This is a genomic window from Nostoc sp., assembly GCF_036917155.1.
Classification (GTDB): Bacteria; Cyanobacteriota; Cyanobacteriia; order Cyanobacteriales; family Nostocaceae; genus Nostoc.
Window position 1 is genome coordinate 1 of record NZ_JBALDZ010000062.1, and the last position, 57,671, is coordinate 57,671.

The 57,671-nt window shown below is 41.7% G+C and carries 55 protein-coding genes, 1 tRNA gene and 2 pseudogenes (1 of these 58 running past the window's edge); 24 read left to right on the top strand and 34 right to left on the bottom strand.

Annotated elements, in window-relative coordinates; all coding sequences use genetic code 11:
* Nucleotides 1–212 precede the first annotated feature (212 nt).
* Nucleotides 213–935: an FAD-dependent thymidylate synthase gene (thyX, locus tag V7K67_RS09080; RefSeq protein ID WP_334732643.1), complete on the top strand. Its 723-nt coding sequence runs from the start codon at nt 213–215 to the stop codon at nt 933–935.
* 375 nt (nt 936–1,310) lie between these two features.
* Here the strand turns inward: thyX and V7K67_RS09085 are convergent, their stop codons facing one another.
* Nucleotides 1,311–2,513 carry a 3-dehydroquinate synthase gene (locus V7K67_RS09085; RefSeq protein ID WP_335166168.1) on the bottom strand — a complete coding sequence of 401 codons (1,203 nt, stop codon included), beginning with the start codon at nt 2,511–2,513 and terminating at the stop codon, nt 1,311–1,313.
* Nucleotides 2,514–3,201: 688 nt separating this feature from the next.
* On the opposite strand from V7K67_RS09085, the gene V7K67_RS09090 reads away from it, so the two are divergent.
* The 5 genes from V7K67_RS09090 (at nt 3,202) to V7K67_RS09110 (ending at nt 9,502) form a co-directional block, all read left to right on the top strand.
* On the top strand, nt 3,202–4,083 hold the full coding sequence (locus V7K67_RS09090; RefSeq protein WP_335166170.1) for an EboA family metabolite traffic protein: 882 nt from the start codon (nt 3,202–3,204) through the stop codon (nt 4,081–4,083).
* A 226-nt stretch (nt 4,084–4,309) separates the two neighbouring features.
* The gene (locus V7K67_RS09095; RefSeq protein WP_335166172.1) at nt 4,310–5,251 is read left to right on the top strand and encodes a TatD family hydrolase; all 942 of its coding nucleotides are present in this window, start codon (nt 4,310–4,312) and stop codon (nt 5,249–5,251) included.
* A gap of 319 nt (nt 5,252–5,570) precedes the next feature.
* Nucleotides 5,571–6,503 (top strand): UbiA-like protein EboC, encoded by a 933-nt coding sequence (gene eboC, locus V7K67_RS09100; protein ID WP_334731346.1) that lies wholly within the window; start codon nt 5,571–5,573, stop codon nt 6,501–6,503.
* A 380-nt stretch (nt 6,504–6,883) separates the two neighbouring features.
* On the top strand, nt 6,884–8,110 hold the full coding sequence (gene eboE, locus V7K67_RS09105) for a metabolite traffic protein EboE (protein WP_334731345.1): 1,227 nt from the start codon (nt 6,884–6,886) through the stop codon (nt 8,108–8,110).
* Nucleotides 8,111–8,125: 15 nt separating this feature from the next.
* Complete coding sequence (locus tag V7K67_RS09110; RefSeq protein ID WP_335166174.1) at nt 8,126–9,502, top strand: alkaline phosphatase family protein; 1,377 nt, start codon at nt 8,126–8,128, stop codon at nt 9,500–9,502.
* A gap of 83 nt (nt 9,503–9,585) precedes the next feature.
* Here the strand turns inward: V7K67_RS09110 and V7K67_RS34325 are convergent, their stop codons facing one another.
* The 4 genes and pseudogenes from V7K67_RS34325 to V7K67_RS09125 all read right to left on the bottom strand — a co-directional run bounded on the left by V7K67_RS34325 (nt 9,586) and on the right by V7K67_RS09125 (nt 12,553).
* Nucleotides 9,586–9,672: an NADH-quinone oxidoreductase subunit C gene (locus V7K67_RS34325; protein WP_442943796.1), complete on the bottom strand. Its 87-nt coding sequence runs from the start codon at nt 9,670–9,672 to the stop codon at nt 9,586–9,588.
* A 6-nt stretch (nt 9,673–9,678) separates the two neighbouring features.
* Nucleotides 9,679–9,807: pseudogene (locus tag V7K67_RS09115) on the bottom strand (NAD(P)H-quinone oxidoreductase subunit J); the annotation flags it as partial.
* Nucleotides 9,808–10,353: 546 nt separating this feature from the next.
* Complete coding sequence (locus V7K67_RS09120; RefSeq protein ID WP_335166176.1) at nt 10,354–12,156, bottom strand: SUMF1/EgtB/PvdO family nonheme iron enzyme; 1,803 nt, start codon at nt 12,154–12,156, stop codon at nt 10,354–10,356.
* 1 nt (nt 12,157) lies between these two features.
* A complete protein-coding gene (locus tag V7K67_RS09125; RefSeq protein WP_335166178.1) occupies nt 12,158–12,553 on the bottom strand; it encodes a Pepco domain-containing protein in 396 nt (131 codons plus the stop codon).
* A 257-nt stretch (nt 12,554–12,810) separates the two neighbouring features.
* Between V7K67_RS09125 and V7K67_RS09130 the strand changes: the two are divergent.
* Nucleotides 12,811–13,155 (top strand): annotated as a pseudogene (locus V7K67_RS09130) (transposase); the annotation flags it as partial.
* Nucleotides 13,156–13,259: 104 nt separating this feature from the next.
* Here the strand turns inward: V7K67_RS09130 and V7K67_RS09135 are convergent.
* Genes V7K67_RS09135 through ndhC form a run of 3 tightly spaced genes read right to left on the bottom strand, consistent with a single transcriptional unit; the run spans nt 13,260 to nt 14,873 of the window.
* Entirely contained in the window at nt 13,260–13,790 is a 531-nt protein-coding gene (locus V7K67_RS09135; RefSeq protein ID WP_334706212.1) for an NAD(P)H-quinone oxidoreductase subunit J, read from the bottom strand.
* Entirely contained in the window at nt 13,783–14,520 is a 738-nt protein-coding gene (gene ndhK, locus V7K67_RS09140; protein ID WP_334706211.1) for a photosynthetic/respiratory NAD(P)H-quinone oxidoreductase subunit K, read from the bottom strand. Before ndhK ends, V7K67_RS09135 begins: the two co-directional genes overlap by 8 nt.
* Complete coding sequence (gene ndhC / locus V7K67_RS09145; protein ID WP_104908259.1) at nt 14,511–14,873, bottom strand: photosynthetic/respiratory NAD(P)H-quinone oxidoreductase subunit C; 363 nt, start codon at nt 14,871–14,873, stop codon at nt 14,511–14,513. The genes ndhK and ndhC overlap by 10 nt, the downstream gene beginning before the upstream one ends.
* 317 nt (nt 14,874–15,190) lie before the next feature.
* On the opposite strand from ndhC, the gene V7K67_RS09150 reads away from it, so the two are divergent.
* Together V7K67_RS09150 and V7K67_RS09155 are read left to right on the top strand one after the other, a co-directional pair.
* Complete coding sequence (locus V7K67_RS09150) at nt 15,191–15,526, top strand: rubredoxin (RefSeq protein WP_334706210.1); 336 nt, start codon at nt 15,191–15,193, stop codon at nt 15,524–15,526.
* 210 nt (nt 15,527–15,736) lie between these two features.
* Nucleotides 15,737–16,756 (top strand): photosynthesis system II assembly factor Ycf48, encoded by a 1,020-nt coding sequence (locus tag V7K67_RS09155; protein ID WP_335166181.1) that lies wholly within the window; start codon nt 15,737–15,739, stop codon nt 16,754–16,756.
* Here V7K67_RS09155 and V7K67_RS09160 read toward each other — a convergent pair.
* Nucleotides 16,753–16,929 carry a hypothetical protein gene (locus tag V7K67_RS09160; RefSeq protein ID WP_335166183.1) on the bottom strand — a complete coding sequence of 59 codons (177 nt, stop codon included), beginning with the start codon at nt 16,927–16,929 and terminating at the stop codon, nt 16,753–16,755. The genes V7K67_RS09155 and V7K67_RS09160 overlap by 4 nt on opposite strands.
* 103 nt (nt 16,930–17,032) lie before the next feature.
* Between V7K67_RS09160 and psbE the strand changes: the two genes are divergently transcribed.
* The 4 genes from psbE to V7K67_RS09180 all read left to right on the top strand — a co-directional run bounded on the left by psbE (nt 17,033) and on the right by V7K67_RS09180 (nt 17,752).
* Nucleotides 17,033–17,281, top strand: coding sequence for a cytochrome b559 subunit alpha (psbE, locus tag V7K67_RS09165; RefSeq protein ID WP_185583151.1), 249 nt, complete (start codon nt 17,033–17,035; stop codon nt 17,279–17,281).
* A 9-nt stretch (nt 17,282–17,290) separates the two neighbouring features.
* Entirely contained in the window at nt 17,291–17,428 is a 138-nt protein-coding gene (gene psbF, locus V7K67_RS09170) for a cytochrome b559 subunit beta (protein WP_015115279.1), read from the top strand.
* 8 nt (nt 17,429–17,436) lie between these two features.
* Nucleotides 17,437–17,559, top strand: a complete 123-nt coding sequence (locus tag V7K67_RS09175; RefSeq protein WP_015127970.1) for a photosystem II reaction center protein L — start codon at nt 17,437–17,439, stop codon at nt 17,557–17,559.
* Nucleotides 17,560–17,629: 70 nt separating this feature from the next.
* On the top strand, nt 17,630–17,752 hold the full coding sequence (locus V7K67_RS09180; RefSeq protein WP_179065658.1) for a photosystem II reaction center protein J: 123 nt from the start codon (nt 17,630–17,632) through the stop codon (nt 17,750–17,752).
* 283 nt (nt 17,753–18,035) lie between these two features.
* Here V7K67_RS09180 and V7K67_RS09185 read toward each other — a convergent pair whose 3' ends face one another.
* Both V7K67_RS09185 and V7K67_RS09190 read right to left on the bottom strand, forming a co-directional pair.
* Nucleotides 18,036–18,185 (bottom strand): photosystem I reaction center subunit VIII, encoded by a 150-nt coding sequence (locus tag V7K67_RS09185; protein WP_179065659.1) that lies wholly within the window; start codon nt 18,183–18,185, stop codon nt 18,036–18,038.
* 139 nt (nt 18,186–18,324) lie between these two features.
* Nucleotides 18,325–21,504: a hypothetical protein gene (locus V7K67_RS09190; RefSeq protein ID WP_335166185.1), complete on the bottom strand. Its 3,180-nt coding sequence runs from the start codon at nt 21,502–21,504 to the stop codon at nt 18,325–18,327.
* A 585-nt stretch (nt 21,505–22,089) separates the two neighbouring features.
* Here V7K67_RS09190 and V7K67_RS09195 point away from each other — a divergent pair.
* Together V7K67_RS09195 and V7K67_RS09200 are read left to right on the top strand one after the other, a co-directional pair.
* Complete coding sequence (locus tag V7K67_RS09195; RefSeq protein WP_334709109.1) at nt 22,090–22,287, top strand: hypothetical protein; 198 nt, start codon at nt 22,090–22,092, stop codon at nt 22,285–22,287.
* A gap of 81 nt (nt 22,288–22,368) precedes the next feature.
* Nucleotides 22,369–22,848, top strand: a complete 480-nt coding sequence (locus tag V7K67_RS09200) for a Tic20 family protein (RefSeq protein ID WP_334709108.1) — start codon at nt 22,369–22,371, stop codon at nt 22,846–22,848.
* A gap of 3 nt (nt 22,849–22,851) precedes the next feature.
* On the opposite strand, the gene V7K67_RS09205 is transcribed toward V7K67_RS09200, so the two are convergent.
* Entirely contained in the window at nt 22,852–23,625 is a 774-nt protein-coding gene (locus tag V7K67_RS09205; protein WP_334731338.1) for a fumarylacetoacetate hydrolase family protein, read from the bottom strand.
* A gap of 380 nt (nt 23,626–24,005) precedes the next feature.
* Between V7K67_RS09205 and rpsF the strand changes: the two genes are divergently transcribed.
* The 3 genes from rpsF (at nt 24,006) to V7K67_RS09220 (ending at nt 25,208) form a co-directional block, all read left to right on the top strand.
* The gene (gene rpsF / locus V7K67_RS09210) at nt 24,006–24,356 is read left to right on the top strand and encodes a 30S ribosomal protein S6 (RefSeq protein ID WP_334731337.1); all 351 of its coding nucleotides are present in this window, start codon (nt 24,006–24,008) and stop codon (nt 24,354–24,356) included.
* A gap of 10 nt (nt 24,357–24,366) precedes the next feature.
* Nucleotides 24,367–24,546 (top strand): hypothetical protein, encoded by a 180-nt coding sequence (locus V7K67_RS09215; RefSeq protein ID WP_335166188.1) that lies wholly within the window; start codon nt 24,367–24,369, stop codon nt 24,544–24,546.
* A 101-nt stretch (nt 24,547–24,647) separates the two neighbouring features.
* Nucleotides 24,648–25,208, top strand: a complete 561-nt coding sequence (locus V7K67_RS09220; RefSeq protein WP_334731336.1) for an Npun_F5560 family protein — start codon at nt 24,648–24,650, stop codon at nt 25,206–25,208.
* 757 nt (nt 25,209–25,965) lie between these two features.
* Here V7K67_RS09220 and V7K67_RS09225 read toward each other — a convergent pair.
* Nucleotides 25,966–26,319, bottom strand: coding sequence for an STAS domain-containing protein (locus V7K67_RS09225; protein ID WP_335166190.1), 354 nt, complete (start codon nt 26,317–26,319; stop codon nt 25,966–25,968).
* 487 nt (nt 26,320–26,806) lie between these two features.
* On the opposite strand from V7K67_RS09225, the gene V7K67_RS09230 reads away from it, so the two are divergent.
* The gene (locus tag V7K67_RS09230) at nt 26,807–27,436 is read left to right on the top strand and encodes a DedA family protein (RefSeq protein ID WP_334709102.1); all 630 of its coding nucleotides are present in this window, start codon (nt 26,807–26,809) and stop codon (nt 27,434–27,436) included.
* Between the two features lie 159 nt (nt 27,437–27,595).
* Here V7K67_RS09230 and V7K67_RS09235 read toward each other — a convergent pair whose 3' ends face one another.
* From V7K67_RS09235 to V7K67_RS09255, 5 genes are all read right to left on the bottom strand, one after another.
* Nucleotides 27,596–28,798, bottom strand: a complete 1,203-nt coding sequence (locus V7K67_RS09235) for an argininosuccinate synthase (RefSeq protein ID WP_335166192.1) — start codon at nt 28,796–28,798, stop codon at nt 27,596–27,598.
* A 241-nt stretch (nt 28,799–29,039) separates the two neighbouring features.
* Nucleotides 29,040–30,989, bottom strand: a complete 1,950-nt coding sequence (locus V7K67_RS09240) for an alkaline phosphatase (RefSeq protein ID WP_335166194.1) — start codon at nt 30,987–30,989, stop codon at nt 29,040–29,042.
* Between the two features lie 39 nt (nt 30,990–31,028).
* Complete coding sequence (locus V7K67_RS09245; RefSeq protein WP_335166196.1) at nt 31,029–31,265, bottom strand: hypothetical protein; 237 nt, start codon at nt 31,263–31,265, stop codon at nt 31,029–31,031.
* Nucleotides 31,266–31,419: 154 nt separating this feature from the next.
* A complete protein-coding gene (locus V7K67_RS09250; protein WP_335166198.1) occupies nt 31,420–32,400 on the bottom strand; it encodes a cation diffusion facilitator family transporter in 981 nt (326 codons plus the stop codon).
* Between the two features lie 40 nt (nt 32,401–32,440).
* The gene (locus tag V7K67_RS09255; RefSeq protein WP_334711151.1) at nt 32,441–32,659 is read right to left on the bottom strand and encodes a hypothetical protein; all 219 of its coding nucleotides are present in this window, start codon (nt 32,657–32,659) and stop codon (nt 32,441–32,443) included.
* 317 nt (nt 32,660–32,976) lie between these two features.
* Between V7K67_RS09255 and V7K67_RS09260 the strand changes: the two genes are divergently transcribed.
* On the top strand, nt 32,977–33,918 hold the full coding sequence (locus tag V7K67_RS09260; RefSeq protein WP_335166200.1) for a glycosyltransferase family 2 protein: 942 nt from the start codon (nt 32,977–32,979) through the stop codon (nt 33,916–33,918).
* Nucleotides 33,919–34,083: 165 nt separating this feature from the next.
* On the opposite strand, the gene V7K67_RS09265 is transcribed toward V7K67_RS09260, so the two are convergent.
* Nucleotides 34,084–34,809, bottom strand: coding sequence for a Uma2 family endonuclease (locus V7K67_RS09265; protein ID WP_334731330.1), 726 nt, complete (start codon nt 34,807–34,809; stop codon nt 34,084–34,086).
* A 338-nt stretch (nt 34,810–35,147) separates the two neighbouring features.
* On the opposite strand from V7K67_RS09265, the gene uvrA reads away from it, so the two are divergent.
* Nucleotides 35,148–38,036, top strand: a complete 2,889-nt coding sequence (gene uvrA, locus V7K67_RS09270) for an excinuclease ABC subunit UvrA (protein ID WP_334731329.1) — start codon at nt 35,148–35,150, stop codon at nt 38,034–38,036.
* Nucleotides 38,037–38,825: 789 nt separating this feature from the next.
* Nucleotides 38,826–39,872: a beta-carotene hydroxylase gene (gene crtR / locus V7K67_RS09275; RefSeq protein WP_334731328.1), complete on the top strand. Its 1,047-nt coding sequence runs from the start codon at nt 38,826–38,828 to the stop codon at nt 39,870–39,872.
* Nucleotides 39,873–39,970: 98 nt separating this feature from the next.
* Here crtR and V7K67_RS09280 read toward each other — a convergent pair whose 3' ends face one another.
* On the bottom strand, nt 39,971–40,729 hold the full coding sequence (locus V7K67_RS09280; protein WP_334731327.1) for a sterol desaturase family protein: 759 nt from the start codon (nt 40,727–40,729) through the stop codon (nt 39,971–39,973).
* 552 nt (nt 40,730–41,281) lie between these two features.
* On the opposite strand from V7K67_RS09280, the gene V7K67_RS09285 reads away from it, so the two are divergent.
* Nucleotides 41,282–41,353: transfer RNA gene (locus V7K67_RS09285), tRNA-Gly, on the top strand.
* 91 nt (nt 41,354–41,444) lie between these two features.
* Here the strand turns inward: V7K67_RS09285 and V7K67_RS09290 are convergent.
* The 12 genes from V7K67_RS09290 to V7K67_RS09345 all read right to left on the bottom strand — a co-directional run bounded on the left by V7K67_RS09290 (nt 41,445) and on the right by V7K67_RS09345 (nt 55,931).
* Nucleotides 41,445–41,591 (bottom strand): hypothetical protein, encoded by a 147-nt coding sequence (locus V7K67_RS09290; RefSeq protein ID WP_334731325.1) that lies wholly within the window; start codon nt 41,589–41,591, stop codon nt 41,445–41,447.
* 125 nt (nt 41,592–41,716) lie between these two features.
* Nucleotides 41,717–43,063: an NAD(P)/FAD-dependent oxidoreductase gene (locus V7K67_RS09295; RefSeq protein WP_334731324.1), complete on the bottom strand. Its 1,347-nt coding sequence runs from the start codon at nt 43,061–43,063 to the stop codon at nt 41,717–41,719.
* 469 nt (nt 43,064–43,532) lie between these two features.
* Complete coding sequence (locus V7K67_RS09300) at nt 43,533–44,732, bottom strand: DUF4159 domain-containing protein (RefSeq protein WP_334708930.1); 1,200 nt, start codon at nt 44,730–44,732, stop codon at nt 43,533–43,535.
* Between the two features lie 378 nt (nt 44,733–45,110).
* Nucleotides 45,111–46,091 (bottom strand): phage tail protein, encoded by a 981-nt coding sequence (locus tag V7K67_RS09305; protein ID WP_335166204.1) that lies wholly within the window; start codon nt 46,089–46,091, stop codon nt 45,111–45,113.
* A 186-nt stretch (nt 46,092–46,277) separates the two neighbouring features.
* Nucleotides 46,278–48,473 carry a putative baseplate assembly protein gene (locus tag V7K67_RS09310; protein WP_335166206.1) on the bottom strand — a complete coding sequence of 732 codons (2,196 nt, stop codon included), beginning with the start codon at nt 48,471–48,473 and terminating at the stop codon, nt 46,278–46,280.
* A complete protein-coding gene (locus tag V7K67_RS09315) occupies nt 48,470–48,883 on the bottom strand; it encodes a GPW/gp25 family protein (RefSeq protein WP_334708934.1) in 414 nt (137 codons plus the stop codon). Before V7K67_RS09315 ends, V7K67_RS09310 begins: the two co-directional genes overlap by 4 nt.
* A 171-nt stretch (nt 48,884–49,054) precedes the next feature.
* Nucleotides 49,055–49,552 (bottom strand): PAAR domain-containing protein, encoded by a 498-nt coding sequence (locus V7K67_RS09320; protein WP_334708926.1) that lies wholly within the window; start codon nt 49,550–49,552, stop codon nt 49,055–49,057.
* Between the two features lie 117 nt (nt 49,553–49,669).
* A complete protein-coding gene (locus tag V7K67_RS09325; protein ID WP_334731321.1) occupies nt 49,670–51,400 on the bottom strand; it encodes a VgrG-related protein in 1,731 nt (576 codons plus the stop codon).
* A gap of 55 nt (nt 51,401–51,455) precedes the next feature.
* Entirely contained in the window at nt 51,456–52,010 is a 555-nt protein-coding gene (locus V7K67_RS09330) for a CIS tube protein (protein WP_334731320.1), read from the bottom strand.
* Between the two features lie 38 nt (nt 52,011–52,048).
* Nucleotides 52,049–55,144, bottom strand: coding sequence for a hypothetical protein (locus tag V7K67_RS09335; protein ID WP_335166209.1), 3,096 nt, complete (start codon nt 55,142–55,144; stop codon nt 52,049–52,051).
* 23 nt (nt 55,145–55,167) lie between these two features.
* Nucleotides 55,168–55,692, bottom strand: coding sequence for a phage tail protein (locus V7K67_RS09340; protein WP_179065051.1), 525 nt, complete (start codon nt 55,690–55,692; stop codon nt 55,168–55,170).
* Nucleotides 55,692–55,931: a hypothetical protein gene (locus V7K67_RS09345; protein WP_334731318.1), complete on the bottom strand. Its 240-nt coding sequence runs from the start codon at nt 55,929–55,931 to the stop codon at nt 55,692–55,694. Before V7K67_RS09345 ends, V7K67_RS09340 begins: the two co-directional genes overlap by 1 nt.
* 193 nt (nt 55,932–56,124) lie before the next feature.
* On the opposite strand from V7K67_RS09345, the gene V7K67_RS09350 reads away from it, so the two are divergent.
* Complete coding sequence (locus V7K67_RS09350) at nt 56,125–57,384, top strand: hypothetical protein (RefSeq protein ID WP_334731317.1); 1,260 nt, start codon at nt 56,125–56,127, stop codon at nt 57,382–57,384.
* Here the strand turns inward: V7K67_RS09350 and V7K67_RS09355 are convergent.
* Both V7K67_RS09355 and V7K67_RS09360 read right to left on the bottom strand, forming a co-directional pair.
* Nucleotides 57,303–57,521, bottom strand: a complete 219-nt coding sequence (locus tag V7K67_RS09355; protein WP_334731316.1) for a hypothetical protein — start codon at nt 57,519–57,521, stop codon at nt 57,303–57,305. The genes V7K67_RS09350 and V7K67_RS09355 overlap by 82 nt on opposite strands.
* Nucleotides 57,508–57,671, bottom strand: partial view of a XisI protein gene (locus V7K67_RS09360; protein ID WP_335166211.1) — the 3' portion only. 172 nt of this gene lie beyond the right edge of the window; only the last 164 of its 336 coding nucleotides appear in the window; the start codon falls outside the window, past its right edge; its stop codon occupies nt 57,508–57,510. The genes V7K67_RS09355 and V7K67_RS09360 overlap by 14 nt, the downstream gene beginning before the upstream one ends.

Genomic DNA, 57,671 nt, shown 5'->3' on the forward strand with positions numbered 1-57,671 from the left:
CAATTAATTTATCACGGTTGGCTTCATCGTGAAAGCTTACTGAGGGATAACTGCTCCCATGCTCCCGTTGAAGTAAGAAGTAAATGTCTAGACAACTCTAGTATTTATATAGCAGATATGATAATGAATTGAGTTCAAAGCCATATCTAAGCAACAGGCTCTACTTGTTATTTTTAAGCACTTTCAGTCACAAATTCATTCCCTAACAGCTAATGCATCGATTTCGAGTAGAGGTTATTGCCAAAACACCAAACCCGCAGCAGGTGATTTATGCCGCGATGCACCAAGACTATACTGATGGGTTTGTGTTTGACGAGCGTGACTCCTGGCCTTCGGAGTTACAAAGCGGCGAAGTTATTGTTAAGCGACTTTTAGCGGGTGAGAGGGGACATTATGGGCCTTTAGAGCATCCCCAGATTGTTTTCAACTGTGGCTACTTTCCCCATAGTGTGATGCAGCAGGCCCGGACTCATCGTGTTTCTGTATCATTTGACGTACAATCTTTTAGATACACGGGCAACCAATTTATTGATGTAGTAGAAGGTAAGAAAGACATAGAAGATGTTTTTTACTTACGTCCCGTTGGTTATTACACTGATAGACAAGGCAAAAAGTACCACTATTCGCTAGAGCAACGAGCAGCAGATTTGCAATGGTGTCTAGAAGCAGCTAAACGATATAAAGCTGATTTTGAGGCTGGAATGTCTGAAGAACACGCAAGAGGTAAAGTGCCTTTTGATTATCGTCAGCATTTTGTAGTGAGTTTCAATTTAAGGTCTTTCTTGCATTTTTGCGACCTGAGAAATAAAAAAGATGCTCAACTTGAAATTCAAAAGTTATGTGAAATGATGTGGCCTCATTTTGAAGATTGGACACCTGCGATCGCACAATGGTATGAGAAGCAGCGTCTAGGTAAGGCAAGATTAGCACCTTAGATATTGGCGCTGATGTGATTTTGGTAGGGTATGAAACGTTTGATGCTTGTAGATGAAGCGATCAGCATAATATCCGTAACATTTATCGGCTTCAACTTTACAAGCACCTTACTAATTTTTTCATTTACGTATCGTGCGACTAGTACAAGAAGGCAAAAGTAAAAAGAAAGAATGCTTATTTTATAAGCTTTCTGGCTATTTTAAATGGGTAGTTTATTTACGCCGTGTTGTACTAGCTTAGTAGATTGCCAGGAGTTCTACTAATTGCATTCAAGGGATAATTAATAGACATCTCCAGAAATTAAATATGCGTTATCCAGAGTCCTTGTAGAGACGTAGCACTGCTACGTCTCTACATTCATTTTCACCAGATGTCTAATGTAAAAGTTCCCAATCTTGCAACATCAAAATCGCATCTTTATACAAAGACAAATCCACCTGGTTAACTTCTATTCCCTCTCCGATTCCTTGTAAAAGGGTAATTGTTAATTTTCCTCCCAAGTGTTCACGGAACTCGGTAAGCCCCCTAAATATACAATGCGGATGGTCTAGTTTATCTAACTGCTCAGTTAGTGCTGATACGTACAAAGTAAAGCCTAATTTCTTGAGTGTAGTTAGAACCCTTTGCCACTCTGATTGCAAGAGTTGCCCTGTTAAATATGAATAAGTCGTATCTAAAGCAATGCCGATCGCTACAGCTTCACCATGACGTAGGCTGTAATTAGTTAAATGCTCTAGTTTGTGAGCAGCCCAGTGTCCAAAATCTAAAGGACGCGATGAACCCATTTCAAAGGGATCGCCGCTATCAGCAATATGCTCTAAGTGCAGCTGAGAACAGCGATAGATTAGCCTTTCCATTATGTCCATGTCTCGATTAGCCAATTCATCGGCATTAGTCATAATGAAATCGAAGAAATCTGCATCTTTAATTAGCGCTACTTTCACCGCTTCTGCAATACCCGATCGCCAATCTCGATCGTCAAGGCTAGTAAGAACATCAAAGTCATTCAAGACAGCATAAGGTGGCATGAATGTACCCAAAAAGTTTTTCTTTCCGAAGGCATTGATTCCGTTCTTTACCCCTACACCCGAATCGTTTTGCCCTAATACTGTTGTTGGTACTCGTAGCAGTCGAATTCCTCGGTGAGCCGTTGTTGCTGCGTATCCTACCATGTCTAGGACGGCTCCACCTCCAATTGCTAACACGTAGGAGTGACGGCACAATCCAGATGCATTTATCTGCTGATGAATTTGCTCTATAAATCGAGAATCGTTCTTGACTTTTTCTCCACCTGGAACTACTATCGTTTCACCGCTCAGTGTTAGCACATCTTCATAACGCTGGGCATAGGCTGATAATTTTTTTAGCAACCCATCCTGGTACTGTAAAAATCCTCCATCTACCACTGCTAGCACTTGCTTTGGGGTTGTTTCCCCATCTACGGCAATAACTTGTGCGAGTAAAGGATTATCTAGCTGAAACAAACCCTTAGTGAAGTGAACATCATAATTGAAGGTTACGCGGACACATTGGTTAATTGGTTGCAGATTAAGAGCGGTTTTTTGTTGAATAGCCATTTGAATATTATTGTTTTTTAAATAACTGTAAATAGATACATTGCTGCAATTAGAGTTGACGGCACAATGGACATATTGAAGAAGGCAGAAGGCTCAGTTGGCAGAAGGTTTCGTTCAGATGGGGATTCAAACCCTCTTCTGTTCGAGAGCCACCAAATTTTCAATTTGGTGGGGGTCTTAAACCCTTGCAACCGACCGTCGCGCAGACGGTGACGCTCCTGCGTCGCTAACGCTACGCTATCGGGCAATCAGAGAAGGGATTTATCCCTTCTGCCTTCTGCCCTCTGCCCTCTGCCTTTCTTCGATAAATCTATTAAATACTTCAATATTTAAACGATTTACTAGACCCAATTTAACTACTAAACTAATCACACTTTTTAAGTGCTTTTACCTTAGTAGGTAAAGTCAAAATAGAATTAGGTTACAACTCTTATCAATGCCTGGACTTTATCTAGACTTTATACTGTATCTGATGTTGGCAATGCAATGGAAATCATTATTACATAGAATTCTAAATTTTTTCCGTAAGATAATTCAGTGTTCATCTAATTCAAATGATATCTTTACAATATCTTCTTTAAAGTCGGGAGAACTTTATAGATTCAGTGAATTTATGATCTCAGTAGAATACGAGCAAACTACTTCAATCCCAAAGTACCAAGTTTAGTGGTAGATTTTATACTTAGTTATGAATAAAGTAAACAAGTTACTGCATCAATGGCTGTTAAAGTCTGTTTCAGAAAAAGCTTTTACTTGGCTGGAACAGAAGCAGGCACAGATTGCTAGCGGCGCTGCGGAACGAGTGTTTTTTACGGCTTTTAGTGCTGTGCCGCGCTATCTCGGTAAAGAGGATTTGCAGCTAACATTCCAGGACTTAGAAGCAGCACAGGATGTAATTCCCGGTTGGTATCCTAGTCATTGGAGTATAGATCAAGCAGGTCGCACACTCTTACTTTTAGCTTTGCCCCACGATGATACTCAGGGGTATGTACAAACTCTCGATCGAGTCTTCTCCACTGCTGATATGGGGGAGTTAGTTGTACTTTATCAAAGTTTGCCACTCATACCACATCCAGAGTTACATCGCCACCGTACTGCTGAGGGAATTCGCAGCAATATGAGTAATGTATTTCAAGCCATAGCACTACGTAATCCCTATCCTGCAAATTATTTAGATAATGCTGCTTGGAATCAGATGGTGCTGAAGGCTGTGTTTGTTGGCAGTCCGTTGCATCTAATTTGGGGTCTAGATCGGCGTGCTAACCCAGAATTGGCGAAGATGTTAGCAGACTATGCCCATGAGCGCTGGGCAGCTAAACGCTCAGTTACACCAGAACTTTGGCGACCTGTAGGGCGGTTTGCCGATAGCGCCATCATCACAGATTTAGAAAAAGTACTGGCTAATGGGGCTATAGAAGAGCAAGAAGCAGCAGCATTAGCTTGTGCTGACTCTCCTTTACCCCAAGCGCAAGCATTACTTTCTCATTACCCAGATTTACAGTCATCCATTCAACAGGGTAATCTGACTTGGAGCAGTTTTAGCCGCGATGCCTGCGGCGAGCTACGCTAACACTTGTCAGTTTACAAATAAAAGGTAGTGGGGAGAGACGCGATTAATCGCGTCTGTACAAGGGAGACGTGGGAGACAAGGAGGACAAGGAAAATGCCCAATGCCCCATACCCCTCAAGAGTGCTGTTAGCGGTAGCGGGGCGTTTAGCCCGTAATGAGTGCTGAGTGGGGAATCTCATTTCTTTACTCAGCACTCGAAACTCGGAACTCGGAACTGTTTTGCCCAATGCCCAATGTCCAATACCCAATCATTAAAACCATGATGTTTATCGATCCTCACATTCACATGTGTTCCCGTACTACTTACGATTACTTAGTAATGCGGGAATATGGTATTGTCGCTGTCATTGAACCAGCCTTTTGGTTAGGACAACCTCGAACCAACGCCGGCTCATTTAAAGATTACTTCAGTAGCCTTGTGGGTTGGGAACGGTTTCGTGCTAGTCAGTTTGGCATCCAGCACTACTGCACAATCGGACTAAATCCGAAAGAAGCTAATAATGAGGCACTAGCAACAGAAGTTATGGAACTGCTACCACTTTATGCTTGTAAAGAAGGAGTTGTTGCCATTGGTGAAATTGGCTATGACGATATGACAGAAGCAGAGGATAAATACTTTTGTCAACAATTAGAATTAGCCAAAGAACTCAATATGTTAGTACTAATTCATACTCCTCACCGCAATAAAAAGGCTGGTGCTAGTCGGAGTATGGATCGCTGCATTGAATATGGCTTAGATCCCTCACAAGTAATTATCGATCACAACAATGAAGAAACCGTTGAAGAAGTATTAGGACGCGGTTTTTGGGCAGCTTTCACGATTTACCCACAGACGAAAATGGGCAACGCCAGGATGGTAGAAGTTGTCCGTAAGTATGGACAAGATCGGATCATTGTAGATAGTAGTGCTGATTGGGGTATTAGCGATCCTTTGGCAGTCCCAAAAACGGCTCAGTTGATGTTAGAAAGAGGCATTCTTGAAGAAGATGTGCGAGCAGTTTGTTATGAAAATGCTCTAGCTGCTTACAGTCAAACTGGGCAGATGAAAGCGTCAGATTGGCTCAATCCACAATCTGTCGATCAGCGTCAAATGTTCAGTGGTAATTCTGTGCTACGGGGACAGGAACCAGGAATCAAATCAATTTCAGATTATGTATTGATTGAGTAGAAAATTGAAATAGGGCATTAGAAATTGGGCATCGGGCATTATAAAAGAGATTTGCATCTTTGCGTTGTCAATGTAACTTATGGAGTCTCTTGGATAAATATTTGAGTGTTGCTGAGATTCTTGTAGGGTGGGCATCTTGAGCATCCTGCCAAACCAGTAAAATCATCCCACAAATAGGCGACACCAATATTTTTGTTTCACGCAAAGAAATTGTAGGAAAAGAAAATTTCATGAATTATTTGGAACAGCTATAGATACCTATATGATTAATCTGTAATATGCATTTTTTTGATAAATTACTAGACCTGGAGGTAGATAAGTGAATGTTGCAAGCTTAAATTTTCAAAGCTGGCGGGGTTATCTAGAATTGATGCGTCCTGCTAATATTGTTACTGCTTGGGCGGATATTCTTGTTGGTTTTGCTGCTTCTGGCTCTGGGGTTATTTTTGCTAAATTAATTAACGGAGAAGCAAGTTTTGCCGTACTAATTCCATTAGGTTGGTTGTTATTGGCTACAACTGGTTTATACGGCGGTGGTATAGTTTTTAATGATGTTTTTGATGCGGAATTAGATGCAAAAGAACGACCAAATAGAGCAATTCCGAGTGGTCGTGTATCTCGTCAAAATGCTGTTTTATGGGGGAGTATACTATTTGCGATCGGGATTATAGCTGCTTTTCAAGTATCGTTGTTGAGTGCTGCGATCGCTATTTTTATCACTCTTTCATGCCTCCTCTATAACTCAGTTGCCAAACATCATCCTTTTTTTGGCCCTTTAAATATGGGTTTGTGCCGTGGTAGTAACTTATTATTAGGCGTAAGTGTTGTACCCGAAATCATCGGAGAACGTTGGTATTTAGCGCTAATCCCTGTCCTTTATATTGCTGCGATCACCGCAATTAGTCAGGGTGAAGTTCACGGTGGTAAGAAGATTACGGGAGTACTTGCACTATTGCTAATTGCAATAGTTTTGACGGCAGTTTTAGCTCTAGGATTATTAGGAGAGTATACAGCGATCGCAGCACTACCATTTGCTGTTTTCTTAGCTATCAGAATCTTGCCTAATTTTATCAAAGCTGCACGTGAACCAATAGCCGAAAATATCCGAAATGCCGTGAAAATAGGTGTTTTATCTCTAATAGTCTTGGATGCAACAGTTGCATCTGGTTTTGCTGGTTTGTATTACGGTTTATTAGTGCTAATTTTGTTACCAATTTCGATGAAGTTAGCACAACTATTTGCTGTTACTTAAAGTTGAATGTACACATCCAGATGTTATACCAATTTAATGTGAAGCTGCACTAAATGAGTAACTCTCTATTCTTGGCGCTCTTCTCTAACGAGACGCTACGCGTTGGCGGAGCCTCTCGTAGAGAAGGCGTACTTGGCGGTTCGTTTAATATTCTGTGCATCTTCATACAGAATTGGTATTAAGCAAATATAATTCGCGGCTACACTGGCATTGTCCGCCTCCGCGAACTAAAGTCAAATTAAGGGTTTTAAAGTTTGTATAGACGCGGTTTCTAACCGCCCGTTTCCTGTTAAATCACTACCCATGAATATGTAGCAAGTATTTTGTGAAATAGTTTAAGCCAGAGATAACAGATTATATACAAGGGATAGAGCTAAAAAATGAAAATTACAAAAAACAATAATTTTCACTTAACTTATTGCAGCAATATTCATCCTGGTGAAAGCTGGCTAGAAGTTTTCGCTAATTTAAAAACCTATATTCCCGAACTCAAATCGCGTTTATCGCCTACAGAACCTTTTGGTATTGGCTTGAGGTTAGCAAATATCGCCGCAAAACAACTTTTAGAAAGTAATAACTTAGCTCAACTCCAAACTTGGCTGACTCAACAAGATTTATATGTTTTTACCTTAAACGGATTCCCTTTTGGCGGATTTCATCGACAGGTAGTAAAAGACCAAGTTTATTTACCAGATTGGTCTACCGAAGAACGAGTTGATTATACATTAAACTTGGCACAAATTTTAGCTACTCTATTACCAGAAGAACTTGACGGCGGAATTTCTACACTACCATTATCTTATAAACCTTGGTGGGAAAAAGACCAAGCAACTTTCGAGATAGTTTTGAAAAAGAGTTGTTTGAATATCGCATCAGTTGTTGTAGAAATGATTCGCATCCGTGAAGAGACAGGAAAGATACTCCATATTGATTTAGAACCTGAGCCTGATGGTTTAATTGAAAACACCTCAGAAATAATTGATTTCTATCAAAATTGGTTATTGCCAATTGGCGGTAATTATTTATCAGAAAAGCTAAATATTGAGCAGAGTTTAGCAGAGACTAAATTGCTAGAACATGTTCGGATTTGCTATGATACCTGTCATTTTTCGGTGGAATATGAGCAGCCAAAGTCTGTATTTACGCGTTTGCAATCGGCAGGAATTAAGATTGGCAAGATTCAAATCAGCGCTGCAATTAAAGTAAAAATACCTGCTGATGTTGAGAAGCGTAGTTTGATAGTTGAACGTTTACGTCCTTTTGCAGAATCTACCTATCTTCACCAGGTAATAGAACGTCGTAATGATGGTACCCTCCATCACTATCCTGACTTAATAACTGCATTACCACATTTAGAGCAATCTCTAGCTGAAGAATGGCGCACTCACTTTCATGTCCCAATTTTTATTCATGATTATCAAATTTTGCAATCTACCCAAGATGATATTGCTACTGTTTTGTATCTACTTCAGACAAACAATGCTTGCTCACATTTAGAAATTGAGACTTACACTTGGGATGTATTGCCATCAGAAATGAAAATAGATTTGCTGACTTCTATTCAGCGTGAATATGAGTGGGTATTAAAAGAACTCGCTGCAAATTAATAAGGAACTAAGTTTATGAAAAAAACAGTTATTCTAAATGTCGTAGGATTAACACCTAACTTAATAGGAGAAAATACACCGTTTTTATCTTCTTGGGCTGCTAAAGGTCAAGTAGTTCCGATCGCAACGGTGTTACCTGCTGTAACTTGTTCTGTCCAGGCTACTTATTTAACAGGAAAATTGCCTGATGAACATGGGATTGTCGCTAATGGTTGGTACTTCCGCGACGAATGTGAAGTTAAGTTTTGGCGACAATCTAATAAACTAGTGCAGGCTCCCAAAGTTTGGGAAGTCGCTAAATCAATTGATCCAAACTTCACTTGTGCCAACCTTTTTTGGTGGTACAACATGTATTCTTCTGTAGATTATGCCATTACGCCGCGCCCAATGTATCCCGCCGATGGGAGAAAATTACCTGATATTTATACCCATCCGGCTGATGTGCGATCGCAAATTCAATCTGATTTAGGAAACTTCCCTCTATTCGATTTCTGGGGGCCAAAAACTTCCATTAGTTCTAGCCAATGGATTGCCAATTCAGCAAAATGGATTGAGAAACGCTATAGTCCCACACTATCACTGGTTTATCTGCCACATTTAGATTACTGTCTGCAAAAATTTGGTAACAATAAAACACAGATTCAAGCAGATTTGCGAGAAATTGATGCTGTTTGTGGCGATCTAATTGAATATTATCAAGCACGTAATACTCAGGTAATTATTCTTTCTGAGTATGGCATTACTCCAGTTTCTCAAGCTGTAGATTTGAACCGTGTATTACGGGAAAATGGTTTAATTGCTGTACGAGAAGAATTGGGGCGAGAACTACTCGATTTTGGTGCTAGTATTGCCTTTGCTGTTGCCGATCACCAAATTGCTCATGTATATGTGAACGATCCAGCATATATCTCGAAAGTGCGATCGCTTTTAGAAGCAACCGAAGGCGTAGCCCAAGTATTGGATGACGAAGGTAAACAAGCCTACCATCTTGCTCATCCTAGATCGGGAGAGTTAGTAGCGATCGCACAACCTGATGCTTGGTTTACCTATTACTATTGGCTAGATGATGCAAAAGCGCCTGATTTTGCTAAAACTGTAGATATTCACCGCAAACCTGGTTACGATCCTGTAGAACTTTTTCTTGATCCGCAAATGAAATTTCCTCAAGGAAAAGTTGCTCTGAGGTTACTTCAGAAACAACTAGGTTTTCGTTACCTCATGGATGTGATTCCTTTGGATGGTTCCCTGGTGCGTGGCTCTCATGGTAGTATTACCACCTCTCCCAATGAAGGGCCTCTATTTATCACCCATCAAACTCACCTAGTTGATGAAAATCGAATCGAGGCGACGGATGTTTTCTCTTTGATTCTCAAACATTTAAATCAGGAGTAGGATTTGGGTGTCCTTCGTAGATAATAGACATCTCCAGAAATTAAATATGCGTTAGCCAGAGTCCTTGTAGAGACGTAGCACTGCTACGTCTCTACATTCATTTTCACCAGATGTCTAATGCCGTACATATCGTAAGACTCGCGCTCTTGCCAATCTGCGGTCTTCCAAATCCATTACACAGAAGGCACTACAGGGTTTTCCCGTGGTAAGAACACCTTAACTCGAACTTCTTCGGGGCGATCGCTATTATCACCCACTTTAATCAAGTGATACACACTCACTAATTTCTGTCCTGACCCAAGGTCAACACCACCTTGAAATTTGTGATAGGTAATGTTGGGTTTCGTTCCTCCACCCAATCTTGTAGAATTAATTGAGTCGAACAACTGTTCGATTTTCCAACCTACCAAGCTATCCGACTCGGTTTTATATTCGGAGGTTGTCGCCTTCCTCGCTGGTTCAGGTCTGGACTCCCTGATGTACGCTCGATAAATTCCCATTTATCAACTCTGACTTTGGGGAGTACTCACGCCACAGCCACCGCCACCACGCGAAAACCAACATTGTTGTTACGATTCGCGCGCGCGTTTCTATTGCGATCGGCAGAACGGCAATTCCTAGCGTTGTTGTTCCAAGAACCGCCACGCAGCAGCTAAAATTGACCTGCCACATGCTCAAACTCTCACCTAAGTGAGAAATTTGATTAAATGTAGTGTATAATAGTTTCGATATCAATACACCAGTTTTTGAAAAAAAAATTTTGATCCGCCTGTGGCGGTGAGGGAAAAAGAAGGGAAAAGAATAAGAAGTGCAGAGGGCAAAAGGGGAAGAGGGTAAAGAGCAAGGAATCCTCACGCCACAGCCACCGCCACCACGCGAAAACCAACATTGAAGTTACGATCCGCGCGCGCGTTACTAACGCGAACGGTAGAACGGCAATCCCCAGCGTTGAAGCTCCAAGAACCGCCACGCAGCAGCTTTATGTCATTATCTTTACCAGTAAGCCACGGACTACCATCTTTTGGCGCGTCTATATAATTATCATTATACACATCTTCACACCATTCCCATACATTACCATGCATATCGTATAAACCGAAAGAGTTAGGCGCAAATTTTCCTACATCTGTTGTTTGTTTACGATATTCGCCCTTTGGTGCAGAGCCGTAAGGATTGCTACCGTCGTAGTTAACTAAATCTGTGGTAATTGTTTCACCAAAATAAAATGGTGTCTTGGTTGCAGCACGACAAGCATATTCCCATTCAGCTTCACTGGGTAGCCTGTAGGTGTGTTCTGTTTTCTGACTCAACTTTTTACAAAACTCCACTGCATCATCCCAACTCACCTGTTCTACAGGTCGTTTCTCACCTTTGAAGTTAGAAGGATTACTGCCCATAATTTCTTGATACTGTGCCTGGGTAACTGCATATTTCCCCATGAAAAACTTAGGAACTGTTACTTGATGCAGTGGACTTTCATCTTCATATCTCTGTGCTTCCCCTTCCAGAGAACCCATCATAAAGCTTCCCCCTGGTATCTGCACCATTTCCAAGGTGACACCATTCCCTAAATTTTCTGCAAAATATTTCGCTTCCTCATTACGGCGGTTGGTGATATTTCCTTTTGCATTTACCGTCACAACTTCAAATTGAAAATTTTTTAAGGGATTTTTTTCAACTGTAAATATTCCCTTAGTGGAATTTTCAATACTAGGACGAGGTTGTGGTGAAGATGGTTCTTGACGTTCCCACCGCAACCTTTCAATTCTTTGAATTGCTCTAATTGCATCCATATCTCGCCCTGAAGCCGCAGCTAATACCCGAATCCATAATTGCTCTGCTAAATCTAAATTCCTGTTTACTTCTGCTTGGTAAGCATCAATTTTCAACGTGGCGATATCCGCTAGAGTTGCGTATCGTGGCACAAGTATTAAATGGGATTTATTCACAGGTTCAGCAATCACATAAGGTGTTTGCCTCCCCTTTTTATGCTTACTAACAATTTCCGGCACGCGAGACTTAAGATACTGATTCAAGCGTTCAACGGTGGCGCATTGACCTTGAATTCCTAACCCTTCTAGTAGTGCAGTAGTAAAAGCACCTTGTTGTAAAGCCTCAATTTCATAAGAATACTCCTGTGGGCTACAGGAAAATATGCTGATAACTCCTTGTTGACGTGCTTCTTCTGCCGTTTGTCGCCCAATTCCTTCGCCAGCACGAGTACCTAGACTACGACAAGCATCCAGAATTAGGACAACATTATCAGCACCGCAACGACGTAGGCGTTCAGCAACGAAGTTAATCGGAATTGCCGTTTCTTCAATATCTGCTGGATTGCCATCACAGGGCATGAGATAATCACGATCAGCGTGTCTTATCCCATGCCCACTGAAGAAGAACCAAAAGTTATCCCCTGCTTCCATGAAGGGTTTGTTGAATAATTCCAGGAAGACTTGACGCAAATTTGCGCGATTCGGGCGAGTTGATTTTCCGTCAACAGGAGGAGAGTCATCAGAGAAGAAGAATATCCGCTCAAATCCGGCTTCATTGCCCAGAAACTCTTGCATTAACAGTGCATCCCGCTTGGCATAGTTTAGCGGTTGCAGATAATCATACTGGTTAATTCCGATCGCGATCGCCCAATTTTTTGCCATCTCACTGTGATTCTTGGCGCTTGAACTTCAGCTTAATCGCTCCTTTACTCCCAGCTTTGGCACCACTGCCAATTAATTTAACTTCCCCATCTGCACTAATTTCCACTGATAGCTCAATTTCATCTAGCTGCATCTTAGAGTTAAATTTTGCTTGCTCTTGGGCTTGACTAAACAAACTTCCCACGACTTTGAGAAAGTGAGTCATATTTTGCTCTAATGTTTGAGCGCTAACCTTAACGGCATCTCCTACCCCTTTGCTACCAGTACTATCCCTGATAGCTTCGTCTCCCCAACTGCGTGTATTAGTACTCCCGCCTTTAGCACCGTCAGGAATCGATATTTGCGGCACTTCATCCGTCACAATCCAAATGCCGTCGTTTTGGGGTATTTCTGACATATTACTTTAAATATTTAGATTAAATTGTCCCACAAATATAGATACAACGGTAGAGACAGCGATTCCAATTACTAAGAAATTTCACAGAACATCTTAGACATCTCCTCCGCGAACCTCTGCGCTTCCCTCCGCGCCCCTCTGCGTTAAAAACAGGACAATTAGTTTTCTCTACTCAAGAATTGCGTAGGCAAAGCCCGTCGTAGACATCGCACTCAAATTATCTCAGATTGGGTGCGATCGCTTTCCTTAAGTAGTCCAATCAACTAGAAACAGTATTAGGATTTTTTGCTACCTTTGTATTAGATAGTGCAATAGTTCAACAAATTCTGAGGTGGGATATGGCACTTTTAGAGCAGTCGCCTTGGTATCAAGAAATTTTTAGCAAAGGGGAAGAACGCGGAGAACTGTGAGGAAGAAAGGAGGAATTATATTCAGGAATTGAATTAGCATTAGAAATTAAGTTTGGCAATCAAGGTTTAGAATTGATGCCGATAATCTCTCAAATTACGGATTTGCAGAAATTAAAAGCAATTCAACAGGCAATTAAAACTGTAAATACAGTAGATGAATTACAGCAAATTTTATTAACCAACTTTACATAAAACACCAAAAACATAACCCCTCTCCGCCACCGGAAAGGGGTTAATCACTGCCGAAAGCACTATCTTGTACAGACCCGATTCATCGCGTCTCTATTCAGCAATCTCTAATAAGCGTCTTGCAACTCATAGAAATCAGGCGAGATATAATCCTTCCGCAAAGGCCAACCTACCCAATCTTCCGGCATCAAAATTCGTTTGAGATTTGGGTGTCCATCGTAGATAATGCCGTACATATCGTAAGACTCGCGCTCTTGCCAATCTGCGGTTTTCCAAATCCAGTACACAGAAGGCACTACAGGGTTTTCCCGTGGTAAGAACACCTTAACTCGTACTTCTTCGGGGCGATCGCTATTATCACCCACTTTAATCAAGTGATACACACTCACTAATTCCTGTCCTGGCCCAAGATCAACACCACCTTGAAACTGGAGATAATTAAACCCGTAGGCATAAAGGGCTGTAGCGGTAGGAAGCAAGAAATCTGCCGCCACCTTAATTATCTCTACACCATTCTTATCTGGTGCCAAAAACTCATGGTCAAAGCCATTTTCCGTTAACCACTGGGAAACTTTACCGGCTTGTACCAATGACTCTTCTTTGGCTGCTGCTACTGGTTTAGATTCTTCTTCAGCCACGGGTTTGTTCCTCCTTTTGCGCCTTTGCTGTCAGCAGTGCAGGTGGTACTGGTAAACCAATCGCTTCCGCCAATTCTTTCGGTGGCGCATAGCGAGTTTCTGACTGCAAATACTTACCAGTTAAGATTTCATCTACTGGCTTCAAATTATGAGTCGTGCTGTAGTAGCGGTGAGTTTGCTTAATTTTATCCCGCTCTTGCATCGATTCATTGGCGATTTTCTTCCGCAGCTTAATAATTGCGTCGATAATTGCTTCTGGACGAGGAGGACAACCAGGTAAGTACACATCCACAGGAATCAATTTATCGACTCCACGCACTGCTGTGGGGGAATCAACACTGAACATCCCGCCAGTAATTGTGCAAGCACCCATTGCAATTACATACTTCGGCTCTGGCATTTGTTCATAAAGACGCACCAATTGAGGAGCCATCTTCATCGTAATAGTCCCTGCCGTAATAATTAAATCAGCTTGGCGGGGGCTAGAACGGGGAATTAGCCCAAAACGGTCAAAGTCAAATCGGGAACCGATTAAAGCTGCAAACTCGATAAAGCAGCAAGCAGTACCAAATAACAACGGCCACAGACTAGAAAGCCGCGCCCAGTCATAGAGATCGTCAACCGTCGTCAAAATGACGTTTTCTGAAAGGTCTTGAGTGATTGTAGTCCGCTCAATGGGGTTGATGATTCGTTCTTTGTCCTGGGTTGTTAAGTTAGAATTCAAGACCATTCCAAAGCTCCTTTACGCCACGCGTAAACTAAAGCGACTACAAGGATTGCAATAAAGACTAGCGCCTCAATAAATGCCAATAGCCCCAAACGGTGGAAAGCTACCGCCCAAGGATACAAGAAAACAGTCTCCACATCAAAGACGACGAAGACTAGAGCAAACATGTAGTAGCGGATGTTGAACTGAATCCAGGCTCCCCCGATGGGTTCCATGCCAGATTCATAAGTGGTGCGCCGTTCTGGGCTGTAACTACTGGGTCGTAGGAGCTTGGATGCTGAGAGCGCTAAGGCAGGCACTAGGCTACAGATGATGAAGAAGCCTAGAAGGTACTCGTAACCGCTGAGGACAAACACAATGAGTATCTACCGCTTATGGTGTAATCGAAGTGGGGAGTGGGGAATGGGGAGTGAAGAAGGGAATAGGTTACAGGTGACAGGGTACAGATTATTCCCTCTCCCCTGTCACCTATCACCTATCACCTAAATGCCCCATGCCCAATCCCTAAACTGCGTAACTTTCTTTTACATTATATCTGTTTGATTTTTCTGAAATCTGGGAAACAGACGCACTTCAGGTATTTGATTCGCTTTTGCTAGTGATAGAAAAGTCTAACAATTATGTCATAATTTTTAACGTATATTTAAGATTTCTTCTCTGCGAGGCCTTAGCCATGAGCGAACCAGCTGTTGAGACTCCGGTGTTAGACCGCTACGAGTGTCGTGCCTGCGGTTATGTTTACGAACCTGAGAAGGGAGACGACAAGCAGGATATTCCTTCCGGGATACTCTTTGCAGAACTGCCTATAAATTGGCGCTGTCCAGTTTGTTCTGCTAAGAAAACCGCTTTTGCTAACATCGGCCCTGCCGGTACTGTATCCGGCTTCAAAGAAAATCTCGGTTACGGTTTGGGTGTCAACAACCTAACGCCAACCCAAAAGAATATCCTAATTTTTGGTGCTTTGGCTCTTGGTTTCTTGTTTTTTATCAGTCTCTACGGCTTACAGTAACAGCTGTTAAGCAATTCAAAATGACGCTCTCTACGTTCGCGCAGCGTGTCGCAGACAAGCCATGCCGAAGGCGTTGCCTCTCCTTCGCGCAGCGTCTCCGACAGGAGAAGAGAAGGCTTTACGCTGCGCTAACAAAATGAAAAACCCAGGATTGTTAAGCATCCTGACTACCGACTCCTAGAGAAATTTAGAAACAACTAAGAAATACTGATGCATTCATTTTTGAAAAGTTGGCAACGAATATTTGCCTTGTTAATAGTAGTCGTAATATGCATAGGTTGTAGCAAAATTCCCTCTGTTAGCTACAACCCTTGGAAAATCATTTCTGTGCCAACAGACTCGAATCTATTGGATATTGCTTTTACTGATAACTCTGAGCATGGCTACTTAGTAGGTAGCAATGCCACTCTGTTGGAAACCAATGATGGTGGTAATACCTGGAAACCAATCACACTGCAACTAGATGAACAAAAGTATCGCTTTGACTCAGTAAGCTTTGCAGGTAAAGAAGGCTGGATCGCCGGTGAGCCTGGACTGTTGCTACATACGACCGACGAGGGTACTTCTTGGTCACGTATTCCTTTGAGCGAAAAGCTACCAGGTAGCCCGATTGCAATTAAGGCACTGGCAGACAGTACAGCGGAAATGGCTACTGATGTCGGAGCCATATATAAGACCACAGACGGCGGCAAAAACTGGAAAGCCCAGGTAGAATCAGCAGTCGGTGTGGTACGTAACTTAGAACGTTCTGCTGATGGTAAATATGTTGCTGTTTCCGCAAAGGGTAGCTTCTACTCAACCTGGGAACCGGGACAAGATGCTTGGGTACCCCATAACCGCAATAGTTCTCGGCGGGTAGAAAACATGGGTTTTGCTAACAATGGGCAATTGTGGTTGTTAGCTAGAGGAGGTCAAATTCAGTTTAGTGACGAAACTAAACCTGATGAGTGGCAAAAGGCACAATATCCAGAGTTATCTACAAGTTGGGGTTTACTGGATTTGGCATATCGTACACCCAATGAAATTTGGATAGGTGGCGGTAGCGGTAATTTGCTACGCAGTGCCGACGGCGGCAAAACCTGGGAAAAAGACCGTGCAGTGGAAGAAGTTGCGGCTAATTTGTACAAGATTGTATTCTTAGAGCCAGAACGGGGATTTATAATTGGCGATCGCGGTGTTTTGCTCAAATATCTACCAAACCCTGAAAAAACTTCCCCAGAAGCAGCTTAATGGGGACTAGGGACTGGGGACTGGGGACTAGGGACTGGGGACTGGGGACTAGGGACTGGAGACTGGGGACTAGGGACTGGAGACTGGGGACTAGGGACTGGAGACTGGGGACTAGCTAAGAGTTTTCCCAATCCCCAATACCCAATACCCAATCCCCAATCCCCAATCCCCAATCCCCAGTACCTATTTCTGAGAAGAACTTTGCAACTTGTAACTCTTTCTTAACTTTGTAGGATAATAAACTCTATAACATTCTTTGTGAAGGTAGGAATCTAAATGTCAGGTACCACTGGAGAACGTCCGTTTTCGGACATCATTACCAGCATTCGTTACTGGGTAATTCACAGCATCACCATCCCGGCATTGTTTATTGCTGGTTGGTTATTTGTCAGCACTGGGCTGGCTTATGATGCCTTTGGTACACCCCGCCCCAATGAGTATTTCACACCAGCGCGGCAGGAAGTGCCCATTGTGAAGAACCGTTTTGAAGCTAAAAAACAAGTTGAACAATTTATTGGAAAGTAGTTTGAGATCATGACTAGCGGCAATAACATCAATCAACCAGTTACCTATCCAATTTTTACCGTTAGATGGCTGGCAGTTCACACCTTAGGTGTACCAACTGTATTCTTTTTAGGCGCGATCGCCGCAATGCAATTTATTCAACGTTAGGAGCAATTATGGTAGAAAGATCGCCCAATCCCAATAATCAGCCGGTTGAACTAAACCGGACTTCGCTATACCTGGGATTACTGCTAATTTTTGTTCTGGGTATTCTCTTTTCCAGTTACTTCTTTAACTAACTGGAACTACTGTTGTTAATCTTTGTTTATTGAACGTGTGTTGAATTTTTGTTAAGGGAGGAGAGAAGCTGTGTCTGCAGGAAGTGGGAGAATTCCCCTGTGGGTCGTCGCTACGATCGCAGGTTTAGGTATAATTACAGTCTTGGGCATTTTCTTTTATGGTGCCTACGCCGGACTCGGTTCTTCAATCTAACATTAGTTTGAACCGAACACTATAAGTCAATACAGTTCAGATAAGACCAAAACACTTGTAGAGACGGCGATTTATCGCGTCTCAAAAACCCAAAATTTTTACCATTAGCCCTTAACTGAACTGTATTGCACTATAAGTTAGAATTTTCAGCATTTGTTGAGAAATCAACGTTAAAAAAACCGCCTGTCTCTATGAGATAGGCGGTATTAATTTTGGTCAATAGTCATTTGTCTTTTATCTTTGGTCATTTGTCTTTTGCAAATGACCAATGACTACATCAGTATTAGTTAATGTTGCTGATGTCGTCGCTTTCAATGTATAAAAACAGAAACGAGAAGACCACAGCTGGCAAAACCCAACCGATTATGGGAACGAAAATAGCAGGCAAGTAGGAAGTACTAGCCAAGATAGAAGGCAAAAAAGAAGCTGCCATAGTAAAGGTTCCTATCGAATCACACTACAATTCAAAATGAGCTTACTGCAAATTCTGCCAGATTTTTGAAATTCTTTCATATTTTTAACACAGGCAATATTGGGACTGGGAAATAACCATGCCCAATGCCCAATGCCCCTCATAAGAGTTCATCTAGCTGCAAGTCTGGTAAGTCTGGAGGAATCACAGTTCGCAATATTGTGACTTTGTGACTTTCTTGTTGGGTTGTCAGATCAAGTGCGATCGCTTCCAAGCGAATTTCTAAACAGCCAAAGGGAATGTTTAATTGCGTCATCACTTCCAACCCACCTGAAGCATTAGGTAGTAAATTTGTCAATAAATGGGGCCCATCTAGTAACCAACGAGTTTGATAATCTTCAACCCATAACTTGACAACAACTTGCGGAGGTACTTCAGGTAGTACTACGCGCACTATGACAAACTTACCAGCGATTAGTTCGCCTTCTGGCACATGCAGCTGTGGAATTGGCAAAACCTTAGTGGCTGACGTAATTATAGGTAAGGAAGGGGATAAATTTAATAATGGTTGCTCCTTCTGTTCAAAGGTGTAACCCCTAATTAAATCGGCTTCCAGTTCACTATCTGTATCATCTACAACGATTTCTTGCGCCAACCAAGCTGACGCTATATTTGTTTTTATCGGAGGAGGCGGCGGCGGTATTTGTGTTGACAAAGCCGATGAGAGTATTGCTTCTTCTAGTACTTTTTCTAGTTCTGTATTTTCTCCTATCCCCAGATCCGCTTCCTGCGCTGTCTCTATATCTTCCCCATAGTTACTCAGTTCGTCAGCCAAATCTTGGACTTCTTCCCATGTCCCCTGTTCGCGCCATGTCTCAGTGTTGGCATCTAGGTTTAATGGCAAGTTAACATCAACATTTGCTGTTTCTGCACTCAGAGAAAGGGGCGTCTGCTGTGCTGGCTCATAGTTATCGTAGTCTTGAGGTTGCAGATCATTGATCGATTCAGGCAAAGAGTATCCTTGGCTCTGCATCCACTTTCTGAGTAAAGGAGATGAGTAAAGGTTGCCTGTTGTAATAAATTGTGCATTTGTCTGGGGTTCTACTTCAGCAACAGGTTTTTCCTGCAATTGCTTATTTTGCTGGGGTTCTACTTCAGCAACAGATTCTTCCTGAGATGGTTCATTTTGCTGGGTTTCTACTTCAGCAACAAATTCTTCTTGAGATGGTGCATCAGCTACTACTAATTCAGGTGTATTTTCATATTCAGCTACAATTGCATCTAACTGCGGGAAGTCTTCAGTCCCTTGAACTTCCAAGGCATCTGGGAGGACATTTTTTTTAACTTCTTCTGTATCACCTGGCAAAGTTTGGAGGCGTCTCAAGTATGGCAAAGTAGTTTCGAGTATTGGCATCCGACGTTGCTTGATAACCAATTGCTCCAAGTTGATGGTGGCTATATTAACATCCTTTTCTAGAAGTTCCTCTTGTATGGGTTGTTCTGCAACAACATCTGCGGGAATGTTAGCATCGCTTTGAATCGGGGGCAGTTTCGGTAATTGAGGTGAAGTGCCTGAATTCTTTAGTTTAGATGTCCGTAGAGTAGCTTCTCGCAGAGCTTGCAGGTTAATTTGCGGTGGTAAGGGTGTATTTGGGGATGGATTAACTATCTGAGACTGGTCTGTTTTTGCCATTTTGACCAGATTTAATAGTTTCAAATCTAGCCTAACAGGTGTCTCTGGCTCTATGAAAGCAGCAGATGAGTCCGATGGTATTGCATCTGTACTAGGTTTTGCTGCCGCTGTGATTGCCAGTAATTCCGTGACATCTGCTGTAATGGTGAAGGACTGGCTAGCTAATCGGATGACTTCACCAGCATCGGCGAATTTACCATACAAACTGATATCTGCCAAAATTAACTTAGATTCACAGTCGGCAGGAATATTAATTGAGGTATTGATACTGAAGGGTAACTCTTGATCTGGTAAAATTTGCCGTACCTTGGTCAAGATTTTCGAGTTCTTGGGCGATCGCAGTTCAATTCCTAGTTCAAGTGCCCGTAGCCTTTTTGGAGATAATGTTTCAGCTTGATCTAGATTTGTATTTTCTTTGGGTTCTATGTGCCCATTGATTGCAAGAGCTTGTCCCCAACGAGCAATATAATTATCCTGGTCTAAAGTTAATAGTAATGGTGGCGGTAGTTGTGTCGCTAAAGAATCTGTAACATTTTCATCGTTGGGCAGCAGTTCAGAGGCGGGTAAAGCTAAATCTATTAAATTTTGTAAAATCTGTTCTACTGTCTCACCTTTGAGCCACACAGAACTCACAGGCTCGTCGATCGCTATATTCTCTTTCGTTTCATCAGGCAGAACAGTTGTAGTAGTGTTGCTGTCTGTAGTAATTGCCAGTTCTGCGGGAACAGCGATCGCTTGATCTAGCCCAATTAAAGGTTCTGCTGGGGCAGTGTTTTCTAAGTTCCCTTCATCTGGCAGAACAATAGTAATAGGGTTGCTGTATAGAACAATCGCCGATTCTGCGGGAACAGCGATCGCATTATCTAAATTAATTGTGGGTTCTGCTGGGACAGTAGATTCCAGTTCTCCAGTAATTGCCAGTTCTGCGGGAACAGCGATCGCATTATCTAAATTAATTGTGGGTTCTGCTGGGACAGTAGATTCCAGTTCTCCAGTAATTGCCAGTTCTGCGGGAACAGCGATCGCATTATCTAAATTAATTGTGGGTTCTGCTGGGACAGTAGATTCCAGTTCTCCAGTAATTGCTAGTTCTGCGGGAATAGCGATCGCATTATCTAAGGTAATTGTGGGTTCTGCTGGGACAGTAGATTCCAGTTCTCCAGTAATTGCTAGTTCTGCGGGAATAGTGATCGCATCTGGTTTTGCTGGGGCAGTGCATTCCAGATTTTCAGAAACAGTATTTTGGTGAACGAGTAAATTTGATTCTACCTTCTCCCTCTGCTTCGCCTCTTCTTCTTCTTGAGACAAGACTTGTAGTTGGACTCTGTATTGCCAAGATTTACCCAGCAGATCCGACATCAAATCGCCAGAACAGCGCAACTCCCAAACTCCCGCCTGGAAGTAGGTAAAAGGAATTACTGCCATTAAGCCTTCTGAGTTAGTGCGACGCGATCGCTTGAAAATTCGTCGCGTTGGTTGAACTTCCTGGGTTGAAGAATGAGTTACCCGTACTTCCACATCTGTATTAGGAAGATTAGAAAGAGCCAAAACTCTATACTGTCCTTCCAAAATTTCCAAATTTGGCGATTCTAGGATATGCCACGAGCGAGCGCCTTGTTCCTGTATCAGAAATTGCCAGTGTTCCATTGTGAGTGATGCCCAGACCGACGAGCCGCTGAGTAATATTGTGTATTAACTTGCTTGCAAGTTTACCTCAGTATTTTAGAAATGCATCACTTAAATGGCTATCAAGTTAACTCAGTTTTACTGACTTGAATTATCACACTTTCATCAGTCACGTCAAGGAAATTTCAAAGATTCGCCGTGTTGCTTGTGCATAAAGCTTTTGTTATTTTCTGAATATTAAGTTAGACAGTCTCAAGTGCTAAATTAACAGGGATCAATGGATACCCTTCGCTGTCTCTGCCCAACTTATTGCAAAGAGTTTTGTATTATTTTTTACTATAATGTCCAATTTGGAATGTACACAACGTACAATAAATTCAGATTCACTTGACAATTTTTATTGAATCGTAATTGCCCACATTTTTGTTACAAAGAGGTAGGATGTGGCTCTTAAGTGTCATCTGCGATCGCCCACGACGGGCGCAAAGCGAGATTGCAAATCACAACACTTAACCCTAGATATCTCTATGGGGTCAATCCAAAATCCAAAATCCAAAATCTAAAATCCAAAATTGTTTGACAATAAGGATTTACAGGAGGGATGCGATGTTAGTCATTTTAATGGACGATCAAATCCTTGCCCCTGAGCAAGTTTGTCAGTCTTGTTTACTCGCTGACGGGAGCGGTCAACCACGTTGGCGTGGGGGTCAACTGCGCTGCGGTCAAGCCATTCGCAAACTGACTCAACAGCAGCCCGATCAGTATGAGTGCATGATGGGCTTTCGTATCGCCCATGTAGAATAGTTGAATTTGTCAGCAAGACCAAGCAACTGCGTTATCCTAAGCTCAAGTAACTATAGAAATTCAACCACAGGAGAACGCATAATGTCTTGGCGCGGGTCTACAACAGTTTCAGATCGGATTTTTGCTTCCTTGCCTTATTTACTGCCCCTAGTTGATGGTTTAGTCTTTGGCAGCTATTTGTTGAATCAGTTTCCAGCACTACGAGTTTTGCTTTTACCTCTGCAACCAGTGCTAATAATTTACGGTAGTTTAGGACAATTAGGACAAATAATTGTGTTCTTTGCCTTGTTACTATTAGTGGTGAGAAACGAAAAAATCAGTCATTTCATTCGTTTCAACACAATGCAGGCAATTCTTTTGGACATAGTTATATTTTTGTGTTCCATACTGGTGCGAGTTTTAGGACAGGTTCCTGGTACTGGCTTTGCAATAGAAACAGTAGCTAACACCATCTTTCTAGGCGTTGTAGCAGCAGTTGGATATTCCGCCGTCCAGTCTCTACTGGGACGTTATGCCGAAATTCCGGCGATTTCCGATGCAGTGTATATGCAGGTGCGTTAGAAGTTAACGAACCGCTACGGTGTTTTCCAGGCGACCAATACCTTCAATTTCGATGCGGACGCGATCGCCTGGATGCAATGGACTGACACCCTCCGGCGTACCTGTAAGCACCAAATCACCGGGTAATAACGTCATCACCTGACTGATATAGGAAACTAAAACATCGGGGGAAAACACCATCTGATCGATACAAGCAGATTGGGCTGGATTAACGTCATCATTTACAAAAGTCTGTAATCTCGCTCCAGGATTTAATTCCCGCACAATCCAAGGGCCCAAAGGACAGAAAGTATCAAAACCTTTGGCTCGAGTCCATTGACCATCCTTTTTTTGTAAATCCCGCGCTGTTACATCATTAGCGATCGTGTAGCCCCAAATTTTGGTTTGGGCTACCTCTGGTGTACATTCAAAGGCGTAATCGCCAATCACTAATGCTAACTCTCCTTCGTAGTCAACTCTTTGTGACTGGGGAGGATACTTAATTTCCCTCTCAGATGGAATGATCGACGTGGGTGGTTTGAGAAAGATTAATGGCTCAGAAGGTACTGGAGTTCCCATTTCAGCTGCATGATCTGCATAATTCTTACCCACCGCCACAATTTTTGAAGGGGCGCAGGGAGCCAGAATTTGGTAATTTTCTGGTGTCAAAGTTAAATCAGTGGGTTGTCCATGTAACCAGGGCGGAGCATCTAGCACCTGCACATTCAAGGAGAGATGTAGTAACCCATAGTAAATCTGTCCTTCTGGATTTTGAATTCGCACGTAGCGCTGCGCCATAACCTTGATGAATATCCTTTTATATGCGATTAGAAGCTGTAAGCAGGTGGCAATCGTCAGTTAGTTAGCTGTTTAGCGAACCAATTGAGTCTTGAGCAAAAAAGCGACTATAGATGCCTTTAGAAAAAGATAACCTTTGGCGAAGCTGATAGCTCGATCAATCTTGCTAAAGAAATATCGGGGTTGCCTCCCGACCTAGTTTTCATTACGGACATCCAAAAAATCCAAATTTTGGCGATTTGGCTAATGATTCAAATTGAAAACTGGTAAGATTATAGTTCCTTGTTGCTTAAGATGTTGATCAATACTGGCATTTTTAATCCAAAAAGGTATAAATTAACATCAGCAGCCACTTTTGTCCATGAGGAAACTGAAAAATTATGACTACAAGTTACGAAACAATGTACATTCTCCGTCCTGACCTCGGAGAGGAACAGGTAGAGCAAGCAGTTACTAAATATCAGAATTTGCTTCGCGATCAAGGCGCTGAGGATATCCAAATTCAAAATCGTGGTAAGCGGCGTCTGGCTTATGAAATCAAAAAACATCGCGATGGCATCTACATCCAATTAAACTACAGTGCCCCGGCAACTGCGATCGCTCCCTTTGAACGTGCCATGCGCTTGAGTGAAGAAGTAATTCGCTACTTGACAGTTAAGCAAGAAATTGCAGAAGAAAAACCCCCTAAAGAGGAAAAGGAAAAACCCACTAAAGTAGCTGCAACGGTCTAAGGGATAGAGAGTGGGGAGCAGAGATGAGGGAGATGAGGGAGATGAGGGAGATGAGGGAGATGAGGGAGATGAGGAAAAAATAATTAATGGCGAGTCCCCAATCCTCAATCCCCAATCCCCAATCCCCAATCCCCAATCCCCAATCCCCAAATCCCATTCAATAAAATTTTGTCTTTTTCTTTTCTCGTGACTTGTTTGGGAATGCTAAATTAACAAATACTTGCCAAAGGTAGTACTCCCGCAGTTATACCTAAGAGTGGACAAGATTCTGAATGGGAGCTTTAAGCTACTGTGATCCAATCTGATACACCTAATATTCAAGTTCTCTCTACCGAAGTATCGCAGCTACGCCAAGAGTTGCAACTTCGCGATCAACTAGTACAACAACTATCTCAAGAACTTTTCCGGCTGGTAAAGGGTAATACTAGTTTTATGCCCCCACAGCCGGATATTGAGCGCGATTTAAGCCAGTTACACGCTTTGCAAGAACAACTCCAGGCTGTAGAGCAGCAGGTGGGTTTCTACCAAGAGCAAATTACAACTCGTGACTCCGAGATTTATCAATTGCGACAGTCAGTTCAAGAACTCACCGATCGCACTCGGATGTTAGAACAAGTAGTACAAGAGTTGCCTCAAATTTACCGACGGAAGTTTGAGGAGCGGATGACGCCAGTCAGAGAAAAAGTAGCAATGCTACAACGCGAAAACCGCCAACTACAAGCAGAACTGCAAAGCGTGAGTTACCGTTTAGCACTCAAAACTCGCAATGCTAGTCATAGCGGTATTGATTTGCCGAATTTTCCCCGCCCAGCATCGGAACAAACTAGCGTTTCAACTCCACAGAATGCCTAAAATTAACATTATAGTGGAATCTTAAGAGGTAAGAAATTGATGCTACAAAGGAGTTTGGAAACATTTAATTATTTACGCTGCTCTACTTAGAACAATAGCTCAGAGTAATTTGTAATTTGAAAAGCCCTGTCTTTAAAAGGCTACGGAGTGTCACGAAGAATTGCATTTGCTTTGACCAATTTTGGCCCGTTCCTGCTTTAGGGGATGTTTGAAAAGTATTATAGTATACTAAAACCCTACTTACATTCCTCTCTCCGTTGGTGTCAGCCTACTGTTAGGCAGGGAAAGAGATGCTTTTAAACCCCTATTCCCTGATCAGGAAGACAGGGTGGTTTCATACGAAAAGAGAAAAATATGGAAGTCTTTATTTCTCATTTAGAACCATAGATTTTCAACCCTCTCCAAACCTCTCTCCAAGGCGAAGAGAGGCTTTGAAACCTAATTTTAGTTTTTCTCTACTTGTATGAAACCACCCTGCCGTTCCCTATCAGGGAATGGGGTTAGGGGGGTTAGGTTTCTGAGGTTGCTATGTTAGCAATAATACTTTTCAAACATCCTTTTAGGTAGATGGCTTCCAACAAGCAGATTCATTCATCTGCCATTCATACTACCTAGCTTAAAAGCATGAATCTTCCTCAACATTCTTCTCTAGACAAAAAGAAAATAAGTCTGCTAGCACCAGACTGTTATCTTGGAGAATGTGAAAAAATGCAAATATCGCTTGACTTTACCATCCTTCTATCGGTAGATTTATTAGCTAGCCTGCTAGCACCAGACTGTTATCTTTGACGGCAGTAAAAATGTCTTGGTAAGTGCTGAAAATTTCAAACACTGTGTCGAGTTGAGTAAGTTCCAAAATTAACCGTACAGGAGCTTGCACGTTGCATAAAACTAGGCGGCAACCACTCTGACGTGCAGCTTTTAACCCTTTTACTAAAGGGACTAATCCAGAACTGTCCATGAAATTAACCTCTGTGAGGTCGATAATCCAGAGTTGATGAGCTTGAGGCACGACTCCAGCCATCTGTTCACTTAAAGCCTTACCGCCTTCTAAATCTATGCTTCCTTGGGGTTTAAACAAAATCACTTGAAATTCTTGTGTGAGAGCCATGAATTTAACAGGGTAGTTGGAACACTTGACAAAAAACTGAAAAAAGACATCAATACCTCTTCTCTTTCAATGGCAAAATGACCGTTTTACCCAGATATTTGGGCAATTGCAGTCGTACAGATGAAAGAGATTATTTCAGTATTCATGCCGTATAATTTGTAATAGCTTTCATCAATATAGGCATAAGGGTCTAATAATTTCGGTATCAACCGTATCTTTTACAAAATTTTTATAATTCAACTTCAAGTTTATAAATTTTCTATAAACTTTTTATTTTTTTTTTAATAAATATTAGTTTGTGGTAGGGAATTCTAAAAACTGCATAGTTAATAATCAAAAATTAATAGTTACCATAGACTATAAGTTATGGATTATGCAGAATTAAGCTAATGACCTAATGACTGAATGTAGTGGTTTGATTGACACCCCACTCAAAAACAAGCAAAGATGTAGTAAAAGTAAAAATTTGTAAAGACGGCGGTGCGGGATGTCTTTAGAGCTGATTTCACTAGAAAATATCCAGGAAGTCGCCCACACTTACGGGTATTGGGCAATTTTTTTGGGAATTTTGCTAGAAAATTTAGGCATTCCCCTTCCTGGTGAAACCGTGACCTTAGTAGGCGGGTTTCTAGCTGGCAGCGATGAACTAAATTTCTGGCTCGTTCTCGGTGACGCAATTATGGGTGCTGTCATTGGTGGTACTTGTGGCTATTGGATTGGTAGAGTTAGCGGCTGGGCTTTTCTGGTAAAGGTTGGCAGCATATTTCGGATTTCGGAAGTGCGGCTGCTGAGTATTAAAGATCAATTTAGTCAGAATGCTGCTAAAGGGGTATTCTTTGGACGTTTTTTGGCATTGTTACGAGTTTTTGCTGCACCACTAGCTGGTATAGCTGAAATGCCTTTTGGAAAATTCTTTTTATACAACTTTTTAGGAGCAGTTGCTTGGGCTAGTTTGATGGTAACATTAGCTTTTTTCGCTGGCAAAGTTGTCTCTTTAGAACAATTGGTTGCTTGGGTGGGTCAATTTGCGATCGCAGCCTTACTGATTCTCGCTGCCTTAATTATTGTGCCCCTATGGCTAGAGTCTCGCCAAGTTAAGGGGGCAGCAGAAGAGTAGGGGGAGATGAGGGAGTAGAGGAGATGAGGGAGTAGGGGGAAATGAGGGAGTAGAGGAGATGAGGGAGTAGGGGGAGATGAGGGAGTAGGGGGAGATGAGGGAGAAAATTTTACCTTGTCTTCCTCATCCCCCTCATCCCCCTCATCCCCCTCATCCCCCTCATCTTCTAACTTGCTGTGACCAAATGCGAGTTGGTAGTCCCCAAACATAGATAAAGCCTTCAGCGGCTTTGTGGTCAAATTGGTCTTCGGCTCCGTAGGTTGCCAAATCGGGGGTGTAGAGGGAATTATCGCTTGAACGCCCAACGATCGTAGAGTTGCCCTTGAACAACTTCACTCGCACAGTTCCAGAGACTCGCTCTTGTGTCTTTTGAATAAAAGCATCCAGTGCAACTTTGAGTGGACTGTACCATAAACCGTTGTAAACGATTTGGCTGTAAGTTTCTTCAATGCCACGCTTGTAATGGGTGACATCTGCCGTTAAAGTCAGGCTTTCTAAATCTCTATGTGCCTGAATTAGCACCAACATTGCGGGTGATTCGTAGATTTCCCGCGATTTGATGCCCACTAGACGGTTTTCAATCATATCAATCCGGCCGATACCGTGATTTCCTACCACCTGATTGAGTTGTTCAATTAGCTCAACTGGTCTTTTAGCTATACCGTTGAGGGTGGTGGGAATACCACCGTGGAAACCAATTTCGATGTACTCTGGCTCATTGGGAGTATCAGCGATCGCTTTGGTCATCTCATAAATTTCTTCTGGTGGCTCAAATGACGGATCTTCGAGTAAACCAGCTTCAATACTACGACCGAGCAAATTCTTATCAATACTGTAGGGAGAAGATTTTTTGACTGGTGAGGGGATACCAAACTTTTCACCATAAGCGATGGTTTCCTCACGGCTCATGCCCCATTCTCTGGCTGGTGCGAGGATCTTCAGATTGGGGTTCAGGGCAGTTACAGAGACATCAAAGCGAACCTGATCGTTACCTTTGCCAGTGCAACCGTGAGCGATCGCATCAGCACCATATTTTTCAGCCGTTTCTACTAATACCTTAGCAATCAGTGGACGGGCAAGAGCAGTTCCTAGAGGATAACGATTTTCATAGAGGGCGTTAGCTTGAATCGCTCCAAAGGCGTAATCTTTAACGAAGCTGTCTTTGACATCCGCCACGAGGGATTCACTTGCACCGGATTTCAGAGCTTTTTCTCGAACTGGCTCTAATTCATCTCCCTGACCTAAATCTGCTGCTAGGGTAATCACCTCTTCTACACCCCACTCCTGTTTGAGGTAGGGGATGCAAACGGAGGTATCCACTCCGCCAGAATATGCCAGGACAACCTTTTTGGCGCGACCCATTAATTTCTCCAGTTAGGAAAACAAACAATGAGTCATTATTATATCTGAACTAACCCAGGTATATTTTCTTCATGCAACAACCTATAGGCAGATTGTCAGCAAACTCAGACAGCACAATCTGTATAGGTTAATTTGTGGTTAACTCTAATTGAAGTTTGCCAAGAGAGCGATCGCCTAATACCGCAAGGCGGAATTAAAAATTCAAAATGAATACAACGTAAGCGTTTCAGCGTTAAGTAGTTCAATTACCCGTCAGCGCGGTTTTCATTGCCTTAAAGATATGGCTCTGATCGAGTACTCCTCTCACACCGGGCGCAGTATAAGTAGTATTAGAGCTATCTTTGAACTTAACTTCTTTCCCCAGATATTTAGTCAGAACTGACGCATAAGCACCTTGGTAGTAAACAGGTACAATCCTGCGGCTGTGATTACCCCAGAGATACTTATAATTCGGATCAGACCCCCAGAAGTGACCAGCATCTTGAGAATTGTGCTTGTTGAAAGTGATCTCCTTGGCGTTATACTTCAAGCCCTTAGACTGACTTGAGTCAGGATTAGGAGTCAGCTTTGATACAAAGTCATCATTTAGAGTCAAATAGTGGTCATGGTCAGCAGTAACTAGTAGGAGGTTCTTGCTCCAACCACCATGATGCTTAATCCAGGTAATGACCTCTTGAACTGCTTTGTCAAAATCATTCACAGTACCAATCAGGTTATCCATGTTGTTGTCATGGGCACCCCAATCAATATCACCTCCCTCAATCATTAGCCAGAAGCCATCTTTGTCCTTACCTAAAACCTTAAGAGCCGCTTTGCTGAGATCGGCTAAAGTGGGATTTTCGTTAATCTCTCTGGCAATAAAGCTAGCATCGGTTTCACCGGCAGCCAGAGGACGCACAGTATCAGGTGCAGGAGCATTAGGAGCAATCGGGTTGCCTGCTGCATCAATAACAGGAATACAATCCCCAGCAGTACCAGGAATGATTTGACCTGATGGACAGGGTGTTACAGTTTTGACAACAGAGCTATAGAGTGTGAAGTTACCCAGACCTGTGCTGCTGTAGTCACCTTTAGAGGAACTGGTAGGTATATTACCATCTTGTCCACGGGCACCGTATAGACCAAATAATTTGCCTCCTTTATTTGGGTCGATTTTGGCAGCTGTGTCTAACAGTGTCTTAGTTGCATTCGGGCCACGTTCTAAAAAGTTATAGCCATAACGATTGGATGTGGGGTTAGCCTTCAAATACTCGTAGGTATTTTGTGTGATATACGTATAGTTAAAAACTGGCCCTGTATTGGTTGTATTGCTAAAGTCCAAGGGATGACCGCCACCCAACAAAACATTGGGCTGAAAGTTTAGCAATGTCTGCTGCAAAATGCTGTCTTGGTTGGTCTTGGTAGGGTCATAAATACTATCGTACTTGCTACGACGATTGACGAATGAGGCAGCAGCCCCAGGCGTTGCATGGCTAACAGGTACAGATGTCACCAGTCCTGTAGATTTACCTTTTTCTTTGGCAATTTCCAGGATGGTTTTCAACCTCTTCTCGTAAACGTCTACTCCCATCGCGTTGTTATAGCTCTTTACGCCTGTATAAAGAGTGGTAGCGGTGTTAGCAGAGTCGGGATAACTATGCTTGATGTACTCTTTGTCGTATCTACCAGGATTAGCAGGGGTTAGAGGAATCCAGGGAACGGGGCCTCCTTTACCTGTTTCATAACCTGTCAAGTTACCAGGCGAAAGGCTATTACCGTCAGCGCGATCGCCTGGGTTAAAAGGAGTAGGCTGGAATGAGAAGTTAGGACGAACAGGACTTGCACCTGTGAGTGGATTAGACCCGTCTAAGCCAGAGTTACCTGTGAGGTGAGGTTGGTTTTTTGGCGTAGCTGGTGTATTTCCCTGAACCGTTGTGCCATAAGTGGTAACAAGTCCATATCCAGTCAAATTTTGAAAGCTCAGACCAGAGCCTTTCCCACTGGTATAAAAGGGAGCGCCTTTGGCAAGTGCTGCGGCCCGTGCCATGTTCCAACCCATGCCATCGCCAATCATGATAATCACGTTAACCCCATTACCACCGGCCATAGTCGGCTGAAAAACAGAATTACCAAATATCAGCAGAAGGGTACAGAAAAAGCCAGCCATAGTCAAGGCTAAGAAGCGTCTGTACTTTCCTAAAAATGAAATCATTGCAGTATGCCTTCAGGTTGATTGAGCAATTATTAGCCGTTAATACTGATAAAAATTGGGTTCAAGATGAGTATTCTCGAAGTCTGAATGGGTAGCGCTCATATCTGGTTGAGTCAAAGTTGTGATATGAGTCTGGTTAGAGGCAGTAGCTAGTCGTTGATTCAATGTTCCCAAGAACAGCAAGATTGCCAGAACTAAACCAGATATGAAGCAAGCCAATGTACGTTTATACTGTTTCAGTAATGAAACAATTTTGGATTTTTGAATTAAAGTCACAATCGCCAACCCCCCTAGTTAATAAGTTATGTTTGTTAGACAATAACTATGCTCTGACAATAAAAAAGCGTCAATAAGCATCATGTTTAAATCTGAATTATTAAGTGTATGCACTAAACTATTTTCTGATGTATTTTTAGCTATTAATTCAGAGTTAATGTGTTTTATTTGGCGATATCATTAAAGCTACATTTTGTTTGAATAAAGGATGAATGGGGAGTTTTGAGGAGTTTTTAGAACTAGTTAACTGCAAAGTTACTTCACTAATTTTAAAAGTTTTTTGCAGATGAATTTGTAATTTATTGAGTAAGCGATCGCGTTCTCGATCTGTTGCACATTCAACTGTCAAATTGGCACAAAGTATTACCTGATTTGAGTTAATTGCCCAGATATGAAGTTTTTCTACTTGAGTCACACCAGGAAAATATTTGAGAGATATTTCCACTTCATCTGGATCAATTGATTTCGGTGCATACTCCAAAAAAATTTTCAGGCTTTCTTGAACTAGGGGTAAAGCACTTAAACCCGTAAAAATTGCAACTACTAAACTAATAGCTACATCTGCCCACCACCAATCCCACAAATGAACTGCTAAAGCAGCTATAATGACGCCCACAGAACTAGCAGTATCGGCGATGAGATGAAGCAAAGCTCCCCGGAGCTTTAAGTCATCATGAGTGTGGGGATGAAGTAAAGTAATGTTGAGCAGATTGATGATTAAACCTAATACTGCAAGTACTAACATTGGTAAGCCCAAAATGGATGCTGGATGTTGCCAGCGATTAATAGCTTCCCAAGTGATAAAACTAGCGATCGCTAGCAAACCTAATCCATTCAACAAAGCCGCTAAAACTTCAATCCGCTGATATCCAAATGTTGCCTGATTCTTAGCTGGTTGCCGTGCTAAAAAACTTGCAAATATTGAGATTAACAAGGCTGTAATATCAGATAATATATGTCCTGCATCTGCTTGTAGAGATAAACTTTGACTCCACAAGCCCACACTCCACTCAGCAATAAAAAAACAAGTAAGTAAACCTAACATTATCCATAATATCTTGGTTTTGTGCTGATTATTAGGTACATTTATCGAAGTATCTTTGCAGCTACATTCATCCCATTGAAGTGAAAGCATTAACTAAAAAGCCTTATCAATAACGTTATAGTTACTTAACTTAATATCCACAGAGGTATTGATTCCTCTTGGCAAGAAATTTTTCTGCTGTTGATAAATTGGTAGGGGATGTGGTAGACGTACAGGTGTGAAGCTGAATATTAGCGGTTTTTACTTCCCCAGCACTGGCAAAACCATTTAGAAGTTTGTCTCCCAAAATAGCATCACCAGCACTGCCAGAAAAAAATATTAAAAGTTCTCTCCGACTCAATTTAGACATTAAACTTTCCTCTGAGGTGACAGAAAAAATTTAGTAGAAATAAAGTCTACTAATTGATACTAAAATCTCTTGCTTGACCATTTTTTTCATTTTTAAATTATTTATTAATAAATTAAAGTTAAATTATTTTGTTTTTACGAAGGAATATAATTAATTTATTATTACCTTAGTTGACAATGATTAAGCTTAGATTATAAGTTGATTAACTCAAAATTATCAGCCCTTGCTATTCCCTTAACCCAAATTAGGTAAGGAACAGTGTCAGCGCCCCATCTGTCCTATTCTGGAGATGGGTAAATAGTGTTGTGGGTGAGACTGTGTTTTTCAGCGTTGTGATCCCGACTTATAATCGCCAACCGATTTTAGAAAAGTGCCTCCACGCCTTGGAGGTACAGGAGTTAAGTGAGCCTAGTTCGGTTACTGATTACGAGATTGTCTTGGTGGATGATGGTTCTACTGATGGTACATTGGAGTGGTTAGTAGTACACAAAGAAGAGTTTCCCCATGTGCGATGGTTTCAGCAAGATCATGCTGGCCCAGCTGCGGCTCGAAATTTGGGGGTACAACAGGCGTTGGGAGACACAATTATCTTTATTGATAGTGATTTAGTAGTGCTGGATAATTTCTTGCAAGCTCATGGTAACGCGCTAGTGCAGGGACAGGAGAAATTGAGGAGCGATCGCTTTTTCACTTACGGTGCAGTTATCAATACTTGCAATTTCGACAATCCAACGGCTGAACCCTACAAAGTCACAGATTTTTCAGCAGCTTTTTTTGCTACGGGAAATGTAGCAATCCCTAAATATTGGCTAGAGAAAGCAGGACTTTTTGACACTAGCTTTCAACTTTATGGCTGGGAAGATTTAGAATTAGGTGTGCGGTTGAAAAAACTAGGTTTGATACTCATAAAATGTCCAGAAGCTGTAGGATATCACTGGCATCCAGCATTTAACTTAGAGCAAATTCCCCGATTGATTGACCAAGAGATTCAACGCGGACGCATGGGAGTTTTATTTTATCAAAAGCATCCTATATGGGAAGTGCGAATGATGATTCAAATGACTTGGCTGCATCGCTTACTTTGGGGAATTTTGTCCCTGAACGGCGCACTGAATGAGCGGACAATGGCTCCATTTTTGCAATGGCTAATTAATTTAGGTAAACCGCAATTAGCTTTAGAAGTTGCCCGAATTTTTCTCAATTGGTACAACGTGAAGGGTGTCTATGAAGCTTATGCTCAAATTCAGCAAACATCATGATTGAACTAGAGACTGGGAATTATCCACTGGCTCGTTGTCTAAAACAAAATCATCAGGTAACTTTTCCCAGGTGACATCATGAGTAGCTGCATTGGCTAGCATAATCAGAATATCTCAAGTAAAACTTAAATTTCTAATAGCCCGATTAAAAAATTGCACACGGCGTTACTCCTGAGCAAGAGTTCGCACTTCTTCCACTGACAATGCCAAAGCTTGGGCAATCTGCTCGATGCTCAAATTCATTTGCAATAATCGGGGTATGGCATCTCTTCTGGCTTGTTCTGCAAGTTCCGCCCGTTGTCGTTCTTGTTCGGCGTTGCGGGAAATTTCTGTATAAGTTAAAAACCGTTCTCCATCAGGGCGATATAGCTGCAAACCCTCTGATGATGGAACAAACCGAATTTTTAACCGAGGACTCACCCAATCTTCCATTTGGGGGATGACATCTAACCCATCTTCACTACGCAACCAACCGTGCAAATTATTTTTCTCAGGATCGTAAATGTAGTACTCTTCCACGCCATAGCGGTCATAGAAAAGTAATTTCTTGTCCATTTCACTTTGGGTGTTGCTGGGAGAAAGAATTTCAAACACCACTTGTGGTGCAATTCCCTCCTCTTTCCATTGTTGGTAGCACAAGCGATCGCCTTTTGGTCTACCCAATACCACCATCACATCTGGGGCGTTAACAATTTTGTTGCGTCCCTCTACCGGATACCAGAATAAATCCCCGGCGACAAATACATTTGGCTCGTCGGCAAATAACCACTCGATATTCTGCTTAATTTCTACAATCCAGCCAAACTGTATAGTATTATTCGCCACTGGTTGCCCGTCACTATCTGGGTAGATGACCTCTGGCTGGGTCGGCGGTTGGATTTGTGATACCATAGCTTCGCCCTCAGAAGGATATTTAATCGGGATGCTTCCAAATTAGCAGACTCTTAACCCGCATTTCTCACAAGTTTGAAATGCAGATGGGCAGAGGGGCGGAGGGGCGGAGGGGCGGAGGGGATTGAACTTGGCACATTGAACTCTCCTCTGCTCCCCTGCTCCCCTGCTCCCCTGCACAGGCTTTGAGCATTGGTGAGAAATCCGGGTTAAGGATGTCTGCGGCATGAATCTGGAATGATAACTCAATATAACAGTACTATTGTTCTACAATAAACCGATTAAAGATAGTATTATTAAGGACTGTTTCATCAGAAACTCCTTCTTCGCCGCCCAATATGTCAGACCAACAGCTAGCAGCATCCTTGAATGGCCATCTTCCCTACCCCAGCCACAACAGCCAGAATACCATTCGGATTCGGGGTGCTAGGCAGCATAATCTGAAAAATATTGACTTGGAATTGCCACGCGATCGCCTAATCGTATTTACTGGCGTTTCTGGCTCTGGTAAGTCTTCCCTAGCCTTTGATACGATTTTCGCTGAAGGGCAACGTCGCTATGTAGAATCCCTCAGCGCCTACGCACGGCAATTTTTAGGACAACTGGATAAGCCGGATGTGGAAGCCATTGAAGGCTTAAGTCCAGCAATTTCTATTGACCAAAAATCAACGTCTCATAACCCGCGTTCCACTGTGGGTACGGTGACAGAGATTTACGACTATTTGCGGCTGTTATTTGGTCGGGCTGGTGAACCCCATTGTCCGATATGCGATCGCTGTATTGCACCCCAGACAATCGATGAGATGTGCGATCGCATCATGGAATTACCAGATCGCACCCGCTTCCAAATCCTTGCACCCGTTGTTCGGGGGAAAAAAGGCACACACCGTAAGCTTTTGTCAAGTCTGGCTTCCCTTGGTTTTGTCCGCGTGCGAATCAATGGCGAAATCCGCGAACTGTCAGATTCTATTGAATTGGATAAAAATTTTACCCACACCATCGAAGTGGTAATTGACCGCTTGGTAAAAAAGGCTGATATTCAGGAGCGTTTGGTTGATTCCCTGTCTACGTGTCTTAAGCAATCCGGTGGGATTGCAGCCATTCTGGTGAGTCTACTTGGTGACGACGGACAAGAAAAAGAAGAAGAATTAGTATTTTCGGAAAACTTTGCTTGTCCAGAACATGGCGCGGTAATGGAGGAATTATCGCCGCGATTGTTCTCCTTTAACTCGCCTTATGGTGCTTGTCCGCACTGTCATGGAATCGGGACTTTAAGAAGATTTGCGCCAGACTTGATCGTACCTGACTGGGAAGCGCCAGTTTATGCTGCGATCGCGCCTTGGTCAGAAAAAGATAATTCTTATTATCTGGAATTACTCTATAGCGTGGGACAGATTTATGGGTTTGAGTTACAGACGAATTGGGGCAAGCTGACAGAAGAACAGCAACAAATTATTTTATTTGGAGAGAAAGATGAACGAGCCGCAGAAGCACAGAGAAAGCAGAGTTTTAAAGGTGCTATTCCAATTTTGCAACGACAATATGAGGGTGGTTCGGAATTAGTTAAGCAAAAATTAGAGCAGTATTTAATTGATCAGCCGTGTGAAGTTTGTCAGGGAAAACGGTTAAAACCGGAAGCCTTGGCGGTGAAGTTGGGACAATATGGAATTTTAGATTTAACTACCGTATCAATTGGGGATTGTCGGGAGAGAATTGAGCAATTCCAGTTGAGCGATCGCCAGTTACAAATTGCTGATTTAGTCCTGAGAGAAATCAAAGCTAGATTGCAATTTTTGTTAGATGTCGGTTTAGATTACCTCACCCTTGATCGTCCCGCCATGACCCTTTCCGGTGGCGAAGCTCAACGAATTCGTCTAGCAACGCAAATTGGTTCTGGTTTAACAGGAGTCCTCTACGTCTTAGATGAACCGAGTATTGGTTTGCATCAACGAGATAATGGCAGATTGCTCAAAACCTTAACTAAATTGCGCGATTTGGGTAATACATTAATTGTCGTTGAACACGATGAAGAAACAATTCGCGCAGCCAACCATATAGTTGATATTGGCCCTGGTGCAGGAATTCACGGTGGAAATATTATCGCCCAAGGTGATTTTCAGGCGTTATTAGCAGCAGAAGATTCCTTGACAGGTGCTTATTTATCAGGAAGGCGAGTAATTACCACGCCAGCAGAACGCCGAGAAGGAAATGGGCGCAGTTTGGGAATTAAAAATGCCCATCGCAACAATTTACAAAATATAGATGTAGACATTCCATTAGGTAAACTCGTCTCTATCACTGGTGTGTCTGGTTCTGGGAAATCTACCCTAATTAACGAATTACTGTACCCATCTCTGCAACACCATTTAACTAAGAAGGTTCCCTTACCCAGACATTTGGATAAAATTCAGGGATTAAACGCGATTGATAAAGCGATCGTGATCGATCAATCCCCAATTGGACGCACACCACGTTCTAACCCTGCAACCTACACAGGAATTTTCGATGCCATTCGGGATGTATTTTCCCAAACAGTAGAAGCCAAAGCTAGGGGTTACAAACCCGGACAATTTTCCTTCAACGTTAAAGGTGGACGTTGCGAAGCTTGTAGCGGACAGGGTGTGAATGTTATTGAAATGAACTTTCTCCCCGATGTTTACGTGCAATGCGAAATTTGTAAAGGTGCAAGGTATAACCGCGAAACGTTACAGGTGAAGTACAAAGATAAGTCTATCTCTGATGTTCTGAGAATGACAGTTGAGGAAAGTTTAGACTTTTTCCAAAATATTCCCAAAGCGATGGCGCGTTTGCAAACTTTATTTGATGTCGGGTTGGGTTATGTCCAACTAGGACAACCTGCGACTACCTTATCTGGTGGTGAAGCGCAGCGGGTAAAATTGGCAACAGAACTATCTCGACGCGCTACCGGGAAAACACTGTATTTAATAGATGAACCGACAACAGGGTTATCTTTTTACGATGTCCACAAATTGTTAGATGTGTTGCAAAGATTGGTGGATAAAGGTAATTCAATTTTAGTAATTGAACACAACTTAGATGTAATTCGTTGTTCTGATTGGGTGATAGATTTGGGGCCAGAAGGTGGCGACAAAGGCGGAGAATTGATTGCTGTAGGTACACCGGAGGAAGTTGCAAAAAATCCCAGGTCTTATACTGGGCAATATTTGCAGCAAGTTTTGAAACAGTATCCGGCGGTGAAGAAGTAGCGCGGTGCTTTAGTGAAACGTAACACACCTGATACAGGAATTTAAAAATCGTGTCTTTAGCTTGACCTTAACACACTTCACAATTGAATCTAAAAAATGACCAGCTAGTATGTCTAACTCAGCTTGACGTGCTTTGATTTCTTCAAGTCGCACACTCGTGACTTCCAGTCATGAGTTAGGCCTTCTATGTTTCATAAATCTCAGGAAATTACTGGAAAACTTGTAAACGTTACTGTAATACCAATTCTTTATGAAGCTGCGCTAAATACAGCACTTCTGGCAGCTATGAGGTACATCCTCAAAACTGAAAGCTATGCTAGGAGGGGGCAAGGATGAAATGTTTCTTTAAGCAAATAAAATATACATTTTGTTAGAAGTATGATATCTATGTTTAAAATACTTTCATATGCCTCAGATTACGACAAAACTCTTGCGTTTATCATTCAAATAACTGTATTCTTTATATTGTTGAAAATTGTTTTTCACAAAAGCAATAATACAGCATAATTTCAGCACATCGGCAAAAGCATCGCCTTGGCAAATCGATAAATGTCGATATCAAACCAAAACATGTATACCGTTGTTGCTAGCATCACAAGTAAGTATAAAGGAATTTAAAATTTTCTCTATCTGCGATCTCCTACAAGCCATACCTAATCTAAATAGAAAAGAGTATCGGCTAAATTTTCAATCTTTTCATGTCTCTAATCGGGGCAAGAAATCTATTCTATGCTGGCTGAGTTTGGGATTTAAAGCCCATTTTATCAACGAATCACGACCAGGAAAATTATGACCTCTTTAGATCCTAATTTTTTTGACATCCCGAACAAAAGCCTAATCATCATCGACCCAGCCGTTGATGACTATAAAAAGCTAAATGGCAATAACTCGGAAGTCATTTTTAAAGACGTAGTAGATACAGAAGTCAGAACAGTAACTTCAGAAGCACATAAGCTGCTGAAAGTTCCACCGAAGGAATTGTTAGCGCCTCCTGGTGATTTTAATCCGACGCTACTACTGTTTTTGGCATCTGTGACAGTGCTGGTTTTATCTAATTGTGGTTACTGGCTTTGGCAATGGCCAGACTGGCTGTGCTTTAGTTTTAACACTATAGCCTTGCATTGTTCTGGAACAGTAATTCATGATGCTTGTCACCAATCTGCTCACCGTAATCGATTAATTAATGCCATGTTAGGACATGGTAGCGCCTTGATGCTTGGGTTTGTTTTCCCAGTGTTCACGCGAGTACATTTGCAGCATCATGCTCATGTCAACCATCCTAAAGATGACCCAGATCATTTTGTTTCTACAGGTGGCCCCCTGTGGCTAATTGCATTTCGATTCTTGTCCCATGAGGTATTTTTCTTTCGACGGCGACTATGGCGCAAATATGAGCTATTAGAATGGTTCGTCAGCCGCTTAATTGTTGTTGTAATTATCTATATCTCAATTCAATATCATTTTTTAATGTACGTTCTCAATTTTTGGGTTGTACCTTCCGGTATAGTAGGGCTAATACTAGGCTTATTTTTTGATTATTTGCCCCATCGTCCCTTTGTTGAACGCGATCGCTGGAAAAATGCCCGCGTATATCCCAGCCCAATTCTTAATATCCTGATTTTAGGGCAGAACTATCATTTAATCCATCATTTATGGACTTGTATTCCCTGGTATAAATATCAGTCCACATACTATCTGATGAAGCCTTTGTTAGATGAAAAAGACTGTTATCAAACTTCAGGTTTACTACAAAAGAAAGACTTTTTAGCGTTTATTTACGATATCTTTGTAGGAATTCGGTTTACTCATAAAAAAATGAAAAATCAAGATGAATAATAAAGAAAAGTTCCAGTGATTAAAAATCGCAGCTATACACACAAAACCCGCGCAAGCGGGTTAGTGAATGGCTTGAGAAACTTCGAGTTATTAATAAATTAAAACTCCCTTGTGTGGGTTTCATTTTCATAATTAGGGTCTTCAGTACCCAGCAGTTTATCCCAGAATGTAAAATATAAACCGTAATGTACTTTATATTTACGATGATGTATTGAATGATGCCTAGAACCAATCAGCCACCTTCCAATCCAGTAACTCTTAGATGAAGAGGGAAATACCTCAAATCCAAGATGGGTAAATACTGCCCATACTGTCATAGCTATAAGTGCAGCAACTAAGGTGATAAAATGCAGCGGAACTATGAAGCTTACACCTACAAAAAAAAGTCCTTGTACGATTGCCTCAGGCAAGTCGAACGCAGAAGAACTCCAAGGTGTTGGCTCTCCTGAACGGTGGTGTCCATAATGCATCCATTTAAAAATCAGAGGCTGGTGAAACACCCGATGGATAAAATAAAAGTAAGTATCCTGAAGAAGAAGCACCGCAATAAAACTAACTACTAAATACCACAGCCCATACTTGTATAGGTCAGTGTATAACAGCGTTACTCCCAAACTATACTCTGAGATGATAAACGCTCCACAAATCGCAAAAACTACTGCGGAGAGTACCGATAATTCGATATCCTTTTTAATGGAACAACTCATCAACGGTTTTAAATGCAAACTCCTGTTGGCGAGGGACTTCCCCAAAACTAAGTAAAAGAGCAAGTATGCTCCCCCTGCGATCAGAAAGTATCGGGCAAGAGTGATACCGAAGAAGAAAAAGCAATAATACCAAAATGAGTGGTTTGTCAATTAGACCCATCCGTAATATTAATTTAGTGAAATGAAAATGCTGATCGTGTGCAATTGTTTTGGCAACGAAGACCAAAACAATTGGCCAAATTACGATTGAATTTATTAATCGACAAAATCCACTGCTTATTTTACAGCATCAAGTGGTTCACCTAATAGTGGATGAAAACTTGTAATTAAGACTGACACAAATACACGTAAAGCAGTCTGTTATGAAATGCTACAGTGTGCATCAGTTGCATTGCGGAAATTTCAAAGGCGTGCAGTCGCAAGTTAATGTGTTGATAGTCAACGGTTAAAGGTTCTAGTTTTTTCATGAGTCCTCTTATTATAAATAACAAATAAGAACCCCATACCACCAACCCCACCCCTTAGTAAGACTATCCATTACCACATCTTTCTTAACAATTAGATAAAATACTTAAAATAAGACCAGACTGTACCCGTCGTCAAAATTTGAATTTGGAATTGCTGGTGTATGTCTTAGCCAATTGAAAACAGCTGTAAATAGTGGTATGCTTAGGTCTAATCCTAATTTTGTGGCAGCAATTCGCGGGTGTAATTCAGTGGTAGAATGTCATCTTCCCATGGTGAACGTCGTGGGTTCGAGTCCCATCACCCGCTTTGTATTAAAACTTTATATAGTTATCCTATAGTATCCAATTCATTAGACATCTGGTGAAAATGAATGTAGAGACGTAGCACTGCTACGTCTCTACAAGGACTCTGGATAACGCATATTTAATTTCTGGAGATGTCTATTGAAAGCGACGGGAAACTCCATCCCTTGAGTGGGTGGAGAGGGATAGTCGCCCCGTCGCTTGGGGCATTGGGCATTGGTAACTTCTTCCCCATGCCCCATGCCCAAAAACTCCATCCCTTGAGTGGGTGGAGTTTTTCATCTTGCCATCTCAAACGAAGGGAAGGTACAGTCATCACTCTAATCAGCTCTTGTACCATCATTGACTAATGCTGTAATCTCTGAAGTTACAGAGGTGTCACAGAAGGCCGTTGCACGCTATTGTTAACAGTTTTTGTTTCTACAAAAGCTTCTCGACCTGTAATCAATCTAGAGCGACGATTACGAGTGATATAATTCCACGCCCACTGAATTGCTACTACTATTTTAGTGTCAAACTCAATTAAGAAGTAGATGTGAATTACTAGCCAAAAGAGCCAAGCAATGAAACCTTGGAGTTTGATTAAGCCTAAATCTACAACAGCTAAATTTTGCCCAATCATCGCCAAAGTACCCACGTCATTGTAACGGAATTGTGGCAAAGTATGACCTTGAAGCCTGCGTTTAATGAGTTTAGCTACATACTCTCCTTGTTGTTTGGCTACAGGTGCAACACCAGGCAAGGGTTTACCATTTTGATGGGAGAAGTTGCCTAAATCTCCCACGACAAAAATGTTTTTATAACCCTTGATAGTCAAGTCAGGTTCTACAATCACACGTCCGGCGCGATCGCACTCTACACCTGTATTTTCTGCTAAGACTTTCCCCAGAGGCGAACCTTGAACGCCTGCTGCCCACAATATAGTTTTTGAGGCAATTTCTGTCAATTCATCGCCTTGCTTGAAAGTAACAATGTTATTTTCAATATTTGTCACTCTGGTATTAGTGTAGACAGCCACACCCAACTTCTGCAAAGATGCTGCTCCTACTTTCGATAACTCTGGTGAAATGTGTGGGAGGATGCGATCGCCACCTTGCAATAGTAAAATTCTCGCTTCTGAGGTGTTGATGCTGCGGAAATCTTCTGTGAGAGTTTGGTATGCCAATTCTGCGATCGCACCTGCTAATTCTACACCGGTGGGGCCACCACCCACAATCACAAAAGTCAACAAAGCACGGCGAATTTCTGGATCAGTTTGTTTTTCTGCCGCTTCAAATGCCGAAAATATCCGGCGACGCATTTCTATGGCATCTTCAACAGTTTTCAAGCCAGGAGCAAATTCTTTCCACTTATCCTTACCAAAATAGGAATGGTTAGCACCTGTGGCGACAATTAATGTATCATAAGGTACTATTTCATCACCCAAAATAACTTGTTGGGCTTTTGGATCAATATCATTTACTTCTCCCAACAACACTTTTGTATTCTTGCTTTTGCTGAATACAGATCGCAATGGTGCAGAAATATCAGCAGGTGATAACGCACCTGTGGCAACTTGATATAAAAGCGGCTGAAATAGGTGAAAGTTGCGTTTATCAATGAGAGTAACGTTTACGTTTGCTGTCTTCAAAGCTTTTGCTGTATACAGTCCACCAAAGCCACCACCAATGATCACAACCTGATGTGGTGCATTTTTCTCAAGTGAGAGAACCATAATAAATATTTCCTTGTGTTAAGAACTTGTAACTATTCTTAACAAAGATGTAACAGCTTTATGATGCAGGTTGCTGTCTATTTAGAACAATTGAAAAAATAGTGAAAGTAGCTAAAGTTATTTATTACCCTTCAGTTTCGGATTTTCCTCAGCCATAAATTGGCAAACATTGCCTATTCATCAGGTGTTTGGTACTTTCGATTAGTGTAAAATTAAGACCTGGCGAATAGTCAAATTAAGACCTAGCGAATAGAATTCGCGGCTACACTGGCATTGTCCGCCTCTGCGGACTAAAGTCAAATTAAGGGTTTGAAACCCAGGGGGGTGGGTTTTGTTTGTATAGACGCGGTTTCTAACCGCCCATTTACCGTTAAGTTGACACCAATCGGTACTTTCGTCCTTTCCATAATACACGAATCTCTTTTCTCTTCTGTCCCCCTGCTCCCTGCTCCCTGCCTTTTTTCGACTTTCACCACTGTCCTGAATTATCTTCCTGTTGCAAACCAATTAACTGTCGCCGTTTCCAAGCATAGTGAAGAATATTAATCCCTAATTCCTGAGCTGTCCGAATGGTCAATCTCGGTAAACTCAAATCTCTATCCAGTCCCCAAGCAGTTGCCAAATCTCCAATAGCTAAAATAATTCCTCCACCGATTAATAGTTTAATCTGCTGTTGATTAACCATTGGCAAAGCAGCAAATAAGAAAGGCTTTGTCCTTAAAGGATGACTCCGTTGCAATTCTTCTAAAGGTCTTAAAGGACTTTCTAACTGTTGTGCCAAAGCTTGAGTACTCTCAATTAGAGGATTAGCATTTATTGGCGCATCAACTAGAAGCACACCACCTAAATTTAAATAATTTCTGAGGGATTCAAATTCAAGACTATTTAAAGAAATTGCTTGTCCACCTGTGAGATAAAGAATGTCATAGTCTTGGATATTTTCTGCTAAAGAAACCTGGCCGGGTTCATCAGCCCCTCGCAAACTGGGATATAAGGGTTCTACTGCTTGTAACAAATACGAAAGACTGAAAAAATTACGCGCACATTCGGGATCGCTATGATTCGCCTGCGCCATACAGACAAGTGCTTGAGGACGCATTTGTGCTTGACGGCGATAACGCAAATCAATATTATTATATCCAGGAAAGAAAGCATCCGCAGGTTGGGTAATTTCAGTATGTCCTGGTTGCAGAAGTATCCGACATATTTCTATTTCTGAACTGGCTGGCGTAGAGTTTCTTTGGTCAATTCGATAAGTTTCTTGAACAATATCTCTTTGCTGTCCGCGCCGCAATTCGTCAGGATCTACATAGCTAACTACTAAGTAGATCATGAGTGGTTCAGAACTGACTACTTCTATATCAATAGGAAAGTCATAAGAAGTCGGTATAACAATTAAATTACCTGCTAAATCAATGGCAATACCAGGTTGAATTTGTACCCAACGTCCATCTCGATATCTAGCTTCTACAAGGCTAGGGGCAGTTATGTCTCGAACGCCTAAACCGCAGACAATTCCTGGTTGGTTTAAGCTTTGATATTGAGCATTTTGCCGATTACGGTGATATTCATGGGCTGTGCGCCAGCGTTCCGCATTGATTAGTAAGCCGTCTGCGGCTTGCAGGCGCTCAAAAGATTTTATTGGTGGAGGGGGGAAAGGGTGGGACATAGGAATTTTAGATTTTAGATTTTAGATTTTGGATTTTGGATTTTAGATTAAAAGTCTGTTTAATTTTACTTAATTACGAATTACGAATTATGAATTATTTAATTAGTGGGATTCTCGATCAGGGTAAGCGCATCTAATTTTGTAGCCCTTAATACAGACAAAAAGCTTGAAAGTCTATCTAAATATCAATTTTTCGTTCAAAATAGGACGAATTGTCGTAAATGATTGAAAAAACATGGGTCAAATAGCTTTTTATGTTTTCAGACACATAAATACGAAAATGTCAATCCCACCCCTTGGCTCAGTGTAGTAATTTTGAACTTATTTGTGCTTTGGGTGAACCCCAAAACTACCGTGTCAATAGGGTTTGAGATGCGCTTACCCTGGATTCTCGATAGATAATTCATAAGTGCAAAAAGCTGGTTTTTCTTGTTCTATGATTCTTTGGATAAGTTCTTCGTTGATGATGCCACTAGAAATATTTGAACGCAAACGTACTATGAAATGATATGGTTGTCCACCTGCTAAAACTGCATTTCCTAGTTGTGCATCTCCGATAATAAAACTTGGGCCAAAAGGTTCGGTAATACTAATATGTTTATCAGCTTCATTAGTTAAATGTTCGTCTAGTGGTAAACCAGTATAAAGATGCAAGTAAAGACGCAATCCTTTACGAGTTCCTCGCCAGCGATAAAGTTCTACGGCACGGCGAATTAAACGCCGCTGTTGCTGGAGATCCCAAACAGAATCTACTTGCCAAGCAACCCAATGAGCCATAAAGGGTAATAGTGCCTGCGGTGCCGTCAAGGGATCGAGGTTTGCCCACATGACATTGTAACTATTAACTATTGGTTGAAAAGCTTGCTCAAATATCTTCATAAAGCGACCAATAAAGTCCACCTCTCTATACAAAATTGGCAAGAATTCCATGTAGGCAGTATAGGGACGGATATATAAATCGAAATACTCACTTCTCTCGATTTGTTCGTTGTCCGTGCCTGGGTCTATATGTAGGGTAATTAGGCTACGAAAATTGAGCGTTAATTTATCTTTTTTATCAGGTGAAATTGCTTCTTGGTCTTCAAAAAATGTGTCGGGAATTGAGAAGTAGAGAACAGCATCCATTTGTCCGCGAGGTGGTATTTCACTGCCTTCTGTGCCAATTTGACACCACTGGGACGGGAAGTTACCCTCAATGCTTAAGCTTACCCGCAAAGGACGTTGTTCTAAGTTTTGTACTTGGACAATCATCTCGCTGGGATGTCCAGGATGCAAGAGTAAACTACGTCCAGCGACATCGATATTTTCCACATTTGCAAATGCTAAACCTGCCACAGGTAAAGCTTCGGGGATTTGCATTGGCGTTAATTGAATGCTTACAGCTGGACTAGAGCGACTTTGAACCATAGGATTGGGGATTGGGGACTGGGGACTGGGGACTGGGGATTGGGGACTGGGGATTGGGGATTGGGGATTGGGGATTGGGAGGAGAATAACTACTGACGAATGACTAATGACTAATGACTAATGACTAATGACTAATGACTAATTACGAATTATTTGGATGTCGTGATTTGAACGCAGATTTGTATCAGACCAAGAACATATCAAACCTTCCGATCCTGGGTCAATCAATTGTTCTGGTGACGGTTGTCGTCGCCAAACTTCTCCTTGCTTGCGGATGGGAAACAGCAGAACGGGGCCTAAATGACGCACACCTGGGGTTTGTTGCAGTAATACCACAATATCTGATGTATAAACTGGTCGTCCAAATGGCCAACCTTTGCCGTCAATTCCTCCAGTTAAGGGATTTAGATATTTATATAGCGATCGCCTTAAATTCCGGCGAACTTCCTCGCTGGCAAAAGTATTGTTGTATGCTGGCTCTAAAGCAACTTCTGTCTGTACAGAAACACCTACGTAATTCGGCTCTTGTAATTCTATTTGTACCCCTAATAAGCGTCTTTCATCTAAGTAGCTCAAAATTTGCTCTTGCAGGGCATTACTAAGGGCAAACTCTTCTGGTGTCATGCCATTGCCTTGAGCGATCGCATCTGTGTTTGCGAATGGAACTACCAACAAACTAACTATACCAGCTTGCCTACGGGAATTTGCTGGCAAACAACGGACGCGAGCGATCGCACCAGCGGCAGCCTGTTGAGTTAAAACTTCAAAATCTTCAGCAGTGACAGCGCGATCGCGCGTGCGGAGGATGCGGGGAGCCTTAATTACAGCCTGTTCCAGTGATTCGGCATCCGCCCCATTGATTGCTGGTATACGATTGACCACACTAGCAATATATGGATACGCAGACTTCAAAAACTGAATTGCTCCAGCTTGAACATTGCCTTCTCTACCACCGCCTGTACGATAAGTAACCATTCTAATTTCTGAGCCACGGGGAGGAATCGCCCCATATTGGTGTTCAGATTGGTTATTATCAAGAACTTGTACAGATGTGTCATCTAGTGATGGTTGCTGAATTCGCGATCGCACCTGGGTTTGCTGTTTCAGTTGGCTAGGTTCTCGAATCAGCGGCCCAAATTGGATTGTACCAGTGATCGAATCGATGGTGTAATGAAAGTTATGTGGCCCAGAATCAGCAAAATCTCTTACCTCAGTCCACTTTTGAGGCAAACCACCAGCAGGAGCAACTAAAATATACTCATTTTCTCGGCGTTCTAAAATTGGTGCTGTTTGTAATTGGAAACTCTGACCGGGTGTACCATCACTAATTCCCAATCGCTCATCTTGAATCAACGTACTGTGGCTAGCCCTAACAGTACCGCCAATTGAACTCACTGCTAAACCAATAATCCTTGGTGGACGATTGTAACCAGTTTCATTGGCTTCTGTGGAAACAAAGCTACAGCGCAACCAGCGACCTCGGTAAGAGGTAAAATTAGCCACAGGCCAAATTTGAGGTAGATGCAAACGTACCTCTGCACCTTGAGAAGGGTTTCCACCCTGTTGAGCGATTTCATAAAAACTGAAGCCGCGAGTTTTATCATCTGACTCTTGCAATAAAACGGGTTGCCAATTTTCCCCATCCCAGGCTTCCCACCTCCGGGGTGGTTGATTGGGGTTAATCCCAGCAGGGGTAGCCGCAGCTCCTTGGAAAATAATTTCTAAAACATTAGCGTCTAAAGGCTCGTCAGAATTAATTGCTAAATAAAAGCAGTTACCAGGCTGGGGTTCCTCTTCAAAAATCGGTTGTTCATTACCTGTCCAGTAACCGTTAGATTGACGAGTCCAGGAAGTTGTGACTCTTTCGCGCAGAGATTGGGGAATATCTTCGGTAGTTTGGGCAGTTAAGAAATGTTGGATGCGGGGTTTGCCGATAATTAGAGGAGCATCTGTACTAAAGGTAATCGCTTCTGTAGTCTCAGTGCGGATAGTTGAGGCTTCCAATCCGGTGGGAATCGTGTAGGCTTCAGGTAGTGCAGCGCTTAAATAAAAAGTTAATTCCGTGCGGGCTGGGGCGGGAGGCTGGAGACGAATACCCAGTAATTCTAGGAAAGCGACATAATTTTTTCGGGGTACTTGGTTAAATCTGAGCAACATTTGGTCAGTTAACCAAGCAAATAACTCAATTAGCGTAATTCCTGGGTCGCTGAGATTGTGGTCAGTCCATTCTGGACAGTAGCGAGGAATACGCATAATACATTCTTCCACCAAATCATCGAAGGCGCGATCGTCTAAATTGGAAGAAGGTAATTTCGGTAAAAAGTCAAAGTTCACGATTCCTCCCCAGCTGACACCAAATAATAAGGATAAACAAAACTATAAATATCGGGGCCGTCTTTAAGTCGGTAATTGATGATGATGTCCACTCTGCCACGCATAGGGTCAGGATCGGTGACAACTTCATCGATAGTAATGCGTGGTTCCCAAACTTCTAAAGCTTCCAAAACATAAAGACGGATTCGCAGTAGAGTATCGCTATTCAAAGATGCAAACGCCAGTTCCGACAAGCGCGAACCAAAGGTAGGTCGATAAACCCGCTCACCTACTCCCGTGCGGAGAATAATCCAAATAGATTCTTTAACTTTTTGATCTTCACGGCTAAGTTGTATCCCACCTTGCACACTTAAATGCAGTGGATAAGCCCAACCTGTTCCCAAATAGGCTCGATCGCGACCATAAACCATATCTGGCACTTAGACAGCTGTTACATGGATATCTTTAAAGATATCGGCACAAAGGGTTTAAGCCTATTCGCCAAAGGTCGAAGATGAAGAGGCAGGTAGGATTTTAAGGTTCCAAGGTGGATGAATCTAGTTCCTACTTTCCCTCATCTCCCCCATCTCCCTCATCTCCAATCAGCCGCCAATCAAAACAGTAAAATCACCTTTGATAATTTTATTCGGTGGCCCTAATGCTTCTAAAACAGTGTCACCCATCCGAGAGGCAGGTAGATTATTAATCAGCACAGTCTGACTACCGTCAATTACAACCCCAGGGCCGTGGGGAGGTATGGGTAAAGGTGTGGCGCAATTATGAATATCAGCACCAGCGGCAGCAGCAGCGATTGCACTACCCATAGTAGCTGCTGATGTTGCCTTGGTAGTTTGTTCGGTAGCTAAGGCAGCAGGTGCCCCTGGTGTGCCAGCCGCCGCTAGAGTGGCAGCCTCAGCCGCTTGGATAGCTGTATCAGAAGCGGTTTTGGCGGACTGCAAAGCTGGTACTGCTGCTGCAAGCACACCCCGCCACGCAGGTAAAGACCCAATCAAAACATTGGGACTACCCGGCCCTCCTGTCAATACTGGGGGTAAAGGGTGCGCCACATTGTCGGTAATTCTTGCTGCTGGTTTACCCATGACAACCTCCTATAGTATCTTTAATCTCTTGCCTCTGTGTTCTCTGCGTCTCTGTGGTTAGATAAATTACTTTTAAACCACAGAGGCACAGAGAGCGCTGAGAAAAAACATAGAAAATTAATTAAGGCGAATCATCGCACCTTTCACTGTAATCACGCCATTGGCTGAAATATCTATATTGCCAGCAGCATCTAATGACATATTACCTGTTGATTTCACTGAAACAGATTTAGCCATATCGTCCATTTTGATTTTATGACCACCTGTGGTTTCAATCTCTATACAGCGATCGCTATCATTGAGATATATTTTGTGACCACCTGTGGTTTCAACACGAATACCTTTTTTACTACTTCCTTTATCTTCTTCAACAAACTGTAGAACATGACCTACACGAGTCTTAATGGTGCGTAATCTCACACCACTTGTAACTGAGTCATCCACCTTTTCTGGTGGTGCATCCTGACCATTCCATACCCCGCCAATGACGTAGGGACGGTGGATATCGCCATGCTCAAAACCTACCAAAACTTCATCGTTTACCTCTGGTAAACAGTCGAAACCTCGATTTGGGCCTGCTCCCATAGCTACAACTCTTGCCCAGTCACTTGTATGGTCTTCTGTGAGAGTGGGAAACTTTACCTTCACCCTACCCCATGACTGTGGGTCTTTGTTATCAGTCACAATTCCCACTAATAGAGTCTCAGATGGCTGTAGACGTTTTTGTGGGGATAGAGTTGTGAATAAGTTACCAGAACGTAGCCCCCGCACGCTGAAATCAGTTTCATAAACGCGCTGACTGAAGAAATGGCGGGTTTCTGTAACATAATACTTACCACTATAGCGATCGCCCATACCCTGAAGCTTAACAACTCGTCCAGGACGAATATCAGGATTCCCTGCTGCTTTCGCATCTGCATAAACAAATTCTCCTCCCAATTCATCACATAAAGCCTGAGCCATAGCTTTTGCTTGCTTTTGACTGGCGACAGGCTTATCTACAACAATCATTTTGGGAGACTTAAGATTAGAAAATGCAGTACTGGTATTACTTCCTAGCTGATTACCTGTCTCAGTTACTTGCTTTTCTTTATTAGCTGTTTGGCTAATCAATTTTTTCTGAGCATAGTCCCAGGCTCGTACTTCCACAGAACTCACCTGTTCAGCACTGGTGACGCGGGTACTAAATTTACTAATATCATCTAGCCATTCTAATGCTAGAGATTCCTGAATTTTTGGTTTGCAAAAGTTGAGCTTGTCCTCTGTAATAAATAGTTCAAAACCGTTACGGGCTGCCCTTTCCCGCAGAAACTCCATATTAGTTTGGTTTTCTTGGAAAACATACTTATTAACTTCGCCTGTTGAATCGATATCGCCAGGTCTTATGCCTACTTCTTGAACTATTTTTTTGACTATATCACTATCAGTTTCATTCAAAAAAGAACGATTATAACGGCCTCTGTGAAGACGATGAGAAATATCATAACCACGAACAATGATATCAGCTTCAGATTTTTCATTGAAGTGAACTTCCATCGCGGTAATTTCGCCTTCAATTAGAGTTTTTTCTACCTCATCCTGAAAATTATTATCTAGAGTAGTACTCGAAGTAAAACCTAACTTTACTTTTTTGCCAATTTTAAACAACGGCTCATGTCGCCAAGCCTTATTTTCTGGTCGATCAGATGTAGGAATATAGCTATTATGTATTACTAGCGTAAACATGGCTGGCAAATGAAGGCTTTCTTCGATTGTTATTTGTAACAAATCCTTCATTAATTCAGGCGAAGCGGGTTTTCCATCTATCTGGATTGTCGGTTCGCTTAAATAAAGACTTTTTTTAGGCATAAGTAGTAATCCATTTAATATTAATCTCTTTGAAATATTCCAACAATTCTAAAATTTAAGTGCTTTTTCCCAGCTTAGGATTTTGTTTGCGACTTGCACCTTTAGAATCAGATTCACGTCCTCCAGGAAGATTATTTTTATCTACTTCTTGCAAGGCTATATCTACCAGCGCCCTGACTGGTGTACCATCACTCAGAAACATATTTAAAGAGTAAGTTAAACTTGTAATTACACAATAAAAATACTCATTTCCCCATGTAAATATATAAACAGGTGGGCGTTTATCAGTTGATCTATTGATAGTTTCTACACCTTTCTTAATATTATCAATATACTTTTTCATCACCGACTCTTTCGTTTCATAAGTATCATATAATAATTGTTTAAGTGTAAACTTATAAGGCTCAACACCAGAAAAGTTTACTTTTGGAAGTAGAGTAGTTCCTCTATTACCTTGCTTACTTTCCCACTTCACAGTTCGAGCAAAACTAATATCTGTAGGATTAAACATTAATTCAATATCTGGTGCTTCACTGTTATAAGCTACAAGTTTGGCTTTCTCAAGTTGCGGTTGGCGCTTTTGAACAACAATAATTGCGGGACTTGCCATTTGAATAGTTCTCCAAAAATTAATTATTGAATAGAAATTTACCAAGGTAATCGACCAGAGTAACCGCCATGACGTTCTCGCTCAATTTCTATCCGTTGTCGTAATCTGTGATAAATTTCACGGGCTAGAGCTTCCAGATTAGCCGTATCATCTTTATCATCTTCTTGAGAAGCTAAAGATGTATTCTCTATTGTCTCAGTTATCGGTTGTATTTCTCTAGATATGTCGGGTGGAGTCACTTCTCCACCATCAGCAAAGCCTCTAGGTGTAGGAAGGTGTTTAGCAAAAACGTGTGGCGATTCTGAAACATGAGAAAAATCATAATTTTGGCTATTAGATTCCACATCACTAAAGTTAAAGTTAGTGAATTCATCATTATTTCCATTTAGTAAATCTTCCACACTTGACCATTGAGAAGGTGTGTTTGACCATTGGGAAGGTGTATTAGTGCTGGGATTTGCTTTTCGGAAAACTAGGGGAGGTGAGGAGTATTGAGGTGAAGGTTCATCCACATCAATTGTTTCGTTTTGAAGAGGATTAAGCTGTGGAGAATTGAGAATTGAAAGCTTCTGTTTACTAATATTCAACCCCAAAAAAGAAGGAATTAAAGAATTGGATATCTGAGGTGAGTAAGTCTCTGTGCTTTTTAGCTGTAATGAAGTGTCTGGAAAAGAATCGACTTTAGTCGGAGTCTCTGGAGAAGTTGTTTCTTCTGGTTCTGTGGGATTGGATGTCTGTAAACTTGGAAGGATAATATCTTGTGGTGTTCCACCAGTGTTGATGTGATGTAGTAGAGGTAAATTCTTCTGTGCATCTCTAGTATTAATCACAAACTCCCCAGGTGTAAGCATTGCTGGTATTGTATCCGAGGGAGCTATTTGCTGACGATTTTCAATGTGGGAGTCTGTTACTTGACCACCAGTAGCATAACCTTTAGGTGCGGGCAAATTTTTAATAGTCGCGTTTTGCTCAACTTCAGATGGTATAGTTACCTCATTTTGTGCGGAAGTTGCTTCTTCTGAGATATCTGGATTATCTGGATTATCTGAAATATCAACCTTTGTTGATATCTCAGGATTTGTTACCGCAAAGGGAAGTTCTAATTCTATTGGTTGTTCATTGTCAATAGTTTTCCTGAAAATACTCTCAGTTGTAACGATTTCAGGTAATGTGGCGGGAATTGTTGGTGTGTTAACGTCCTCGTGAGACATCACAGTTTCAACAATCTCAGGCGACGTGGCGGTAACTGCTGGTGATTCAACAATCTCAGGTGATGTGGCGGTAACTGTTGGTGTTTCACCAATCTCAGGCGATGTGGCGGTAATTGCTGGTGATTCACCAATCTCAGGCGATGTGGCGGTAATTGCTGGTGATTCAACAATCTCAGGCGATATGGCGGTAACTGTTGGTGCTTCAACAATCTCAGGTAGCGCTAAGATGGGATAACTTTCTGTAGACTCGTTGATAGTATTCTCAATACTGCTGCCATGTTGCAGTGAAGTTACATTTGTTGAGACATCTAAAAGATTATCTGCTATTACAGATTGTGACTCTAAAGTTACTAACTGTTCATGATTATCAGAGTTTGGGAATAAACTGGGTGTGTCTTCAATATCGGCTGAAGTTGGTGTTAACTGAATAGGTATACTGGCTGGAGACTGACTCGTAAAACTAGAGACAATCTCTTCTTCTATTGCAATCGGGCTTTTTGCAACTGAAGACTGAGAACTAGGTACAGCAATATCTTGTAGTGGTGTATAGCTGTGCGCCACTACTATATTTTCATCATTCGCAAAAACATGAAGTGTGTCATTAACATCAGGTGATGTCAATGTTGATGATAAAGCTGGATTTTCTAGAGAATTATCAGCCACAAAATTATCTGTGACAAAATTATTTGGATTATTTTCTAATATTAAGTCTGCTTCAATGTCTGTAATTGCCTCAAAATCACTATTTCTATTTATATATGATGATTTTTCTTCTGACGATGGAGATATAAAGGTTGGCAACACCTCATTTTTATGTATTAAATTTGTTGAATAAGCGATGGTTTGATTATCAATTATGGAAGGAAGTTGATCTGTTTCAATATCCTGTTGTGGTAGCGTTGGGCTGACTGGAATATCTGAAATATTAACTAATTCTAATGCTTCCGGGATTATCTGCTGTTCATCATTACCCAAGAAACTATGGGGGACAAAAGTTTGATCTACATTTTGATAGAAAGGAAATTCTACAAGTGAAAATTCTGCTAAATCACTTGCATTATCATCTAATTTATTTTCTTGTTGTAATTGTAAAATACTTTCTATCTCAGACGATTCTCCACTAGGTAAATTAGATGCTAATTCAGGATTTACTTGCAGTTCGTCGTTAGTAATATTATTGGATAAAGTCAATTTATCTTTAACGTTAGATAAACTTGGTGTACTTATACTAGGCGTTACAATATCAATTGAATCATCATCATTTCTAATATTATTATCTGAAGCAATATCAAGTTGTAAAGTTGGGAGTTCTAAGTTAGTCTCAACAAGCAGAGGCTTCTCTGATGCTAATAAGCTATTTTCATTTGAATTAATAGGAATGTTGCTTTTGTCAATAAACTTAGTCGCAGATGATTTAACCGATTTTTTAGTCTTAGATTTAGTGGCTGACTTTTTTTCTGGGGGCTGTTGAGATTTACTTGTTTTTTTTGATTTAGATTTACTTTTAGCACTAATATTGATTTCTGATGACGTATCATTACTCGTATTGTTTTCAATGCGAGTTGGTATTATCTCTGGAATACTAGCTTTTACTGGTTCGCTACTGTTAATATTACTATTTTCTAGTGAATTTATGAAATCAGCAGAATCAAACTCAAGTAATGGAAACTCATTATTTATATCCTGAGTATCCCAACTATCCCAACCTATCAATGGTTGTATCGATGGCTCATGTTCACGAGATAAGAAAAACTTTGAGGATGTGACTAATGGTGGTTGATTTTGGATGGAACTGATAAAATTACTTCGTGAATGTAGAGAACGAGACTCTTTTCTCAATAACATTCTGTGAGAATTAGATAAAGACGATCTAATCCCCAGGGGATGAATATTGTTTCCTAGTGTAGGTTGAATAATTTGCATAGTTATAGTTGAAAAATAGCCAATTAACTAGAAACGAAATATCCGGTTTTTTGATTTCGTTGTACAGAACTACCTCCTCCTGTAGCTCTGGCAACTTGTAAACCTTCATAAGCTAAAGTTAATTCTTCAATGGCAACGGCTTTACCATCTGCTTGAAGTGTCGGTGTTTTCCAGGTTATAGGGATAGCACCAATTAAAGTCCAACTCATCATTGTTTCACCGGCTTGATTGAAAATCAAAATATTGACATTACGTCGAGATGTTTTCTTTTGTTCATCAAAAACTGCATTCATCCAGTTCCAAAAACCTGGATGATCGGTAACTCCACGTTTAAGAGTGATGTCTGTAAATTCTGTATGACCTAAATAGATTCTTTGCTGATCGTTGACACCACCTTCTTGAAAAACATTTTTCTTAATTTGAATACTTAATCCTGAACATTCGGCGAAAGAGGCAGCAATAGAACTGTCTATCTCAACGTAGAAACGATTAGTAGTGACATAATTTAATTCATGAGTAATGTTGCCGTTATTAGCGCCTGTAGCCATCACAACCACCTTTGAGAATCATAATTACCTACCCTTTCGCGCTGCGATCGCAAGTCTTCTAGCAGCAGTTTATACACGTGTTCTGTAAGTTGGTTCAAGAGCCGCGAGTCATTGAGGTATTTACCCGCAGCATTCGCCGCCTTGCTAGCATCAGATGCCGCTGAAACCCCTGCATAGCCAGCAGTACCGCCAACGTCTCCATCGAATGTGAAAAAACTCTGTTGCTGATTTGAGTCCATAAATAAAAAAACTCTCCTAGAATCAAGGCTAAAGGTACTGCATCAGAATCAAAAGTAGCCAAAAGTCGAACTTAGTTTTTTCCTGGATTTAGATTTTTGAGGAATTGTGTTGGAAATGCGATCGCAGTACTCTAAATTGTGAGTAACAGCAAAATATTCAATTAGCTACTGCTTGGGCAACCAGGAAAAGAAAATGAGAGAACATGTCAGCCGAGAGAAAAAAACTACTACAGGCTTCTCAATTCCATCCCTGAAACACCCGACGCACGGTTTTGCTTTGGAGTCGTCGGCAATTTCACGCCAAGCGGTTCCAAAAATACAACCACTCCATAAACCACTGACTCACGATATCAGTCGCATACCACTTCATACCCAAGCAAAACTCTCAATTAGCCAGCCTGGAGACATTTATGAACAGGAAGCCGATAGCGTAGCACAGCAGATGAAATCTCTGGACATACAACGACAACAAGCGCCAGAGGATAAGGAAGAATTACAGATGAAGCCGATGGTGCAGCGATCGCCGATGTTAATGATAGGTAGCGAAAAAAGAGAACCTATAATCCAGCGAGACATTGAAAATGCTACCTATAACAAATCAGATCCAACAAGCGCCGAGGCATCTAAGGCTTTCTTCACAGCCTATAATGAAACTGTTCAAAAGGCATATAACTATGCAATCACCGTACCTAGTTTAGGAGCTTATGGGGAATTGAACGGTTATACCAAACTTTGGGTTCAAAAGTGGAATGAACATTTATCGCAAAAGCGCCCGAAGTTGATGGCAGCAGCCTTTGGATATGTGATCGAATCGTTGGTGAGTGATTCAAACTCGGAGTTTCACCCCAAAATCTCTGGAGAGTATTCAGTGGATACACAGGTAACGGTGGGTGGAACCCGTCCTGATTTAGTTTTGCGGTTAAAAAAAGGAAGCAACTATATTGCATGGCTAGATCTAACAGCCTCAGGTAGTGTTGACCATATTTACACGAAGGATAATTGGTCTTTAAAAGTTAGCAATTTTGCAGAAGTTACCTATCCTTCTCTTGATCTTGGCACTTTAGCCTTCATGCAACAAAATAAAGACAATAAGGGCGGAATAAGCGAAGAGGATCTCAAAACAAGATTGGTTGCTGCTCAGGCAGAGTATGGAAAACGTAAAGAGCAATGGAAGGAGCTTGGTCAAAAGTTTGCTTTCAATCAGATTTGGAAAGAAATGAAGAAGAGTCGGGATGCCTTAAGTATGATGCCAGAATATCCACGACAATTTATCTTGGAGAAACTAAAGAACGAATTCCAGGTTGCTGAATTAGATGAAAAGCTGGTGCCAAGTATCTTAATTGCTATGGGCGTATCGGCAGCACCTTGGGGCTATACAACGGGATATAGCAGCAGTGAAAAAGCAGGTGAGGCATGGCTGATAGATAATGCGCCTGCTGAAGCTTCAACTTGAATACGTGCGATCGCCCGATACTCTAAAAATGGGGTTGCCGAAAATTTAGACTTTCGATGAATTGTATTACAAAGTGCGATCGCCTGATCTTGTAGAGTGTGAAGTGCGATCGCGATGTTGTCGTTAAAAAACTCCATAACCCGTATATTCCCGCATTTCAGGAGATTGAAATCCTAAAACAATATCATCTTTTGGAATCCCTCGCTCTACAAGTTCTTGAGCCACTCTCATTTCCGTCATATTCTGCTCAATCGAAATTTTTCCCTGTTTAATATCCAAATGTAAAA

Excerpts from the sequence above, each read along its gene's own strand:
- thyX (WP_334732643.1), top strand. The coding sequence starts at position 213 with ATGCATCGATTTCGAGTAGAGGTTATTGCCAAAACACCAAACCCGCAG.
- V7K67_RS09085 (WP_335166168.1), bottom strand. The coding sequence starts at position 2,513 with ATGGCTATTCAACAAAAAACCGCTCTTAATCTGCAACCAATTAACCAA.
- V7K67_RS09090 (WP_335166170.1), top strand. The coding sequence starts at position 3,202 with ATGAATAAAGTAAACAAGTTACTGCATCAATGGCTGTTAAAGTCTGTT.
- V7K67_RS09095 (WP_335166172.1), top strand. The coding sequence starts at position 4,310 with ATGCCCAATGTCCAATACCCAATCATTAAAACCATGATGTTTATCGAT.
- eboE (WP_334731345.1), top strand. The coding sequence starts at position 6,884 with ATGAAAATTACAAAAAACAATAATTTTCACTTAACTTATTGCAGCAAT.
- V7K67_RS09110 (WP_335166174.1), top strand. The coding sequence starts at position 8,126 with ATGAAAAAAACAGTTATTCTAAATGTCGTAGGATTAACACCTAACTTA.
- V7K67_RS09120 (WP_335166176.1), bottom strand. The coding sequence starts at position 12,156 with ATGGCAAAAAATTGGGCGATCGCGATCGGAATTAACCAGTATGATTAT.
- V7K67_RS09125 (WP_335166178.1), bottom strand. The coding sequence starts at position 12,553 with ATGTCAGAAATACCCCAAAACGACGGCATTTGGATTGTGACGGATGAA.
- ndhK (WP_334706211.1), bottom strand. The coding sequence starts at position 14,520 with ATGGTCTTGAATTCTAACTTAACAACCCAGGACAAAGAACGAATCATC.
- V7K67_RS09150 (WP_334706210.1), top strand. The coding sequence starts at position 15,191 with ATGAGCGAACCAGCTGTTGAGACTCCGGTGTTAGACCGCTACGAGTGT.
- V7K67_RS09155 (WP_335166181.1), top strand. The coding sequence starts at position 15,737 with ATGCATTCATTTTTGAAAAGTTGGCAACGAATATTTGCCTTGTTAATA.
- psbE (WP_185583151.1), top strand. The coding sequence starts at position 17,033 with ATGTCAGGTACCACTGGAGAACGTCCGTTTTCGGACATCATTACCAGC.
- psbF (WP_015115279.1), top strand. The coding sequence starts at position 17,291 with ATGACTAGCGGCAATAACATCAATCAACCAGTTACCTATCCAATTTTT.
- V7K67_RS09175 (WP_015127970.1), top strand. The coding sequence starts at position 17,437 with ATGGTAGAAAGATCGCCCAATCCCAATAATCAGCCGGTTGAACTAAAC.
- V7K67_RS09185 (WP_179065659.1), bottom strand. The coding sequence starts at position 18,185 with ATGGCAGCTTCTTTTTTGCCTTCTATCTTGGCTAGTACTTCCTACTTG.
- V7K67_RS09190 (WP_335166185.1), bottom strand. The coding sequence starts at position 21,504 with ATGGAACACTGGCAATTTCTGATACAGGAACAAGGCGCTCGCTCGTGG.
- V7K67_RS09195 (WP_334709109.1), top strand. The coding sequence starts at position 22,090 with ATGTTAGTCATTTTAATGGACGATCAAATCCTTGCCCCTGAGCAAGTT.
- V7K67_RS09200 (WP_334709108.1), top strand. The coding sequence starts at position 22,369 with ATGTCTTGGCGCGGGTCTACAACAGTTTCAGATCGGATTTTTGCTTCC.
- V7K67_RS09205 (WP_334731338.1), bottom strand. The coding sequence starts at position 23,625 with ATGGCGCAGCGCTACGTGCGAATTCAAAATCCAGAAGGACAGATTTAC.
- rpsF (WP_334731337.1), top strand. The coding sequence starts at position 24,006 with ATGACTACAAGTTACGAAACAATGTACATTCTCCGTCCTGACCTCGGA.
- V7K67_RS09225 (WP_335166190.1), bottom strand. The coding sequence starts at position 26,319 with ATGGCTCTCACACAAGAATTTCAAGTGATTTTGTTTAAACCCCAAGGA.
- V7K67_RS09230 (WP_334709102.1), top strand. The coding sequence starts at position 26,807 with ATGTCTTTAGAGCTGATTTCACTAGAAAATATCCAGGAAGTCGCCCAC.
- V7K67_RS09235 (WP_335166192.1), bottom strand. The coding sequence starts at position 28,798 with ATGGGTCGCGCCAAAAAGGTTGTCCTGGCATATTCTGGCGGAGTGGAT.
- V7K67_RS09240 (WP_335166194.1), bottom strand. The coding sequence starts at position 30,989 with ATGATTTCATTTTTAGGAAAGTACAGACGCTTCTTAGCCTTGACTATG.
- V7K67_RS09250 (WP_335166198.1), bottom strand. The coding sequence starts at position 32,400 with ATGCTTTCACTTCAATGGGATGAATGTAGCTGCAAAGATACTTCGATA.
- V7K67_RS09255 (WP_334711151.1), bottom strand. The coding sequence starts at position 32,659 with ATGTCTAAATTGAGTCGGAGAGAACTTTTAATATTTTTTTCTGGCAGT.
- V7K67_RS09265 (WP_334731330.1), bottom strand. The coding sequence starts at position 34,809 with ATGGTATCACAAATCCAACCGCCGACCCAGCCAGAGGTCATCTACCCA.
- uvrA (WP_334731329.1), top strand. The coding sequence starts at position 35,148 with ATGTCAGACCAACAGCTAGCAGCATCCTTGAATGGCCATCTTCCCTAC.
- crtR (WP_334731328.1), top strand. The coding sequence starts at position 38,826 with ATGACCTCTTTAGATCCTAATTTTTTTGACATCCCGAACAAAAGCCTA.
- V7K67_RS09290 (WP_334731325.1), bottom strand. The coding sequence starts at position 41,591 with ATGGGGCATGGGGAAGAAGTTACCAATGCCCAATGCCCCAAGCGACGG.
- V7K67_RS09295 (WP_334731324.1), bottom strand. The coding sequence starts at position 43,063 with ATGGTTCTCTCACTTGAGAAAAATGCACCACATCAGGTTGTGATCATT.
- V7K67_RS09300 (WP_334708930.1), bottom strand. The coding sequence starts at position 44,732 with ATGTCCCACCCTTTCCCCCCTCCACCAATAAAATCTTTTGAGCGCCTG.
- V7K67_RS09305 (WP_335166204.1), bottom strand. The coding sequence starts at position 46,091 with ATGCAAATCCCCGAAGCTTTACCTGTGGCAGGTTTAGCATTTGCAAAT.
- V7K67_RS09315 (WP_334708934.1), bottom strand. The coding sequence starts at position 48,883 with ATGGTTTATGGTCGCGATCGAGCCTATTTGGGAACAGGTTGGGCTTAT.
- V7K67_RS09320 (WP_334708926.1), bottom strand. The coding sequence starts at position 49,552 with ATGGGTAAACCAGCAGCAAGAATTACCGACAATGTGGCGCACCCTTTA.
- V7K67_RS09325 (WP_334731321.1), bottom strand. The coding sequence starts at position 51,400 with ATGCCTAAAAAAAGTCTTTATTTAAGCGAACCGACAATCCAGATAGAT.
- V7K67_RS09330 (WP_334731320.1), bottom strand. The coding sequence starts at position 52,010 with ATGGCAAGTCCCGCAATTATTGTTGTTCAAAAGCGCCAACCGCAACTT.
- V7K67_RS09335 (WP_335166209.1), bottom strand. The coding sequence starts at position 55,144 with ATGCAAATTATTCAACCTACACTAGGAAACAATATTCATCCCCTGGGG.
- V7K67_RS09340 (WP_179065051.1), bottom strand. The coding sequence starts at position 55,692 with ATGGCTACAGGCGCTAATAACGGCAACATTACTCATGAATTAAATTAT.
- V7K67_RS09345 (WP_334731318.1), bottom strand. The coding sequence starts at position 55,931 with ATGGACTCAAATCAGCAACAGAGTTTTTTCACATTCGATGGAGACGTT.
- V7K67_RS09350 (WP_334731317.1), top strand. The coding sequence starts at position 56,125 with ATGAGAGAACATGTCAGCCGAGAGAAAAAAACTACTACAGGCTTCTCA.
- V7K67_RS09355 (WP_334731316.1), bottom strand. The coding sequence starts at position 57,521 with ATGGAGTTTTTTAACGACAACATCGCGATCGCACTTCACACTCTACAA.